General features: G+C 71.7%; 58 protein-coding genes (2 of these 58 only partly in view). 21 read left to right on the top strand and 37 right to left on the bottom strand.

Translation table 11 applies throughout. The features are described 5' to 3' along the window. A protein-coding gene (locus IFT79_RS11465; protein WP_192124287.1) for a PadR family transcriptional regulator crosses the window boundary here: on the top strand, window positions 1-113 show its 3' end. Its footprint begins 223 nt before the window's first position; 113 of the gene's 336 nt are visible here — the last part of the coding sequence; its start codon lies off the left edge, out of view; it ends in the stop codon at window positions 111-113. Continuing rightward, a complete protein-coding gene (locus IFT79_RS11460) occupies window positions 106-654 on the top strand; it encodes an HAAS signaling domain-containing protein (protein ID WP_192124285.1) in 549 nt (182 codons plus the stop codon). The genes IFT79_RS11465 and IFT79_RS11460 overlap by 8 nt, the downstream gene beginning before the upstream one ends. A gap of 57 nt (window positions 655-711) precedes the next feature. Here the strand turns inward: IFT79_RS11460 and IFT79_RS11455 are convergent, their stop codons facing one another. From IFT79_RS11455 to IFT79_RS11445, 3 genes are all read right to left on the bottom strand, one after another. Beyond that, on the bottom strand, window positions 712-1,125 hold the full coding sequence (locus IFT79_RS11455; protein ID WP_192124283.1) for an SRPBCC family protein: 414 nt from the start codon (window positions 1,123-1,125) through the stop codon (window positions 712-714). A gap of 51 nt (window positions 1,126-1,176) precedes the next feature. Further along, window positions 1,177-1,449, bottom strand: coding sequence for a hypothetical protein (locus IFT79_RS11450; protein ID WP_056047034.1), 273 nt, complete (start codon window positions 1,447-1,449; stop codon window positions 1,177-1,179). A gap of 170 nt (window positions 1,450-1,619) precedes the next feature. Further along, window positions 1,620-2,027 (bottom strand): DUF7882 family protein, encoded by a 408-nt coding sequence (locus tag IFT79_RS11445; protein ID WP_192124281.1) that lies wholly within the window; start codon window positions 2,025-2,027, stop codon window positions 1,620-1,622. A 544-nt stretch (window positions 2,028-2,571) separates the two neighbouring features. Here IFT79_RS11445 and IFT79_RS11440 point away from each other — a divergent pair. Next, window positions 2,572-3,381, top strand: coding sequence for a formate/nitrite transporter family protein (locus IFT79_RS11440; protein ID WP_123570715.1), 810 nt, complete (start codon window positions 2,572-2,574; stop codon window positions 3,379-3,381). A gap of 143 nt (window positions 3,382-3,524) precedes the next feature. After that, complete coding sequence (locus tag IFT79_RS11435; RefSeq protein WP_192124279.1) at window positions 3,525-3,791, top strand: hypothetical protein; 267 nt, start codon at window positions 3,525-3,527, stop codon at window positions 3,789-3,791. Between the two features lie 153 nt (window positions 3,792-3,944). Here IFT79_RS11435 and IFT79_RS11430 read toward each other — a convergent pair whose 3' ends face one another. From IFT79_RS11430 to IFT79_RS11420, 3 genes are read right to left on the bottom strand one after another with little or no spacing between them, the layout of a single operon-like run. Further along, window positions 3,945-5,342: an FtsX-like permease family protein gene (locus IFT79_RS11430; protein WP_192124277.1), complete on the bottom strand. Its 1,398-nt coding sequence runs from the start codon at window positions 5,340-5,342 to the stop codon at window positions 3,945-3,947. After that, entirely contained in the window at window positions 5,339-6,139 is an 801-nt protein-coding gene (locus tag IFT79_RS11425) for an ABC transporter ATP-binding protein (RefSeq protein WP_192124274.1), read from the bottom strand. The genes IFT79_RS11430 and IFT79_RS11425 overlap by 4 nt, the downstream gene beginning before the upstream one ends. 37 nt (window positions 6,140-6,176) lie before the next feature. Beyond that, window positions 6,177-6,740, bottom strand: a complete 564-nt coding sequence (locus IFT79_RS11420) for a hypothetical protein (RefSeq protein ID WP_192124272.1) — start codon at window positions 6,738-6,740, stop codon at window positions 6,177-6,179. 208 nt (window positions 6,741-6,948) lie between these two features. On the opposite strand from IFT79_RS11420, the gene IFT79_RS11415 reads away from it, so the two are divergent. From IFT79_RS11415 to IFT79_RS11405, 3 genes are all read left to right on the top strand, one after another. Beyond that, complete coding sequence (locus IFT79_RS11415) at window positions 6,949-7,428, top strand: hypothetical protein (protein ID WP_056047049.1); 480 nt, start codon at window positions 6,949-6,951, stop codon at window positions 7,426-7,428. Beyond that, window positions 7,425-7,664 carry a hypothetical protein gene (locus IFT79_RS11410; protein ID WP_056047051.1) on the top strand — a complete coding sequence of 80 codons (240 nt, stop codon included), beginning with the start codon at window positions 7,425-7,427 and terminating at the stop codon, window positions 7,662-7,664. Before IFT79_RS11415 ends, IFT79_RS11410 begins: the two co-directional genes overlap by 4 nt. Before the next feature lie 351 nt (window positions 7,665-8,015). Next, window positions 8,016-8,999: an intradiol ring-cleavage dioxygenase gene (locus tag IFT79_RS11405; protein ID WP_192124270.1), complete on the top strand. Its 984-nt coding sequence runs from the start codon at window positions 8,016-8,018 to the stop codon at window positions 8,997-8,999. Window positions 9,000-9,074: 75 nt separating this feature from the next. Here IFT79_RS11405 and IFT79_RS11400 read toward each other — a convergent pair whose 3' ends face one another. The 6 genes from IFT79_RS11400 to solA form a co-directional block, all read right to left on the bottom strand. Beyond that, entirely contained in the window at window positions 9,075-9,944 is an 870-nt protein-coding gene (locus tag IFT79_RS11400; RefSeq protein WP_192124269.1) for a glycoside hydrolase family 16 protein, read from the bottom strand. 68 nt (window positions 9,945-10,012) lie between these two features. Continuing rightward, window positions 10,013-11,788 (bottom strand): hypothetical protein, encoded by a 1,776-nt coding sequence (locus IFT79_RS11395; protein ID WP_192124268.1) that lies wholly within the window; start codon window positions 11,786-11,788, stop codon window positions 10,013-10,015. Window positions 11,789-11,975: 187 nt separating this feature from the next. After that, the gene (locus IFT79_RS11390; protein WP_199859670.1) at window positions 11,976-12,743 is read right to left on the bottom strand and encodes an amino acid ABC transporter ATP-binding protein; all 768 of its coding nucleotides are present in this window, start codon (window positions 12,741-12,743) and stop codon (window positions 11,976-11,978) included. Then, window positions 12,740-13,549 carry an amino acid ABC transporter permease gene (locus tag IFT79_RS11385; RefSeq protein ID WP_192124781.1) on the bottom strand — a complete coding sequence of 270 codons (810 nt, stop codon included), beginning with the start codon at window positions 13,547-13,549 and terminating at the stop codon, window positions 12,740-12,742. The genes IFT79_RS11390 and IFT79_RS11385 overlap by 4 nt, the downstream gene beginning before the upstream one ends. Before the next feature lie 70 nt (window positions 13,550-13,619). Next, entirely contained in the window at window positions 13,620-14,450 is an 831-nt protein-coding gene (locus IFT79_RS11380; protein ID WP_192124267.1) for an ABC transporter substrate-binding protein, read from the bottom strand. Between the two features lie 67 nt (window positions 14,451-14,517). Then, a complete protein-coding gene (solA, locus tag IFT79_RS11375; RefSeq protein WP_192124266.1) occupies window positions 14,518-15,810 on the bottom strand; it encodes an N-methyl-L-tryptophan oxidase in 1,293 nt (430 codons plus the stop codon). A 98-nt stretch (window positions 15,811-15,908) separates the two neighbouring features. On the opposite strand from solA, the gene IFT79_RS11370 reads away from it, so the two are divergent. Together IFT79_RS11370 and IFT79_RS11365 are read left to right on the top strand one after the other, a co-directional pair. Next, a complete protein-coding gene (locus tag IFT79_RS11370) occupies window positions 15,909-16,847 on the top strand; it encodes a LysR family transcriptional regulator (RefSeq protein ID WP_056047057.1) in 939 nt (312 codons plus the stop codon). A gap of 322 nt (window positions 16,848-17,169) precedes the next feature. Then, window positions 17,170-17,439: a hypothetical protein gene (locus tag IFT79_RS11365; RefSeq protein WP_173151763.1), complete on the top strand. Its 270-nt coding sequence runs from the start codon at window positions 17,170-17,172 to the stop codon at window positions 17,437-17,439. Here the strand turns inward: IFT79_RS11365 and IFT79_RS11360 are convergent. Both IFT79_RS11360 and IFT79_RS11355 read right to left on the bottom strand, forming a co-directional pair. After that, on the bottom strand, window positions 17,418-17,654 hold the full coding sequence (locus tag IFT79_RS11360; RefSeq protein ID WP_192124265.1) for a hypothetical protein: 237 nt from the start codon (window positions 17,652-17,654) through the stop codon (window positions 17,418-17,420). The genes IFT79_RS11365 and IFT79_RS11360 overlap by 22 nt on opposite strands. Next, window positions 17,654-17,971 (bottom strand): DUF7882 family protein, encoded by a 318-nt coding sequence (locus IFT79_RS11355; RefSeq protein WP_056047064.1) that lies wholly within the window; start codon window positions 17,969-17,971, stop codon window positions 17,654-17,656. Before IFT79_RS11355 ends, IFT79_RS11360 begins: the two co-directional genes overlap by 1 nt. A 250-nt stretch (window positions 17,972-18,221) precedes the next feature. Between IFT79_RS11355 and IFT79_RS11350 the strand changes: the two genes are divergently transcribed. The 4 genes from IFT79_RS11350 to IFT79_RS11335 all read left to right on the top strand — a co-directional run bounded on the left by IFT79_RS11350 (window position 18,222) and on the right by IFT79_RS11335 (window position 20,293). Continuing rightward, entirely contained in the window at window positions 18,222-18,428 is a 207-nt protein-coding gene (locus IFT79_RS11350; RefSeq protein WP_148053650.1) for a hypothetical protein, read from the top strand. Beyond that, the gene (locus tag IFT79_RS11345; protein ID WP_056047067.1) at window positions 18,425-18,775 is read left to right on the top strand and encodes a hypothetical protein; all 351 of its coding nucleotides are present in this window, start codon (window positions 18,425-18,427) and stop codon (window positions 18,773-18,775) included. The genes IFT79_RS11350 and IFT79_RS11345 overlap by 4 nt, the downstream gene beginning before the upstream one ends. A 95-nt stretch (window positions 18,776-18,870) precedes the next feature. After that, window positions 18,871-19,587 carry a GAF and ANTAR domain-containing protein gene (locus IFT79_RS11340; RefSeq protein WP_157485395.1) on the top strand — a complete coding sequence of 239 codons (717 nt, stop codon included), beginning with the start codon at window positions 18,871-18,873 and terminating at the stop codon, window positions 19,585-19,587. Next, on the top strand, window positions 19,580-20,293 hold the full coding sequence (locus IFT79_RS11335; protein ID WP_192124264.1) for a GAF and ANTAR domain-containing protein: 714 nt from the start codon (window positions 19,580-19,582) through the stop codon (window positions 20,291-20,293). Before IFT79_RS11340 ends, IFT79_RS11335 begins: the two co-directional genes overlap by 8 nt. Window positions 20,294-20,516: 223 nt before the next feature. Here IFT79_RS11335 and IFT79_RS11330 read toward each other — a convergent pair whose 3' ends face one another. Further along, a complete protein-coding gene (locus tag IFT79_RS11330; RefSeq protein WP_192124262.1) occupies window positions 20,517-21,626 on the bottom strand; it encodes a hypothetical protein in 1,110 nt (369 codons plus the stop codon). Between the two features lie 209 nt (window positions 21,627-21,835). Here IFT79_RS11330 and IFT79_RS11325 point away from each other — a divergent pair, with 209 nt between their 5' ends. After that, window positions 21,836-23,179, top strand: coding sequence for a hypothetical protein (locus IFT79_RS11325; protein WP_192124260.1), 1,344 nt, complete (start codon window positions 21,836-21,838; stop codon window positions 23,177-23,179). Between the two features lie 124 nt (window positions 23,180-23,303). Here IFT79_RS11325 and IFT79_RS11320 read toward each other — a convergent pair whose 3' ends face one another. Further along, window positions 23,304-23,906, bottom strand: coding sequence for a hypothetical protein (locus tag IFT79_RS11320; protein ID WP_192124258.1), 603 nt, complete (start codon window positions 23,904-23,906; stop codon window positions 23,304-23,306). A gap of 76 nt (window positions 23,907-23,982) precedes the next feature. Between IFT79_RS11320 and IFT79_RS11315 the strand changes: the two genes are divergently transcribed. Then, window positions 23,983-24,579, top strand: a complete 597-nt coding sequence (locus tag IFT79_RS11315) for a hypothetical protein (RefSeq protein ID WP_192124257.1) — start codon at window positions 23,983-23,985, stop codon at window positions 24,577-24,579. Here the strand turns inward: IFT79_RS11315 and IFT79_RS11310 are convergent. Next, window positions 24,576-25,145: a GNAT family N-acetyltransferase gene (locus tag IFT79_RS11310; RefSeq protein WP_192124255.1), complete on the bottom strand. Its 570-nt coding sequence runs from the start codon at window positions 25,143-25,145 to the stop codon at window positions 24,576-24,578. The genes IFT79_RS11315 and IFT79_RS11310 overlap by 4 nt on opposite strands. A 210-nt stretch (window positions 25,146-25,355) precedes the next feature. Here IFT79_RS11310 and IFT79_RS11305 point away from each other — a divergent pair, with 210 nt between their 5' ends. Then, window positions 25,356-25,508 (top strand): hypothetical protein, encoded by a 153-nt coding sequence (locus IFT79_RS11305; RefSeq protein WP_157485397.1) that lies wholly within the window; start codon window positions 25,356-25,358, stop codon window positions 25,506-25,508. Between the two features lie 25 nt (window positions 25,509-25,533). On the opposite strand, the gene IFT79_RS11300 is transcribed toward IFT79_RS11305, so the two are convergent. Together IFT79_RS11300 and IFT79_RS11295 are read right to left on the bottom strand one after the other, a co-directional pair. Then, window positions 25,534-27,321 carry an MDR family MFS transporter gene (locus IFT79_RS11300; protein ID WP_192124253.1) on the bottom strand — a complete coding sequence of 596 codons (1,788 nt, stop codon included), beginning with the start codon at window positions 27,319-27,321 and terminating at the stop codon, window positions 25,534-25,536. A gap of 7 nt (window positions 27,322-27,328) precedes the next feature. After that, the gene (locus IFT79_RS11295; RefSeq protein ID WP_192124251.1) at window positions 27,329-28,015 is read right to left on the bottom strand and encodes a TetR/AcrR family transcriptional regulator; all 687 of its coding nucleotides are present in this window, start codon (window positions 28,013-28,015) and stop codon (window positions 27,329-27,331) included. A gap of 212 nt (window positions 28,016-28,227) precedes the next feature. Between IFT79_RS11295 and IFT79_RS11290 the strand changes: the two genes are divergently transcribed. Beyond that, window positions 28,228-28,491 (top strand): hypothetical protein, encoded by a 264-nt coding sequence (locus IFT79_RS11290; protein ID WP_173151788.1) that lies wholly within the window; start codon window positions 28,228-28,230, stop codon window positions 28,489-28,491. A gap of 9 nt (window positions 28,492-28,500) precedes the next feature. Here IFT79_RS11290 and IFT79_RS11285 read toward each other — a convergent pair whose 3' ends face one another. Beyond that, entirely contained in the window at window positions 28,501-28,770 is a 270-nt protein-coding gene (locus IFT79_RS11285) for a hypothetical protein (RefSeq protein ID WP_148053652.1), read from the bottom strand. 97 nt (window positions 28,771-28,867) lie between these two features. Further along, on the bottom strand, window positions 28,868-29,368 hold the full coding sequence (locus IFT79_RS11280) for a MarR family winged helix-turn-helix transcriptional regulator (protein WP_159825458.1): 501 nt from the start codon (window positions 29,366-29,368) through the stop codon (window positions 28,868-28,870). A gap of 304 nt (window positions 29,369-29,672) precedes the next feature. Between IFT79_RS11280 and IFT79_RS11275 the strand changes: the two genes are divergently transcribed. Next, window positions 29,673-30,971 (top strand): NAD(P)/FAD-dependent oxidoreductase, encoded by a 1,299-nt coding sequence (locus IFT79_RS11275; protein ID WP_056047096.1) that lies wholly within the window; start codon window positions 29,673-29,675, stop codon window positions 30,969-30,971. A gap of 130 nt (window positions 30,972-31,101) precedes the next feature. Here the strand turns inward: IFT79_RS11275 and IFT79_RS11270 are convergent, their stop codons facing one another. From IFT79_RS11270 to IFT79_RS16920, 5 genes are all read right to left on the bottom strand, one after another. After that, complete coding sequence (locus IFT79_RS11270; RefSeq protein ID WP_192124248.1) at window positions 31,102-31,809, bottom strand: hypothetical protein; 708 nt, start codon at window positions 31,807-31,809, stop codon at window positions 31,102-31,104. 85 nt (window positions 31,810-31,894) lie between these two features. Continuing rightward, window positions 31,895-32,626: an NAD(P)-binding domain-containing protein gene (locus IFT79_RS11265; protein ID WP_192124245.1), complete on the bottom strand. Its 732-nt coding sequence runs from the start codon at window positions 32,624-32,626 to the stop codon at window positions 31,895-31,897. A 125-nt stretch (window positions 32,627-32,751) separates the two neighbouring features. After that, window positions 32,752-34,434, bottom strand: coding sequence for a chaplin family protein (locus IFT79_RS11260; RefSeq protein ID WP_192124243.1), 1,683 nt, complete (start codon window positions 34,432-34,434; stop codon window positions 32,752-32,754). 99 nt (window positions 34,435-34,533) lie between these two features. Next, complete coding sequence (locus tag IFT79_RS11255) at window positions 34,534-35,586, bottom strand: hypothetical protein (protein ID WP_192124242.1); 1,053 nt, start codon at window positions 35,584-35,586, stop codon at window positions 34,534-34,536. Between the two features lie 179 nt (window positions 35,587-35,765). Then, window positions 35,766-36,452 (bottom strand): TetR/AcrR family transcriptional regulator, encoded by a 687-nt coding sequence (locus IFT79_RS16920; RefSeq protein ID WP_192124240.1) that lies wholly within the window; start codon window positions 36,450-36,452, stop codon window positions 35,766-35,768. A gap of 202 nt (window positions 36,453-36,654) precedes the next feature. Between IFT79_RS16920 and IFT79_RS11245 the strand changes: the two genes are divergently transcribed. After that, window positions 36,655-37,965 carry an ice-binding family protein gene (locus IFT79_RS11245; protein WP_192124238.1) on the top strand — a complete coding sequence of 437 codons (1,311 nt, stop codon included), beginning with the start codon at window positions 36,655-36,657 and terminating at the stop codon, window positions 37,963-37,965. Between the two features lie 131 nt (window positions 37,966-38,096). Here IFT79_RS11245 and IFT79_RS11240 read toward each other — a convergent pair whose 3' ends face one another. From IFT79_RS11240 to IFT79_RS11225, 4 genes are all read right to left on the bottom strand, one after another. Next, entirely contained in the window at window positions 38,097-39,512 is a 1,416-nt protein-coding gene (locus tag IFT79_RS11240) for a LamG-like jellyroll fold domain-containing protein (protein WP_192124236.1), read from the bottom strand. 35 nt (window positions 39,513-39,547) lie between these two features. Next, a complete protein-coding gene (locus tag IFT79_RS11235) occupies window positions 39,548-40,153 on the bottom strand; it encodes a hypothetical protein (RefSeq protein ID WP_056047117.1) in 606 nt (201 codons plus the stop codon). Window positions 40,154-40,336: 183 nt separating this feature from the next. Next, window positions 40,337-42,013: an ABC1 kinase family protein gene (locus IFT79_RS11230; RefSeq protein WP_342211832.1), complete on the bottom strand. Its 1,677-nt coding sequence runs from the start codon at window positions 42,011-42,013 to the stop codon at window positions 40,337-40,339. Window positions 42,014-42,054: 41 nt separating this feature from the next. Beyond that, window positions 42,055-42,597 (bottom strand): PadR family transcriptional regulator, encoded by a 543-nt coding sequence (locus tag IFT79_RS11225; protein WP_056047119.1) that lies wholly within the window; start codon window positions 42,595-42,597, stop codon window positions 42,055-42,057. 386 nt (window positions 42,598-42,983) lie between these two features. Here IFT79_RS11225 and IFT79_RS11220 point away from each other — a divergent pair, with 386 nt between their 5' ends. Next, window positions 42,984-45,005 (top strand): Ig-like domain repeat protein, encoded by a 2,022-nt coding sequence (locus IFT79_RS11220; protein WP_192124233.1) that lies wholly within the window; start codon window positions 42,984-42,986, stop codon window positions 45,003-45,005. Window positions 45,006-45,202: 197 nt separating this feature from the next. Here the strand turns inward: IFT79_RS11220 and IFT79_RS16915 are convergent, their stop codons facing one another. From IFT79_RS16915 to IFT79_RS11195, 5 genes are all read right to left on the bottom strand, one after another. Further along, window positions 45,203-46,915 (bottom strand): CBM35 domain-containing protein, encoded by a 1,713-nt coding sequence (locus tag IFT79_RS16915; protein WP_342211831.1) that lies wholly within the window; start codon window positions 46,913-46,915, stop codon window positions 45,203-45,205. Between the two features lie 78 nt (window positions 46,916-46,993). Next, the gene (locus tag IFT79_RS11210) at window positions 46,994-48,946 is read right to left on the bottom strand and encodes a beta-L-arabinofuranosidase domain-containing protein (protein WP_192124231.1); all 1,953 of its coding nucleotides are present in this window, start codon (window positions 48,944-48,946) and stop codon (window positions 46,994-46,996) included. 48 nt (window positions 48,947-48,994) lie between these two features. After that, entirely contained in the window at window positions 48,995-49,873 is an 879-nt protein-coding gene (locus tag IFT79_RS11205; RefSeq protein ID WP_082452497.1) for a carbohydrate ABC transporter permease, read from the bottom strand. Then, window positions 49,870-50,856, bottom strand: a complete 987-nt coding sequence (locus IFT79_RS11200; RefSeq protein WP_192124229.1) for a carbohydrate ABC transporter permease — start codon at window positions 50,854-50,856, stop codon at window positions 49,870-49,872. The genes IFT79_RS11205 and IFT79_RS11200 overlap by 4 nt, the downstream gene beginning before the upstream one ends. 19 nt (window positions 50,857-50,875) lie before the next feature. Next, the gene (locus IFT79_RS11195) at window positions 50,876-52,132 is read right to left on the bottom strand and encodes a sugar ABC transporter substrate-binding protein (protein WP_342211829.1); all 1,257 of its coding nucleotides are present in this window, start codon (window positions 52,130-52,132) and stop codon (window positions 50,876-50,878) included. Window positions 52,133-52,262: 130 nt separating this feature from the next. On the opposite strand from IFT79_RS11195, the gene IFT79_RS11190 reads away from it, so the two are divergent. Further along, window positions 52,263-53,333, top strand: a complete 1,071-nt coding sequence (locus IFT79_RS11190; RefSeq protein WP_342211828.1) for a LacI family DNA-binding transcriptional regulator — start codon at window positions 52,263-52,265, stop codon at window positions 53,331-53,333. A gap of 220 nt (window positions 53,334-53,553) precedes the next feature. Here the strand turns inward: IFT79_RS11190 and IFT79_RS11185 are convergent, their stop codons facing one another. Continuing rightward, window positions 53,554-54,339 carry an SDR family oxidoreductase gene (locus tag IFT79_RS11185; RefSeq protein ID WP_043597604.1) on the bottom strand — a complete coding sequence of 262 codons (786 nt, stop codon included), beginning with the start codon at window positions 54,337-54,339 and terminating at the stop codon, window positions 53,554-53,556. Between the two features lie 286 nt (window positions 54,340-54,625). Beyond that, on the bottom strand, window positions 54,626-54,655 hold the end of the coding sequence (locus IFT79_RS11180; protein ID WP_192124227.1) for a beta-xylosidase/alpha-l-arabinosidase. The gene runs 2,343 nt beyond the window's last position; only the last 30 of its 2,373 coding nucleotides appear in the window; the start codon falls outside the window, past its right edge — the gene reads right to left on this strand; it ends in the stop codon at window positions 54,626-54,628.

Raw genomic sequence — 54,655 nt, 5'->3', positions numbered from 1 at the left:
AGTACTACCGGCTCACACCCCTCGGGCGCGACCAGCTCGGCGCCTTCCGCCTCCAGTGGGCTCCGTTCACCGCCTCGGTACACCGACTCATCGGAGAAGACACCCGTGACTGACACCACACCCGAGATCACCACCGCCTACCTCGCGCAGCTCGACACCGAGCTCGACCAACTCCCGGCAGACCTGCACCGGGACATCGTCACCGGCATCCGGGAGGAGCTTGAGGGTCTCGACGCCGAGGCCGCAGCCGCGCGCATCCGGCAACTCGGCGACCCGGCCTTCATCGCCGCCGGGGCGCGCGCCGAGACCGTCGGCGAGGCTCCTCTCACCAGCCCGGACGCGCCTCCTCCCGGTCGGACGTTCTCGATCGTCGCGGTCGTCGTCCTGATCGTCGGCTCGTTCCTGGTGCCGGTCGTCGGTGCGATCGCCGGCCTCCTCTTCGTCAGCCAGGCAAGAGCCTGGAGCCGACGGGAGAAGGCGGCCTCGTGGCTCGCCACAGTGGGTGTGGTCCTCCTCGCCCTCGCGGCCTCGACGGTGATGGCCTCGGCGGGTCTCGGCGGCACCCACCTCGTCGTCCTGGTCGCCTACCTCGTGTTCCCCGTGGTAGGCGTCGTGCTGGCCGTCCGCGCACAGCGCCGGGGCTGGCACGCCTGACGCGGGCTCCTGCTCGTCGCGGGACGCCCCTGAGCCGAGCGCCCGTCGACCGGTCCGCTACCGGGAGCGCGGGAGACGCTCGTCGAGCAGCGTCGCCAGCCGGTCGAGGTCACCACGCACGAGACGGACATCGGACTCGACGTCCGCTTCCGACATCCCGTCCCGGCGGAAGAGGGTGAAGACGGCTTCGCTCCCCTGGTCGTTGGCCACGACGCGGAAGGGGTTGCTCACGACCGTCCCGTCCGGCAGGGTCACGTCGTGGTCGAGGATGCCGAGCTCCACCGGCCCGGTGAACGCGACCTCGACGACCCCCATGGGTGAGTCCGTGAACCACCGCCCCTCGTCGTGACGGATGCCGGCGCTCAGACCGGCCGCCCACGCGGGCAGGTTCTCCGGGTCGCCGGCGACGCTCGAGACGGCGGCGACGTCGTGGTCGAACGCACGTGAGATGTGGACGGCGGGCCAGGTCATGCCGGGAAGCTAGCAGCGTTCCGCCCGACGAGCGACCCTCACGACGCCGCGTCAGCCCCGGCGGCGCGCACCTCGTCGGTAGCCGAGCCATGCCGCCAGGACGAGCAGGCCGACGACGAGGACGACCGCGCCCACGAGACTCGCGGTCGAGAACACGTGCACGCCGTCAGCGGTGAAGGTCGTGTCCGACAAGGGGGCGTACGCGAACCACCCGAAGGACACGGGTCGCGCCGACGCGACGACGAACACGACGACGCCCACGACGGACGCCGCCAGACCGCCACCCAGGACGAGGCGGGAGACCAGGCCGGCACGTTGTGTCATGCCCGGACCATAGCGTGCGCGGTAGGCGGTCGCCAGCGCTCCGATCGAGGCGTAGCCTGCCCCCGTGGACCTCGGAGACCCGACCGCCTGGTGACCGGCGTCGCGCCGGTCCCTGCGCACCCTCCAGACGTGGAGCCCCGCGGGCTAGGCCAGACGTGGCGCCCCGCGGGCTAGGCGCGACTCGGCGGTCTCGCCGCCCTCGTCCTCGACGGCTCGGGACGGTCGGTGGCCCAGTCGACGTGCGTGCCGGTCACGCCGGGCAGGTGGGTCGCCGGGTCGTGATCGGGCTCTGCTTCGGGGTAGAGGCCCCGGCCCGACGACGCACTGGCGTAGAGCGCTGCGAGCCAGGTGGGGTTGATCTCGACCGTGCGGCTGCCGGCGAACTTGAACCGGAGGCTGATCTGGGGCGAGAGCCAGACGGTCGACCGGCCGTCGCCGGTCTCGATCGGTTCCTTCCACGAGAACATGAACGACTCGTTCTGGCGGAACTTGTTCACGATGACGATCTGGAGGTGGGCGAGGAGACGGTCCTCGACCTTGAACTCGAGGACGTCGCCGTCGTAGACGATGTATCCCATGGCTGCTCCGAGACGGAGAACGCCCGACGGTGCTGACAGCAGGGTCTGGGCTGTGGTGGTGTGCGGATCTCACTGCGCACTGCGCCGGCCGTCTTCGCGACGCCACACGTGGTGACGAGACCACATCGGTGATGCGTCCGCTCGGCTCTCCTCGAGACCTGACACTAGACCGCCGACGAGGAAGGGCGACAGGGTCCCGACCCGAACGGGACCCTGTCGCCGGCAGCTCGCACCGGACCCGACCGGTGCCAGCGCACGCCTTGAGGACCTGAACCACCCTCAAGACATGCCCAGCCTGCGCCTGCGCCCGGGATGCACGACAGATCTGGACTTAAGGCGAACGCTTTGATACCAGCGGGCGCGGTGGGCGTTGCGGCAGCGTCGACGTCCCCGAGCACGACGCCGGGCACGAGGGATCTCCTCGAGAGCCTGGCCGCCCGCGCCTCCTGACCCCGGGTGATCCAGGAGCGGCGTCACACGGAGTCCGCTTCGTCTCTACTGTTCATCCCGAGGACGAGACTCGTTCCCGCGAAAGGAACGAGCGATGAGCGAACGACGTCGGCGAGAACTGGGCGAGTCGGACGAACCCCTCGAGGACGAACTCGACGAATCGTTCGACGCGACGGTGGAAGAAGGCGCCGAACGCCTGCACCGCACGCTCCGCACCACGCTCATCACGGGCTTCTTCGGAGGACTCGAGGTCGGCCTGGGGATCATGGCGATGCTCGCCGTCCTGACCGAGACGGGCAGCCACCTCCTGGCGGGCCTGGCGTTCAGCATCGGGTTCCTCGCCCTGCTCCTGGCGCACTCGGAGCTCTTCACCGAGAACTTCCTCCTGCCGATCGCCGCACTCGCGGCGAAGGAGGGCACGTTCCTGCAACTCCTCAAGCTCTGGGGTGCCACGTTGGTCGCCAACCTGGCCGGCGGATGGATCTTCATGTGGCTCGTCGTCCAGGCCTTCCCCGAATGGCACACGACCCTCGACGAGTCGGCCCACCACTTCGTGGACGCTCCGTTCTCCCTGCAGACCGTGATCCTGGCCGTCCTGGGTGGCAGCACGATCACGCTGATGACCCGCATGCAGCACGGAACCACCTCCGACCCTGCGAAGATCGCGGCTGCCGTCGCCGGGGCGTTCCTCCTGGCCGGCTTGCAGCTGTTCCACTCGATCCTCGACTCGCTCCTCATCTTCGGGGCCATCCAGGCGGGCAGCGACGTCAGCTACGCCCAGTGGGCGGGGTGGTTCGGCTACACGCTGCTCTTCAACATCCTCGGCGGGCTCGTCCTCGTCACCTCCCTGCGGCTGCTCCGCACGAAGGAGCTCTTCTCGAAGGCGCGGGACGAGAACGAGTGAGGAGGCGCGGGAGCGGTCCGCCCTCGGCCGGACCTGGCCGTCGCACCAGACCGTGACGGCACACTCGACCGTCGCCGCACCTCCTTGATCCCTCTCGGCACTCGACGTACGGTGAAAGTGCCGATGACGTCGAGGGAGCGAGCATGGACGAGGACACGGAACAGCCGAGAGGTCGGCTCCGACTGCAGCGGCCGACGTTTCGAGGGTCCTCCGTCGGCTGGGGCATCGGAGCGGTCTTCTGGCTCGTCGGCGCGGTCCAGGCCCTGGTCCGGGTGGTGCAGGACGGAGGCACGTCCGTCGTCGGCGCCCTGGTCCTGGTCGGGCTGACCGCCCTGGCGGTGGTCTGCGTCATCGGCACGGTGGCGACGATCCGGCATCCCCGTCCGGCGCCTCCCGCCACCGACGCCTGACCGGGGCCGCTCGTCGGCGGTGGACCGGCGGATGCCCCTGGTCAGCCGATGAACCCCGTTTGCGACGATGAACCCCGATCTTTCGGGGTTCATCGTCGTGAACGGGGTTCATCGGGCCGCCGGCGAGCGGCGCACCGGGCGCCGCCGCACCGGTCAACGCGCGGCGAGCGCCTCGACCGGGGTGACCGACGTGGCACGGCGGGCCGGGACGAGGGCGGCGACCCCGGCCAGCACGGCGGCCGTCACGGCCAGGCCGAGCAGCAACGGGACGGGCAGCGTCGGCGCGATCAGCAGGCCCTGGTTCGCCGAACCGAGCAGCGCCTGGGCTCCGGCCCAGCCGTAGACGACGCCGAGCACGACCCCGACGACGATGGCCGTCAGCGCCATCTGCGTCGCCTCGAGCAGGATCATGCGGCGCACCTGACCCGCGGTCGAGCCGATCGCGCGCAGCAGACCCAGCTCGCGCCTCCGTTGCAGGACGCTCAGCGACATGTCGTTGACCATGCCGACGGCGGCGATGACGGCCGAGAAGCCGACGAGGGCGGCGACGATCAGCAGCGTCGTGGTGAACACCTGGTCGAGCTCGGCGGCGTACGACGGGTCCTGTTCGATCGAGTAGATGAAGCTGCGCAGCGTCTCGAGCGCGACCGACAGGGTCGTGACCAGGGTCACGCCGATCACGATGCCGATCGTGGCGCGCGTGCTGCGCTCGGGCTGACGCACCGCGTTCTCGGCGGCGAGGCGGGCCACCTGGCTCGTGCCGAAGGTCCGACCGACGGCGCTCAGCACGGCGGGCATCAGCGCGTGGGCGCCGACGACGACCCCGGTGAACGACAGCACGCCACCGAAGAACGCGATCAGCACGCCCATCGCGTCGACCAGCCCGACCACGACCCCGGCGACGAGGAGCAGACCACCGCCGGCGACGAGGAGCGCGGCGACGACCGTCCGCACGAGGCGACGGCTCCGGCCCGCGACGGGGGCGTCCTGCGCGGCGTCGGTCGCCTGCAGCGGCGTCACCTGCAGCACGCGACGCGAGCCGACCCAGGCCGCGGCGACCGTGGTCAGCACGACGGCGACGGCCGGGACGAGACCGCTCACCGAGAAGTACGAGTACGCGAGGTCGGGCAACTGTCCGCGACCGACGAGCACCCGCACGGCGACGACGACGAGGGCGAGCCCCACGAGCGTCCCGAGCACGGCCCCGGCGACCCCGACCACGAGACCCTCGCGGGCGACGGCCCGACGCTGGTCCCGCGCGGACGAGCCGAGCAGGCGCATCAGGGCGATCGTCGGCGTCCGGCCGGCGACCACGGTGGCGAAGGTGTTGGCCGTGACGATCGCCCCGACGTAGAGCGCGAGGCCGACGAAGACCGCGGCGACGAAGCCGAGCATCGTCGAGACCGTGCCGCTCGCGGCGACCGCGGCGTCGGAGGCGACGATCTGCTCGAGCACGTGGGTGACGCCGAGCAGGCCGACGCCGAAGGTCGTGCCGAGAGCGGCCACGAGGATGCTCGGACGGTGCTCGAGCAGCTGGTCGCGGGCGCTCACGCGACACGCTCCAGGTCGAGCATGACGCCCGAGATCTCGGCCGCGCTACTGCGGTCGATCTCGTGCACGATGCGGCCGTCGGCGAGGAACACCACGCGGTCGGCGTAGCTGGCCGCGACCGGGTCGTGGGTGACCATCGCGATGCTCTGGCCGTGGTCCGTCGACGCGGTGCGCAGCACGTCGAGCACGTCGCGGCCGGCCTTCGAGTCGAGGTTGCCGGTGGGTTCGTCGGCGAAGATCAGGTCGGGCCGGGTCGCCAGGGCACGGGCGATCGCGACGCGCTGCTGCTGCCCGCCCGACAGCTGGTGGGGCCGGTGGGTCAGCCGGGCCCCGAGGCCGAGCGTGGCGACGAGCCAGTCGATCCAGGCGCGCTCGTCGGCCGTGGCCCGACGTCCGTCGAGACGGAACGGCAACTCGATGTTGGCCGACACGTCGAGGGTGGGCACGAGGTTGAACGCCTGGAAGACGAAGCCGATGCGGCGACGGCGCAGCAGCGTCAGCTCGGTGTCGTCCAGGCCGGTGATGTCGGTGTTGCCGAGCAGCACCCGGCCCGAGGTGGCCGAGTCGAGACCGGCGGTGATGTGCATCAGGGTCGACTTGCCCGAGCCGCTCGGGCCCATGACGGCCGTGAACCGGCCGGCCGGCAGGTCGAGCGAGACGTCGCGCAGCGCGTCGACGCGGCCGTCGCCCTGGCCGAAGGACTTCGTGACGTTCCGGACGCGGGCGACGGGGACCGCGCCTCCTCGGGTCGGGTCGTCGGTACGGGGAGACGGGACGGGCTGGGGAGTGGGGGTCATCGTGATCTTCCTGTGCGGGTCGTGGTCGGTGGTGAGGTCAGTGGCGCAGCGTGGCGTTGCCGTCGCCGCCGGGCACCGCGTCGTCGCCGGGCACCGCGTCGACGGTGGTCCAGCTGGCCCAACGCCCGTCGACCTCGGCGACGACGCGCCCGTCGCCACAGCTGACGAGACCCGAGGTCGGCAGGGGCTCGGGCAGCGTCGCGGGGTCGAGGGCCGGGCCGCCGAGGTCGCCGTCGACGGGGACGCAGGCGGCGAGGTCGGGGCCGGTCTCGGAGGTGAACGAGAGTTCGTAGCCGGGCTCCTGCGTGTCGAGGCGCACGTCGACGTCGCGGGCGTCGCTCGGCACCCAGGACGGCAGGAACCAGGCGACGTCGGTCGAGTCGGCCGTGCTCGGGGCGTCGGCGGCGGTGTCGAAGTGGCGCTGCTGCACCTGCTCCGCACCGAGCGCGCTCTTCGCGGCGTCGACGGCCCCCGAGCACCCCGTGAGCGTGACGACGGCGAGCGCGGCGACGCCGAGACCGGCCGCGAGGGCGCCGCGGCGGCGGGTGGTGGAGGACGAGGAGGCGCGGGTCGCGATGGTCGCGGAGGTCGTGTCGTTCATGTCTACGATCCTCGCCGCGGGGCCCGGTACCGGAACATCACGTGCACCCACGGACCCGCGCGGGGGTTATCCCCCGGTGGCCCCCACTCCGTCCACAGCGGGAGTCGGTCGTACCGGTCGGTGTCGTAGGGTCGAGAGCAGGTCCGGCACGCAGACGTCCGGACGGACGACGGACGGGGCACTCCCCTCCGGGAACGAGAGGGACATCGTGACCGACCACCGAGGCCTCGGCCAGGGCGACACCGGCGCGGGGGCGACCTCGGTCGAACCACGGATCGCCCTCACGGCGACGCCGTTCGTCACCGCGATCGCCCTCTCGCCGATCATCGCGATGGGCCTCGTGGTGGTGACCATGCGGCGCGCCCTCGAACTGGCCGTCCCGGGCCGGACGGGCGTCGACGCCGGTGACCTGGGCGTCGTGCAGATCGCCTCGTTCGTGCTCTGGATCGGCATCGTGTTGCTCGCCTGGCTCGACCACCGTACGCTGCGCTCCCGCGGACTGGAGCGACCCTTCTCCTGGGCGTGGGCCCTGCTCGGCCCGCTCGTCTACCTGATCGGCCGCAGCGTCGTCGTGCGCCGCCGGGTCGGTGGCAGCGCCGCTCCGCTCTGGCTCTACCTCGGGCTGACCGTTCTCGGCTCCATCATCGCCGTGATCGTCGTCGTCTCGTCCGGGGTGCCGACGCCGTGAGCGTCGTGGAGGTCAGCACCGTCGTCGTCGTCGGCCTGATCGTCGCCGTCGGCGTCGTGGCCGCCGTCGGCGTCGTCCGGCGCGGACGACGTGACCGGGCGATCGCCGCCCGCCTCGACGCCACCGACCCCGGGGCCGGGGTCCGTGCCCAGGCCGAGGCGGAACGCCGACACGAGGCCCCTCGAGGCGAGGCGGGCGGCATGTCCCGTTCGGCCGGCGGCAAGAACTCGGCCTGACCCGCGTCGAGCTGGGAACACGATCGCCGACGGACGCGTACTGTCACACGGGTCGAAGGCGTTTTCTTGCGTCTTCATTGGCCGGTGTTGCTTGCATCCCTGCCCGTGAAGCTCATGCGACAACATCGGCATCTGGGGCACGGCTACGGACTCTTCCGCGGCCGTGCCCCTCTCTCGTGCCCGGGCGGGCCGCAGGTGCGGCCGACGCAAGGAGGCGCGGTGCGAGCCCCCTTCGCACCGCGCCTCCTTCATGGGCGCTTCATCGGAGGCGCAGGGCCGGCGCATCGGGACGGGCTCCAGGATGACGGTGATCCCATCCGAGGCGACCAGCCCCGAGCCGAGAGCGTGACCATGAGCGACCCCCGCCCGACCCGCATCCCCGAACCCGACCGCACGCCCGAGGGCCCTGCCTACGAGGGCCGACTGCTCGACCGCGTCGACGACGAGGTCGTCGACCAGGGCGTCGCCTTCGACCTGCGGACGCTCGTCTCGCGCCGCAGCGTGCTGGGCCTGATCGGGCTCGGGGCGGGCAGCGTCGTGCTCGCCGCCTGCACGTCGGCCACGGGGGCGGGCGGGACCGGCGCCTCCTCGACCGCCACGGCGTCGCCGAGCCCGAGCGCCTCCGCGGGCGCGGCCACCACGCTGCCGGCGGGCGAGATCCCCGACGAGACCGCCGGGCCCTACCCTGGCGACGGCTCGAACGGAGCCGACGTGCTCGAGCGGTCGGGCATCGTGCGCAGCGACATCCGGTCGAGCCTCGACGGTGGCACCACCGCGGCGGGGGTGCCGATCACGCTGAGCATGACGGTGCTCGACATGGCGAACGGCGACGTGCCGTTCGCCGACGTCGCCGTCTACGTCTGGCACTGCGACGCGGCCGGCGGGTACTCGATGTACTCGGACGGCATCACGGGCGAGACCTACCTGCGCGGCGTGCAGGTCGCCGACGCCTCCGGCACCGTGACCTTCTCGTCGGTCTTCCCGGCCTGCTACTCGGGGCGATGGCCGCACGTCCACTTCGAGGTCTACCCCGACGTGGGGTCGATCACCGATTCGACGAACGCGATCGCGACGTCCCAGCTCGCCCTGCCCGCGGACGCGTGCAGGACGGTCTACGCGCTCTCGGACTACGACGGTTCGACGGCCAACCTCGGGCGGGTCAGCCTCGCCGACGACAACGTCTTCAGCGACGACAGCGGGGCACTCCAGCTGCCGACGGTGACGGGCGACGCGACGTCGGGCTACGCACTGGCGCTGACCGTCCGCGTCGACACGGGCACGACACCCACCGCCGGCGCCGCACCCGGTGGCGGCGGCGCCCCCGGCTCGCGCTGAGCCGCCGAGACCCCATGGCGACGGAAGGAGGCGCGGTGCGAGACCTCCTCGCACCGCGCCTCCTCGGGTCGTCGCCTACTGGTAGACGCGCACGTAGTCGACCTTCATCTGCTGCGGCAGCGGGGTGCTGCCGTCGGGGTAGCCGGGCCAGGCACCTCCGACCGCGACGTTGAGGATGATGAAGAAGGGCTTGTCGAAGACCCACGGGTCACCGCCCGTTCTGGCCGGCGTGACCTGGTGGTAGACCTGCCCGTCGACCGACCAGGTGATCGAGCCGGGTGCCCAGTCGACCGCGAAGGTGTGGAAGTCGTCGGCGATCGACCACCCCTGCGGGTGCTGCCACGTGCTGGTCAGGCCCTCACCGCCCGAGTAGCCGGGGCCGTGCACGGTGCCGTGCACGCGGTGCGGCTCGAAGCCGACGTTCTCCATGATGTCGATCTCGCCCGCGCTCGGCCAGGCGTTCGTGGGCAGGTCGGCCCCGAGCATCCAGAAGGCCGGCCAGATGCCCTGGCCGCGCGGGATCTGGATGCGCGCCTCGACCCGGCCGTACTGCGCCGTGTACTTGTTCTGCGTGGTCAGCCGGGCCGAGGTGTACGACCCGTCGCCCTCGCGCTTCGCGGTGATCACGAGGTTGCCGTTGCCGTCCAGGGCCGAGTTCGACCGCGAGTTCGTGTAGTTCTGCAACTCGCCGTTGCCCCAGCCGCCCCCGCCGGTCTCGAGGTTCCAGACCGAGGGGTCGGGGGCGCTGCCCGCGCCGCCGTCGAACTCCTGGGACCAGACGATCGCCTGCTGGGCGGAGGTCTCGGCCGAGGCCGGGGCGGGCGTGGCGGCGACCGTGGTCGCGGCGAGCGCCGCGGCGGCGGCCAGACCGACGCCGGTCAGGGTGCGACGCGTCAGGGTGCGACGGGTCAGGGTGCGTGTCGTCAGGTGCTGGTCGGTCCTCATCGTGTCTCCGCTCGTCGTCGTGCGTCGGTTCGTGTCCGTGAGTCGGTTCGTGTCGTCAGGGCGTCCGGTCACGGGTACGTCACCACCCGGCTCGGGACGGTGTTGCCCGCGGGCGTCGGCACCGAGTCGCCGACGCCGTTGATGACGCTCGAGATCGTGCCGACGTCACCGAGCGAGACCGTGAACACCCCGTGGGCCTTCACGCCCGGCACCCGGGGCACCTCGAAGGCCTGCGCCAGGCGCACCTGCGGGTTCGCGTTGAAGAACGAGTACACGCCGCCACCCCAGATCTCGTGGCTCGTCACGCCGTCCGCGACCTTGTACGCCGCCCAGCCCTCGCCGGTCGGGCTCTGCCACGAGGCGTTGTCGGGCACGTCGTACGGCAGCTCGTTCTGGAAGAACACCGTGCGGCCGCGCTCGCCGTTCCACACCACCTGGTACTGCTGGTAGTGCTCGACGAACAGGCCGGTGGCCAGGACGTCGTCGCCGTTCACCTCGACGCCGGTCGCGCCGCGGTTGACCGTCCAGCCCGTGGGGGCGCCGCCGTGGTCGGCACGCCAGGCCCAGATGTGGTCGATGATCGTGTCGTCCGAGTTCACCTGCAACGTGGTGGTCGCGTTGCCCTGGATGCTCGAGCCGACGCGGAAGTACACGTCCTGCACGCTCTGCGGGTTCGCCGCGTGGTCGACGTGCGAGCCCGTCGTGCCGAGTCGCATCAGCTGGTCGCTGTTCTGCGTGCCGGCGTCGACGACGAGCCCCGAGACGTTCACCCCGGCGACGTCGGCCGTGGTCAGCACCGCGTCGCCGCTGGTCGGGACGAGCGTCGGGAACCCGATGCCCGTGACGACGGTGTCGGCCCGCGTGACCTCGATCGCCTGGTCGAGCGGGTAGGTGCCCGGCGTGAAGAACAGGTTCAGGCCCTGCGCCAGGGCACCGTTGATCGTCGCGGCCGAGTCGCCCGGGTGCGCGACGAAGAAGTCGCGCATCGGCAGGTCGGTGCCGGGGGTGCCCGGCCAGGTGACCCCGGCCGAGTCCCGCTGCAGCGCGGGGACGAACACGCGGTAGTCCCCCGCGTCGTCGACGTAGAGGTACGGCTTCTCGCGCGTCACCGGCGTCGTGGCAAGGGTCGTGTAGCTCTTCGAGAAGTCGTTCGCGGGCGCGCCCTGCACGCCCGAGAAGGTCATGTTCCAGTTGCCGCCCTGCCACGAGCCGAGGGTCGAGTCGCGCGTGTACCACTGCTGCTGCGACCCCGAGCTGACGGTGCCGTCGACCTTGCTGTCGGCGATGTAGCCGCCCGACGAGTAGCCCTGTCCGCCGTCCTGGTTCGACGGCCCCATCGTCAGGTCGCCCCTGATGTGGACGCGACGCATGGGTGCGGCCTGAGACACGGCCCAGCGGTCGACGCCCGACTCCGGCTCGACGGCGAGGTTCTCGACCGACCGCCAGAAGTTCTGCGTGGCGTTCTTCTCGTCGCCGGCGTTCCACCCGGAGTCGACGTTGACCGCGCCCCGGATCGTGACGTCGTCGGGGTCCTTGCCGAGCCCCTGCAGCGCCGTGTAGAAGCCGAGGTTCGCGAAGACCCGGCCGTAGGTGCCGGGCTCGAACAGGAAGGCGTGGCGCTGGCCGCCGAACTGCGCCGTCGGGTTGCGCAGCTGCGCGTCGAAGGCCGCGTCGATGTCGGCCTGGATCGTCGAGGCCGGCACGCTCGGGTCGTACACGGTCACGTTCGGGCCGAAGTCCGGCCGGTCGCTGGTGGTCACGGTCGGTGCCGACTGCGCGGCGAGCGCGGGCACCACCGCCCCCACGACGCTCGCGGCGACCCCCGCCGCGATCAGAGTCCTCATCCGTCTGTGCATGATCTTCTCGTCTCCGGTGGCGTCTTTGCCGCCCGATCCGGACGCTACGCCCGCCTCCACGACGAAACAAGACCCCCCTGTCCAGTACGCGAACGGGGGGTGCGGGAAAAGTGCGGAGACTGCAGGAGGCGCGGTGCCGGTCACGCCGGCACCGCGCCTCCTCGGGTCCTGCGGGTCAGAGCACCTGGTCGAGGAAGGTCTTCAGCCGGTCGGTGCGCGGGTGGTCGAAGAGCTGGGCCGGCGGCCCGGCCTCGACGACGACGCCGCGGTCCATGAAGACGACCTGGTCGGCGGCCTCGCGGGCGAAGCCCATCTCGTGGGTGACCACGACCATGGTCATGCCCGCACCGGCCAGCCCCTTCATCAGGGCGAGCACGCCCTTGACGAGCTCGGGGTCGAGCGCCGACGTGGCCTCGTCGAAGAGCATCACCTCGGGTCCGAGCGCCAGGGCCCTCGCGATGGCGACGCGCTGCTTCTGGCCGCCCGAGAGGGACGCGGGCCGGACGTCGGCCTTCTCGGCGAGCCCGACCTCGGTGAGTCGCTCGAGCGCGACCCGTCGGGCCTCGGCCGCCGACACCCGACGGACCCGGCGCAGCGGCAGCACGATGTTGTCGAGCACCGTCCGGTGCGGGAACAGGTTGAAGTGCTGGAACACCATGCCGACCCGACGGCGCAGGGCGTCCTCGGAGCCGTGCAGCACGTCCGTCCCGTCGAGCAGCACCTCGCCGCCCGAGGGCTCCTCGAGGCGGTTGATGCAGCGCAACACCGTCGACTTGCCCGACCCCGAGGGGCCGATGATGCAGGTCGTCGTGCCGGCGGGCACCACGAGGTCGATGCCGTGCAGCACCCGGGTGGCGCCGAAGTCCTTGGTCAGGCCCCGGATCTCGAGGTCGCCGGCGGTCGGGACCGCGGGCACGGCAGGAGGCGCGGTGAGGATGGTCAACGAGGGGCTCCTGACGTGGCGGGGGCGAGGGGTTCGGTGGTGGCGGCCGAGGCGGTGGCGGCCGAGGTGGCGGGGGCGGCCGTGGCGACCGCTCCCGCCGAGGTCGGCGGGGAGGCCGGTGGCACCGTGCCCGACGGGCGCCTCCCGAACGAGCGGCCCTCGCGCAGTCGGCGGTCGATGACGTTGACCAGGTGCGTCAACGGCACCGTGATGATCAGGTAGAACACGCCCGCCAGCACGAGCGGCGAGAGGTTGCCGTTGGTGATGGCCGCGTCCTGCCCGATGCGGAACAGCTCGCGCTGCGACGTGATCAGGCCGAGGAAGTACACGAGCGACGAGTCCTTGACGATCGCGATGAACTGGTTCACCAGCGACGGGAGCACCTGGCGGATGCCCTGCGGGATCACGACGAGCCGCATCGAGTCGCCGTGGCTCATGCCGAGCGCCCGGGACGCCTCGAGCTGACCACGGTCGACGGCGAGGATGCCGGCCCGGAAGATCTCGCCGATGTAGGCGCTGGCGATCAGGCTGAGGGCGAGGATGCCCAGCGGGTACGGGTTCCCAGGCGTGAACAGGTTGAACAGCGGGGACAGGCCCGTGCCGATCAGCAGGATCGTGAGGATGGCCGGGAGCCCGCGGAACACGTCGGTGTAGATGCGGCTGAGCACGCGCGGCAGGCGATGGCGGCTCGTGCCCATGACCGCGAGCAGCAGCCCGACCACGATGCCGATCACCGTGGCGCAGAGGGCCAGCAGCAGCGTGTTCCACACCCCGTAGGCGAGCATGTCGGGCAGCGTGCGCAGCATCGCCTCGCCGTCGAAGAAGCTGCGGCCGATGTTGGCCAGCGCGTCGGAGAAGTTCACGGTCGCCCCCTGCTCACTCGCTCGGCTGGAACTCGTCGGGCACGGGCTGGTCCGGGAAGAACTCCTGGTCGATCTCGAGCCAGGTGCCGTCGGCGACGATGTCGGCGACGGCCCCGTCCACGGCCGTCTTCAGTGCGTCGTTGCCCTTCGCGATCGGGAAGCCCACCGGGAACTCGGGCACGGCGACGTTGATCGCGATGGTCTGCGAGCCGTTCGACGCCGCCGCGTACTCCTCGGCCACGGGGAAGTCGAGGAAGTGCGCGTCGATCGTGCCCGAGCCCAGGGCGGCGACGGCGCTGTTGTTGTCGGGGAAGCGCACGAGCTCGGCACCGGTGAAGTTCTCCTGCGCGTAGCTGTCCTGGATCGTGCCCTGGACGATGCCGAGGCGCTTGCCGTCGAGCGAGGACTCGTCGTCGGTGATGCCGGAGCCGTCGGCGGCCAGGACCGAGATGTACCCGATGAAGTAGTGGTCGCTGAAGTCGACCGTCTTCTCGCGTTCTTCGGTGTCGCTGATGGACGCGGCCGCCATGTCGAGTTGCCCGTTGGCGACGGCGGGCAGCAGGGCCGAGAACTCCTGCGTGACGAACTCGGTCTTCAGCCCGAGGCGCTTCGCGACCTCCTTCGCCATCTCGACGTCGAAGCCCTGCAGCTCGCCGTCCTCGGTGTAGGCGTAGGGCTTGGTGTCGCCGGTCGTGCCGATCCGCAACGTGCCGGCCGAGACGGTGCCCAGCTCGTTCGAGGCGTCGGCTTCGGCGCCGCCCGACGAGCAGGCGGTCAGGGCGAGGCCGAGGGCGGCGACCGCGGCGAGGGCGGCCGTGAGGCGGGTGGTCGTTCGTCTGGTCATGGTTCTCTCCTGTCAGGGCGGTGCGAGGGGAGTGCGGGGTGGGTTCGGGAGGCGCGGGTCGGGTCGATCAGGACGGCACGGCCAGGCGGTCGACCGTGTCGGTGGCGGCCGCGGCCGTGTGGTCGTCCTCGTCGAGCCAGGACGTGCCGTCGTAGCCGCGGTCGGGGCTCATGAAGTCGATGTCGGTGAACGGTTCCTCGTCGACGGCCAGCTGCGCGAGCAGCTCCCCGATCGCGGGGGCGTGCTTGAAGCCGTGGCCGCTGTCGCCGCCGGCGACCACGACGCGGGGGTCGCCGCCGGGGTGTCCGATGACGAACTGCCGGTCGGGCGAGTTCGTCACCATGCAGGCGATCGCCTTGGCGGGGGTCGGGTCGAGCCCCGGGAAGGCCCGGGCCACGGCTGCCGAGAGCATGCCGTAGTCCGCCGCGGGGTGGATGTACCGGTCCACCGTGTCGGCCTCGGCGTCCTCGAAGGCACCGCCCGAGTCCTCGAGGCCGATCTTGACGGCGTAGCCGTCACCGTCGGCCTGGTCGGCGCCGTGGCCCCAGAGGGTGGTGCCGTCGGGCAGCTGGCGGATGAACACCGGGAAGGCCGCGAGGTCGAAGTCGCCGCCCGGTGCCGTCGCCTCGGGGGTCGTGCCCTCGAACCAGAAGAGCGGGGTGCGGCGGGCGACGAGGGGATGGTCGACGAACTGCGGGGTCCAGGCACCGAGCGTCACGACCACACGGGCGGCCCGCAGCACGCGTCCCCCGGCCGTGACCTCGACTCCCCCGTCGACGGGGTCGATCGCCGTCACCCGGGTGTCGGTCAGCACGGTCGCGCCGAGTGACCGGGCCACCTCGACGGCGGCCCGCACGCCCTTCTCGGGGTAGCTGATGCCGGCGGCGGGGTCCCACACGCCGATGTCGTCGGGGCCGAAGCCGGCGTACTGCGGGAACCGCGCGACGAGTTCGTCGTGCTCGAAGAGCGTCGACTCGAGCCCGGCCTCGTGGACGGCACGCAGGGTGCCGGCGACGACGTGGCCGTCGCGGGGGCCGACCATGACTCCGCCGGTCTGACGCAGGAGGGTCTGACCGGTGCGCTCGCCGAGGTCGTACCAGAGGTCGCGGGCGCGGGTCGCGATCGGGGCCAGCCCCGGGTGCTCCATGCAGGCGATGCGGAACAGCCGGGTCGCGCCGTGGGTCGAGCCCATCGGGTGGCCGATGCCGAAGCGCTCGACGCCGATCACGCGCCGTCCCCGCTCGGCGAGGCGCCAGAGCGCCTGTGCCCCCCAGGCGCCGAGCCCGACGACGATGACGTCGGCGTCGAGGGACGGGTCGGTGGGTCCTGGTACCGAGGAGGCGGTGGTGGCGTCGTTCATGGCCCCTGTCTATTGCGTCGGCACTTGCGCCCTCAAATACCAAAAAGGGATGATCTGATACGCGCTGCATATGAGGCGCGACCGACGAGAGGCCCGTCATGGAGATCCGAGAACTCACCTACTTCATGGCGGTCGCCGACGACCTGTCGTTCACGAAGGCCGCCGCGCGGTTGCAGATGAGCCAGCCGCCGCTCAGCCAGGCCATCTCACGACTCGAGGCGAAGCTCGGCACGCGGTTGTTCGAGCGGCAGGCGCGGACGGCCCCCCGACTGACCCCCGCGGGCGAACTGCTGAAGCGCGAAGGCAAGCGCATCCTGCACCAGATCGAGCAGACCGAGTCGCTGCTCGACTCGGTCGTGGCCGACGTCCAACCGCTGCGGGTGGGCAGCATCAGCTCGGTGCTCGCCGGCCTGCTGCCGACCGTGGTGCGGGCGTTCTCCGCGTCGCACCCGGGTGCCCGGGTGCTGGTCGAGGAGAGCGAGGAGCAGGCAATCCTGTCCGACCTCGTCCGCGGGTCGGTCGACCTGGGGTTCACGCGCGTCCGGTCGATCGACGACCGGTTCGAGGTCGAGCAGCTGGCTCTCGAGCCGCTGGTCGTGGCCCTGCCCGACACCCACCGCCTGGCCGGCGAGACCTCGGTGCCGCTCGGCGAACTGGCCGAGGACGACTTCATCATGTTCAACCGCGAGGACGCGCCCCAGGCCTACGACCGCATCGTCATGTCGTGCGTCCGCGCCGGGTTCAACCCCCGCATCCCCATCCACGCGGTCAACGACCTCTCGATGCTGAGCACGGTCGCGTGCGGCCTCGGCGTCTCGCTCATGCCCTACCTCTCGTCGTACATCCCGATCCCCGGCGTCCGCTTCGTCACCATCGCCGAGGACTGGGCGCGGACGGCCCTGTCGATGCTCTGGCTCTCCGGCCGGCCGAACCCGATGACGACGGCCTTCACGGCGCAGATCCGGACCGAGCTCACCGTGATGCGCGACCGCGACCTGCGGGCCGGGCGCATCACCCTCGAGTTGATCGGCGGTTGAACCGACGACGCGAGCACGACTTGGGGCACGTCGCGTCCCGTGTCAAGCCCGGTGCGCATCCTCCCCGGGCCGGAGAGGATGGAGCATCTCCTGCCAGTGCTTCACGGGCGGCACGGTCTCGTCACACGGCCGTGTCGGCGGAGACCGATGCGACGATCGTCGCGTCGCGGGGCCGCTACCCGCCCTAGGGGTCGCGGCCCCTCACAGGCCTGCGGCCTAGTGTGACGACCAGTGCCCGCCGCGGCCGACCATCGTGTCTCCAGACCTCGGACACGACGAGACCGGGCGTACAACCGCTACCAAGAGATCAGAGGTCCATCCCATGCCCATGACGACGCTCTACACACGTCAACAAGCCATCCGCCTGTCGTCCGAGAGCGACGTCGACGCCCTGAAGGGACGGATCGTCGCCGCATCCGGCGGAGCGCCGGCGTTCGTCGACGTCGAGACGGCGTCGGGCAGCCACGTGTCCGTCCTGGTCACCGGTCGGACCGAGATCTGGTTCGAGACGGTCGACCGTGTCGACGAGCCGTCGGCAGCCTCCGTCGCGGAGCTCCCCGACTTCGACTACTACGCCGCCGAGTCGGCGTAGTCGTCCGGCTCTCGCCGGATCTCGGCCACGCTGAGCTGCGACGACGCGGTGATCAGCACCTCGACGGCCTTCAGCGTGCCGGCCCCCTCGTTGACGGTCAGCCAGAACGGCTCGCCGCCGGTCGCGGTCGCCAAGACGCGGGCCTTGAGGTCCTGGAGCGACGTGTTCGACAGGGTGTACGCATGGCCGTCGTAGACGATGTCGATGCGGTTCATCAGGTGGCCTTACTGGTGGGCACGGAGGGCTCGGGCACGATCTGCAGACCCGCATTCGTGTTGGCACTGACCTCGAGGGCGTGGATCCATGCAGGGTTGATGGCCGGGCTGCGCGAGCCATGGTACTTGTACACCAGTGGGATGGTCGGGTGCAGCCAGATGCTCGTGCGGCCGTCTCCGACCTGATGGTCGTCCTTCCACGAGAAGTAGAACGATTCACCGCGACGCATCTTCATGCCGATGACGATCTGGAGATGGGCGAGGGTGCGGTCGTCGAAATCGATGGTCAACGAGCGGTCGTAAGCGAGTTTTCCCATGTCTGGCCTTCTGCGAGAGCGGAGCGACCAGGGCCCAGACGGCCGCTCGACGCACGGGTCGATGGACGACCGATGCGACCAGACGCTACACGACATCTGTCCCCCGACACCGACCCTTTCAACCCGATAATCCTCTCTCCCACAAAACTGACGACAGGTCAACCCTCTTCACCAGAACGGGGGGTCTTCATAGATTGGAGACCGATCCCCGGGCCAGCGGAGGTCGGTCACCCCGGGAGGAAAGTCGGTCATGAGCACCTACGAAACCAATCCGTTCGCTCGACCCGCGGTGATCCACACGTACCCCAAACCCGGCATCTCTCGAGCACACCGCGTGAGCATCGGCCTGACCGGCATCGACCGGAGCAGCAGTGCGTACCGACTGCCCGCCTACGAGGACTTCTTCCTGCCCCGTCCCGCCCACGACGGCAGGTCCTCGCGAGGGAGCACCCGGTGAAGCACATGACCTTCGCCGACAAGTCGTTCCTGCTCGGCGACGAGACGGCCGTCACGGTCCTCGAGTACGCCGCGGCGTTGGCCCACCACCACGACGCGGACGACGTCGAACTCGCGGCGATCAGCTCGGACGGTGACGAGGTGCGAGCCATCCTGTTGCTCGGCGGGGGTGCACCGCTGATGGCCGAGAGTGCCCACACCGAGTTGCCCGAGCCCGACAACGCCGATGCGCTCGCCTACATGAAGCGGCGCCTCGACGCGTTGCGGCACGCACCGTCGGCCAACCCTCTGGACCCGGAGACGCACGTCGACAGCGCGTACCCCGAACCCGACCTGACCCAGAGTTGATCGAGACGGATCGACGCGCCTCCGCCCTGTCCGCCCGCGACGACCCGAGATTCCCTGAGCTCGACGAGACTCATCCAGCGAACCGGGCGGTGACCATGACGACATTCGACGACGCGGTCGAGGCGCTGAGTCGTGCGCCGATCGGTGATTCGTTGTCACGGCCCTTCCTCGACCTCTTCCCCGTCTCCGGGGTCTCGATCGCCACCGTGGGCCCCGTCCTCGGCAGCGAGACCCTGACGGCGACGGACGACACCGCCCTGCGGCTCGACGAGCTGCAGTTCGACCTCGGCGAGGGCCCGTGCTGGGACGCCATGCGCACCGGCAGCCCGGTGCTGGTGTCCGACGCGCGTGCGTCGTCCAGTGCCGTCTGGCCCACGTTCGGCCCCGCGATCGTCGACCTCGACGTCCAGGCGATGTTCGTGTTCCCCGTCCGGGTGGGCCCCCTGCAGCTGGGTGCCATCGACCTGTACAGCGACCGGCCGGACGAGATGCCGGGCGAGGCCGTGATGCGGGCCCAGATCCTGGCCCGAGCCGTCAGTCGGGCCGTCCTGCGCCACACGCTCGAACGGGAGCGACGCGACAACAACCTCGAAGTCGAGCCCGTCGGGGCGCACTCGCGACGCATCGTGCACCAGGCCACGGGACGCATCCTCGTCCAGGCCCGGGTGTCGGCCGACGATGCGCACCTCCTCTTGCAGGGCTACGCGTTCTCGACCGGGGCCCGCGTGATCGACGTGGCCACCGACATCCTCCGTGGGCGGTTGACGTTCTCGGCCTCAGAACACGGAATCGAGGAACACCGCAATGAGTAACACCGACCGGGAGACCCATCTCGTCGACGTCTTCACCACCCTGGCCGACACCCTCGTCGCCGATTACGACGTCGTCGAACTGCTGCAGACGCTGGTCGACACCACGGTCGACCTGTTCGACGTGAGCGCCGCGGGCATCCTTCTTGCCGAGGCCGACGGAGCGCTCGACGTCGTGGCCTCGACCAGCGAGGCGTCGTACCTGATCGAGGTCATGCAGCTGGACTCCGAAGAGGGCCCCTGCTTCGACTGCCACGTCACCGGCGCCTCCGTCAGCGTTCCCGACCTCGGCACCGTGCCCGACCGGTGGCTGCCGTTCGCCCGGGCCGCGTCCGAGCACGGCTTCGCCTCGGTGTTCGCGATCCCCCTCCGACTCAGGGCCGAGACGATCGGCACGCTCAACCTCCTGCGTCGAGAGACCGGCGACCTGAACCCCCGTGACATCCGCGCCGCCCAGGCGCTGGCGGACGTCGCCACGATCGGCATCCTGCACGAGCGCACGGTGCGCGAGGGGGACGTCGTGCAGCGACAGTTGCAGACCGCCCTCGGCACGCGCGTCGTCATCGAGCAGGCCAAGGGCGTCGTGTCCGAGACCCGCCGCGTCAGCACCGACGCCGCCTTCGACGTCCTCCGGCGCCATGCTCGTGACCACAACGCCCGCCTGGCCGACGTCGCCCGGGACGTCGTCGAGCGCCGCCTCGAACTCTGACCTCCAACGCGAACCGCGCCATGGCCGCCGGACCTGCTTAAGCGATGACGACCAACTTTGTCCAGCCCCTTCTCAGGGGGCGACGTGACTGCGAGTCTGTTCACCGAGCCCGTCGCGGGCCGGCCTGAACCCGGCTCGCGAGGGGTGGCCGATCGGTTCCCGAAGACCATCGGCCCGTGAGTGCCCTCCAACGATCACCCGTTTCGACGGAGGGCACTCACCATCAGACCGAGGCCGCCGCCCGCGCGACGTAGCCCTCGACGAGCCGCTCGCTGGCGGCCTCCGTGTCGGGCACCGTGGCGCGCTCGACCGTGAGCCGGGCCCAGTCGTCGCCCAGCACGAGGTCGGTGACGCACTCCGTCGCCGAGCAGGACCGGTACGCCCGGTCACCGTCCGCGAGCCCGGGCACGGTCACGGCCGTGTCGGGGTCGAGCAGACCGAACTCGATGCGCTGATCGAGGGCCCAGGCGCCTCCGGCCAGGACGCTCTCGCTGCTGTAGGGCGTCGTGTCGTCGAGGATCGAGCACGACGTGGCGACCGCCCGACTCCAGGCCGCGGCGTAGACCGACCAGCCACCGCCCGGGGTCAACACGAACAGGTCGTCACCCGCGCCGAGGGCCTCGCGCTCGAGCGCGGCGTCGGCCACGCAGGACCAGGGCCGGGCCGGCCCGCCGAGCGGCCAGGGGTCGTCCACCACGTCGGCCGACGAGACGACCTCGGTCACCTCGGCGACGACCGGTGCGAAGCGCTGCTCGGACGTGGCCTCGACGGACGGCGCGAACTCCGTCGCGATGATCGACACCCAGCTGTCGCCGACCAGCTGGTCGAAGGTGCAGCCCCGGAAGGTCTCGTCGCCGAAGCACCGGCCGTCGGGGTCGTCGCCGTAGATCTCGACGAACCGCGGCCACGTGTCACCGGCGTGCGGGAGAACCTGCACGAGCAGGCCGCTGTAGCCGCCGCCCCCGGTCGGGTTGTTCTTGCCGTCCGACGACCCTCCGTCGTTCCACGTGCACGAGAGCCCACCTTCTTGGGCGATCGCGTAGTCCGAGGGCCTGACGGAGTCGCGGTCGTAGTAGTCCCGCGGAGTCCATGACGCGTCGAAGGCGCCGGCGGTCTCGGCGGACAGCAGACCCGCGCAGTCCACCCCGAGTTCGGTGACCGGCGAGTCGGCGACCGGTGTCGGCGTCGCCGTCGCCGTCGGCCCGGAGGCCACCGGCGTCGACGGCTCCGAGTCGTCACCGCCCGCACCGCCACTCGTGCACGCCACCAACAGCATCGTCGTCGCGAGCGTCGACGCGAACGCCGCCCCGACCCGTTTCGTCGTCGTCCCCATGCCCCGACGCTACCGAGCAGAGGAGGCGCGGGCCGTCTCGATCGCGCAACGGTCGTACCCGATCGCCGCGGGACGGGGGACAACGGCATCACGGTCTCGTCACGACGAGGCCAGCAGCCGACTCCGCCCGTCGACCGGCCCGACCGTGCTGTCTACAGTCGACCGACCGTGCTCACCCGACGCGCGGCACCACTCGTCCCGGGGGAACCATGTCCACATCACGCCGCCTCGGCGCCGCCACCGCCCTGCCCGCCGTCGCCTTGGCCGCGGCCCTCGTCCTCACGCCCGCCACGGCCTTCGCCGCCGAGGGCGACCCCGTGTCGACCGACGCCCCGACCGGCACCTCGACGCCGACCGACTCGACGTCGGCCGACTCGACGAGCGCCACCGCCGTGACCGTCCCGGGCGAGGCCGCACCGGCGGTGCCCGACCAGGCCGGACCCGACGCCCCGGCCGTCGCCCCCGCGACGCCCGCGAGCGGCGCCACCGACACCAGCGGATCGTCGGAGGGAACGACCCACGCGGCCTCACCGGAGGCCGACGCCCCGGTCGAGACCCCGGCCTCGACCCAGGAGGTCGCTCCGGCAGAAGCCGCGGCCGACGTGGTCGTCGACGACCTCTTCGTCCTCATCCCCGTCACCGCCGCGCACCCGGGCCAGGCCTTCCCGGTCGTCGCCCAGGGCTTCACGCCCGGTGACGTCGTGGACGTCACCGTGTCGGGCGACGGTGTGCCCGCCGATGCCGACTACGTCTCGTTCGACGACTCCCCCGTCTTCGACGAGGACGGATCGACGGTGTTCTGGGTGGAGCTGCCGGCGACCTTCGCCGTCGGGGGCGTCGTCACGGTCACGGTCACGGACGGCAGCGGCCTCTCGACCTCGTCCGACGTGCCGGTGACGGCCTCCGTCCCGGCCCCCGCGCTCGTCGCACCGGTCGGCGCGACGGCCGGTGTCGTCACCGTGAACGGCCAGAACGGCATCCCCGGCGGCTACGCCCTCGTCGAGGTCTACGACGCCGACGAGCTGCCCGACCCGTCGACCGATGCGCCGTCGCCGGACGCCGACCCGACGACTGAGCCCGACCCGACGACTGAGCCCGACCCGACGTCCGACGCCGAGCCCACCGGCGACGAGATCGCCTTCGAGATCCAGGTCGACGTCGACCCCGTCCCCTACGAGGTCTCGGGCTCCGCGACGGCCGTGGTGCCCGTGGACGCGGACGGACGCTTCGCGGCTCGCTTCGTCCTGCCCTCCGGCGACTTCGCGACGGACGCCTACACCTTCGACGCCGACTTCACGACGGAGAGCGACTTCTCGGAGACCGTCGTCTTCTCGGTCGCCCCGGCCGTCGTCGCGCCCGCCGTCACGACCCCGGGCACCATCGCTCCGACCGCACTGCCGGTTCGTCGCGTCGCCGCCGTGACGCCGACCCGCGCGACGTCGCTCGCCTACACGGGGTCGGAGCCCTCGACCGCGGTGACCTGGGCCCTCGGCGCCGTCCTCGCCGGGGCCGGTGCGCTCGTCGCCGGCCGCCTGCGCCTGCGTCGCCGCTGAGTCGAACCCGGCGGGCCCCTCAGGCCGCCACGATGTACACAGCCCGCCACGAGATCTCGTGGCGGGCTGTGTACATCGTGGCGGCGTGCGGCGGGGCGCAGCGCGGCGCCGCCGCGGCCACCCGTCAGGGCGCGGGCTCACCCGGGGCCGGCGGGTCGCGGACGACCTGCTCGGCTCCGGCCTTGTCCAGCGTCCCCGGGAAGTTGAACCGCCCGAACTTCCCGGTGGGGTCGTGCGGGCTCACCGGGCGGGCGATCGAGGAGGCGCGGATCACCTCGATCAGCAGGTCGCGTCGGGCGTCGTCGAGCGCGGGCGTCGACCGCTCCCTGAGCAGCACGGACGCCGTCGGCCCCCGACGTCGGCCGATCTTCAGCAGCAGACCGGCCTGGTCGCCGTCGCTCAGCCCCACGAGCTCGGCCCGTTCGACCTGGTCGAACGGCACCACGCGATGGCGGATGCGCAGTCGACGCCCCTCGAGGTCGATCGCGAAGGGGGCGTTGAGCCACAACACGACGTTCCACCCGACCGCGGCGGCGGTCGCCCAGAACACGAACGAGATCGGCACGGCGATCGGGCCGAACAGATCGACCAGCGACTCGCCGCCTCGACAGAAGAAGGCTCCGGCCGTCCCGAGGATCACGGTCGCCGGCAGGAAGACCCGCATCGCCCGCACCAGCACCCGCTGCTTCGGCTCGTCGTCGAACACGATCCAGGTCTCGTCGGACATGCCGTCACCGTACCGGGCCGTGCCCCCCGAGGCGTCGGCGACGACCCCGCCACTCCCCTGGTGTAGACAATCCTTCATGGACAAGGCCGTGCCCGACCCGCCTCGCCACCGTTCCGAGCAGAAGCTGCGGGCCGCTCAGGCCTGGATGGTCAGCCTGTACGCGTTCCTGACCCTCCTGTTCGTCGCCCAGCTCACCTGGCGGGCGCAGTCCGAGGGCCGGGACGGCTCGTGGTTCGTCATGCTCGTCGGCACCGTCCTCTTCGCCGCCGCCGTCGTGGTGCTCGCCCTGCGCACCCTCGCCCTCTCGTCGTGGCGACGCCTCCCCGTGGACCCCGGCGAGCGCCTCCTCTGGGGCACCTTCGCCGAGCGCGTCCTGCCCACGGGAGGCGCGGCCTACCCCGGTCGCTTCGCCCTGTCCACGACGCGGTTGCGCTACGTGCCCGACCCGGTCTCGCGCCTCCGGGGGGTGACGGCCGAGGAGTGGCCCGTCGCCGCGCTGCACGACGTCCGTGTCACTCCGGTGGACGAACGCCGACGGCGCCGTGGCGGCCGCTGGGTGATGGTCGACGTCGAGGGCGGGGCCTCGATCACCCTCATGTCGAACGAGTCCCACCTGGTCGCCGACGAGCTCTTCGAGGCGTTGGAGGTCGCCGCGCCGGCGACCCGCGACTAGGCGAGCCGCGCCTCCAGGCCGGCCCGCACGTCGGGCCACTCGGCGCGGACGATCGAGAAGTAGGCAGTGTCGCCCAGGGTGCCGTCGGCGGCGACGCGGTGCGAACGCAGCACCCCCTCGGGGACGGCGCCCAGCCGCCGGATCGCTGCCGCGCTCCGCAGGTTGCGGGCGTCGCAGCGCAGCGCGACCCGGTTCAGGCCGAGGGCGTCGAACGCGTGCGTGAGCAGCAGCAGCTTGGTGGCGGGGTTCGTCCGTCCTCCCCAGAAGGGGCGGCCGTACCAGGTGCTGCCGATCTCGACCCGCCCCTGCGCCGGCACGAGGTCGTAGAGGGTCGTCGTGCCCCGCACCTGGCCGTCGTCCTCGCCGCGCACCGTGAACGCGAGGGTCGTCGGGTTCGCGAGTTGCGCCTCCACGTGCTCGGCGTACGCCGCGACGCTCGCCGGACGCGGCGTCACCATGCCCGCCCAGAGCCCGTCGTCGGTCAGCGGCCAGAGCGCGGCAGCATCCTCGACGGCGAGCGGATCGAGCCGCACGCCGTGTCCCACCAGCGCGACGTCGTGGATCATCGGTCCTCACCTGACGTGCTCATGCGCACGATCCTAGGGACCGTGGACGAGGAGGCGCGGCGCCGGCCACGGCCACCGGTCACGACGCCCCGCGCGCATCCGCTACGGTGATCGATCACAGCCCACGAACTGGGGGCCGCGGCACGACCCCACCGTGCCGCACCATCGTCTGACGCGTCCGACCCGACGGGCCCGCCCGAGGAGACACCCATGAGCACCCACAGCACCCCCACCCGCCTGCGCGAGGACGACGTCGACGGCGTCGTCTGGGACGCCGCCCAGGAGGCGCGACTCGCGTCCGCCCCCGCCCGCACCTCGGCCGCGGCCGCGGCCCTGCCCGCCCAGGGCCCCGCCGCCGTCTGACCCGGCGCCCCCGCCATCCGACCGGCTACGGGCGGTCGGCGTCGTCCCGCTCGTCGGCCCCGTCGGCGACACGCTCGTCGGCGTCGTCCCGCTGATCGACCCCGTCGAGCGGCGCGACCGGAGCCCCGGTCGCCACCGCACCGGCGGTCGCCACCTCGGACGCCGTCCCGGCACCGCGCCTCCCGGCCCGTCCGGCGCCACGACCGTGCGCGGCGCGCTCGGCGGCCTCGAGCTGCTCGGCCTCGTCGCCCGACAGCGCCTCGCCGCGGGACACCATGCCGGCCACGTCGGAGAGTCTGATCTGCGGCAGGAAGAGCGACAGCACGAACGCCACGGCGATGAACGGGATCAGGTAGGCGAAGACCGGCGCCAGCGAATCGGCGTAGGCCTCGACGACGAGACGACGGATCTGCTCGGGCAGCTGGTTCAGCGTCGCGGGGTCGAGGGTCGCGGTGGCCTGCGAGGCGTCACCGGCCGACGCCCCGGCGCCCGTGAAGACGTCCGTCAGGTTCGAGGTGAGCCGGCTCGTGAACAACGCACCGAAGATCGCGACGCCGAGCGCGGCGCCCACCTCGCGGAAGTAGTTGTTCGTGCTGGTCGCCGTGCCCACGTTCTGGGCGTCGACCGAGTTCTGCACCACGAGCACGACGACCTGCATGATCAGGCCGAGGCCCGCACCGAAGAGGAAGAGGAACACGCAGATCAGCCAGAGCGGGGTGTCGGCGGTCAGGGTCGTGAACAGCGCCATGGCGATGCCGGTCAGGATCGTGCCGACCACCGGGAACACCTTGTACTTGCCGGTGCGGGTGATCAGGTTGCCCGACAGGATCGACGTGCCGATCAGGCCGACCATCATCGGCAGCAGCAGCAGGCCCGAGACGGCCGCGGACGCGCCCGACGACATCTGCAGGAAGGTCGGCACGAACGCGATGGCCGAGAACATGCCGATGCCGAGCACGAAGCCGACGGCGGTCGCGAGCACGAACACCTTGTTGCGGAAGAACGACAGCGGGATGATCGGGTCGTCGGCACGCGACTCGACGAGCACGAAAAGCGACGCCGCCACCACGACTCCGGCGCCCCAGAGCCAGGTCTCGGGCGCACCCCAGCCGTGGTCGTCCTGACCGCCGAACTCGGTGAAGAAGATCAGGCAGGTGGTCGCCGCCGACAGCAGCACCACGCCGAGCACGTCGATGCGCTTGGTGGCCTTCTTGCTCGGCAGCGTCAGGGCGGCCCAGGTGATGGCGAACGCCGCGATGCCGACGGGGATGTTGATGTAGAACGCCCACTGCCAGGTGAGGTGGTCGACGAAGAAGCCGCCGAGCAGGGGCCCGCCGATGGCCGACAGGCCGAAGACCGCGCCGAGCGGGCCGAGGTACTTGCCGCGCTCGGAGGCGGGCACGATGTCGGCGATGATCGCCTGCGAGAGGATCATCAGACCGCCGCCGCCGAGGCCCTGGATCGCGCGGAACACCACGAACATCCAGAAGTCGGTGGCGAAGGCGCAGCCGATGCTCGCGAGGGTGAAGATCGCGATCGCGACGAGGAACAGGTTGCGACGGCCGAGGACGTCGCCGAACTTGCCGTAGATCGGCATGACGATCGTCGTGGCGAGCAGGTACGCCGTGGTGATCCAGGCCTGGTGCTCGACGCCGCCGAGCTCGCCGACGATGGTCGGCATGGCCGTCGACACGATCGTCTGGTCGAGGCTCGACAGCAGCATGCCCGAGATGAGGGCGCCGAAGATGATCCAGATGCGTCTCTTCGTCAAGAGGAAGGGCGCGTCGGCCTTCGCTGCGGTGGTGGTCGTCATGGCTGGGTCACAGCGCCTTTCGGTCGTGGTCGGCAGGGTGGGTCGGGGCGGGCGGGGAGGCGGCGCCACGAGGCGCGGCGGCGGCGAAGAGCTCGCGGGCGATCACGAGCTGGTCGGCGAGGACGGCGTCGAAGCGCTCGTCGTCCCGCCCCTCGGCGGAGAAGAACCGTTCGAAGGCCCGCTGGACGAGCCCGGTGAGCAGGGTCACCGCGACGTCGATGCGGGGATCGCCCCCGTCGAGCCCCTCGTGTGCGGCCACGGCCGAGACGACGCGTCGCCGCTGCTCGTCGCCCTGCCGCATCATGGCGCCGAACAGGCGGGGCTCGCGGTCGAGTGCGGCCTTGAAGTGCGCGGCCTGCCCGCGGGTGAGGCCGACGTTCTCGACACGCTCGACGACGAGCGCGCCCAGGTCGTCGAAGACGGTCGACAAGGGCGGGAGGCGCGGGTCGCGTCGCGAGGACGAGTACCCCTCGAGCGCCTCGTCGTCGTCGTCGAGCGCGACGCCGACGACGACGTCGTCCTTCGACGCGAAGTGGTTGAAGAACGTCCGACGCGAGATGCCGACCGAGGCGCAGAGCTCCTCGATGGTGAAGCCGGCGAGTCCGTGCTCGGCCGTCAGGCGCCGGGCGGCAGCGGTCAACGCGACGCGGGTGCGCAGTCGACGCTGGGCCGTCTTGCCGGCGGTCGTGGCCATCGCGCGCCTCCTGGTCTCGTCGCTCTCGTGATCGGCGACGTCGCCGGGGGCCTCGCGGCCGAAGACGATGATTGCACTTTCACGCCGGGAGTGCAATCACGCATCCTGTGGACCCGGCCGGCCACCGGGCCGGCTGGGGGCTACGCGGCAGAACCATCCGCGTCCCCTGAGAACGCCGCCACCGGACGTCAGGTGTTGCCTACGCTGAACCGATGAGTGCACCGAGAGCCCGCCGCGTCTGCCTGTCGGTCGCCGGTTTCGCCCTCGTGGCGATCGGCCTGGCCGTCCTGGCGTTCACCTTCGACTGGGACGCCCCCACGATGTTCGGCCTGCCCACCGGGCTCGCCGGCTTCTCGCTGATGATCGCCGGCGCGATCGTCGCCGAGGTCGGCTTCCGCGGGGCGGTCAAGGCGCGGAGGCGCGAGGTCGCGGTCCGTCGGCGCTCGCACGTCACCGACCTCGAGCGCACCTCGTAGCGGTCGCGGTCAGACGGTCAGCCACTTGATCGCCGGGTAGAGCACCCGGGCGATCTTGCGGGGGCACGGGAACGACGTCTTCGTGCCGTCTCGTTCGTTGAGCGTGATGACCGGTCGATCCGCGACCGTCGAGTAGTCGACGGTCTCGAGCGAACCGGCAGGGATCTCGTGCGTCGTGGGGCGTCCGGCGGTGTCACGGAGCACGTAGACGAGACGATCGTCGTGCACCTGCATGCCGTGCTGCGCACCGCCTGCCGTCCAGGTCACCGAGAGTCTCACGAGCCGACCCTAGCGGGTCGCCGGGCCGCGGGGGCCCGGGCGTCGTCCCCCCGCTGCCGTCCGACCTCCCGACCAGGAGGCGCGGCGTCGGTCGTCCTCACGGCGCCGCGACCCCGAGGGCGTCGCCCAGGTCGCGGAAGACCGCCTCGGCGACGGGACGACGGGACGCGGACAGCGCCTCCTGCACGACTCGTCCGTAGAGGATGCCGGCCTCGTCCACGCCGCTCGACCCCTCGGCGGTGAGCGCCAGGACGAAGCTGCGTCGATCGGTCGGGTGCTGGAGCCGGACGACGAGACCGGCGGCCTCGAGGCGGTCCGCGAGGGCCGTCATGGCACCCGACGAGAGCCCCAGGGCTTCGCCGACCTTCTTGGGCGGGGTGTCGCCGTGCACGGAGAGGTGCACCAGGGCGAGGTAGTCCGTGGCGCCGACGCCCATGCCCTTGGCCAACCGGTCGTTGACGGAGGCGATCCGGGACTGCAGGCGCTGCAGCGCGACGAGCACGGCGGTGACGTCGTCGGTCCGCGGCTCAGGGCGGGTGTCGGCACGGGTGTCGGAACGGGGCGCGACGGTCGTCTGCGCGTCGGGGGCGGGGGTCATCGGGTCTCCGGGAGGAATCGGACCGGGTACGGCGTCCACCTCGGCCCGGGGTTCGGGTCCCGTCCGACGACTGCGCGACACATGTCGCTTATTGAACGAGCAACTCGATCACCAAGTAGTTAGATGAACGTACCATCGGTGGACGGGCCCCGGAAGTCCCCCGGTCACGGGTCGTCCGTCGATGCATCCGGTGCACGATCCGACTCGTGAGGCGAGTAAACTCGCGGCGGACTCGGCGCCAGGGTCCGGCCAACCGGGGTCGACGACGATCCGACGACACGATCGACACCGCAGGAGCAACCCCATGACCGCAGACCCCCGCCCCCACGTCGTCATCGTCGGCGGCGGCTTCGCCGGCATCGCGGCGATGAGGTCCCTCCGAGACGCCGACGTCCGCATCACCCTGATCGACCGCCACGTCTACAACATGTTCCAGCCGCTCATGTACCAGGTCGCCACCGGCGGCCTCAACGCGGGCGACGTCACCTACTTCCTGCGCAGCCTGCGGTCCAAGCAGTCGAACGCCGAGTTCCGCCACGGGCTGCTCACGACGATCCGCGCCGACGAACGCATCATCACCCTGCGCGACGGCGAAGAGATCGCCTACGACGCCCTGGTCCTCGCCAACGGCGTCAACACCAGCTACTTCGGCACCAAGGGCGCCTACGAGTACGCCTACTCGATGTACTCCCGGTCGCAGGCGCTGCGCATCCGTGACGAGCTCTTCACGCAGCTCGAGAACGCCGCGGCCTCGGTGGGCAGCGGCGAGGTGCGCGTCGTCATCGTCGGTGGCGGTGCCACGGGCGTCGAGATGGCCGGCGCGCTGGCCGAACTGCGCGACCAGGCGTTGAAGGACGCCTACCCCGAGATCGACGCGTCGAGCATCACGATCACCCTCGTGCACCGCAGCGGCGAGTTGCTCAAGCCCTTCTCCCCCCGTCTGCGCAAGTACGCCGCCAAGGTGCTGCGCAAGCGCGGCGTCGACCTGCGGCTCGACACGGGTGTCGAAGAGGTCCGTCCCGACGGCGTCGTCGCCGCGGACGGCGAGTTCATCCCGGCCGAGCTCGTCATCTGGGCCACCGGCGTCGCGGCCCACGCCGAGGTCGCCTCGTGGGGCGTGCCCCAGACCCACGGCGGACGCATCCAGGTGAACGACGACCTCACGGTCAAGGGCTTCGACTGCATCTTCGCCGCGGGTGACATCGCCGCCACCGACGACGCCCTCGCTCAGCTCGCCCAGCCGGCGATCCAGGGCGGCGAGCACATCGGCGAACAGATCGTCCGCCTGCTCGCCGGCAAGAAGCTCGCGCCGTTCAAGTACCACGACAAGGGCACCATGGCCACGGTGGGCACGAACGCCGCCGTGGTGCAGTTGCCCAACGGCTTCACGCTGACCGGCCCCGTCGCCTGGCTGCTGTGGGTGTTCGTCCACATCACGAGCCTGCTCGGGAACGGCAACCGACTCTCGACCCTCACGCACTTCTTCGTGCGCTACCTCTGGGCGCTCCGCAAGCGGGCCATCCCCATCGTGGGCGACGTCCGGCCGGTGCGCCCGAACGGTGACCGGGCGCCCGAGAAGTGGCAGACCGAGAAGGCCGAGTAGCAGCCCGCGCCTCCTGACCCGGACGCCTAGAACCCCGTTCACGAAGACGAACCACGATTGATCGGGGTTCTTCTTCGCGAACGGGGTTCTTCGTTGATCGGCTACGTGCCCGATCGGTCGAGCGGAGGTGTTACTCCGTGGCGGCGGTGATCTTCGCGACGCCGACGAGCATCTCGTCCTGGACGGCGTCGGTCTTGAAGGTCTGGTTCAGCAGCGACGCGGCGTCGGGGCTGATGTGCACCGTGGTGCCCTCGAGGACGGCGTTCGAGCCCTCCATCTGGATCGGCTTCAGCGTGCCACCCCAGAGGTTGAACAGGTAGGCGTCCTCGGCGGCGACGGTGCCGTTGGCGGTCACGGTGCCGTAGAGCTTGCTCTCGCCCGGGTCGATGCGGAAGTCGGTGAGCTCGACGACGGTGCCGTCGGCCGAGGTCAGCGACAGGCCGGAGCCGTCGTGGTCGATCTCGCCCTGGACGTAGGGTCGCACGTCGCTGTCGGGGCCGTAGTAGTCGACGTTTCCGCCCGTGATCGGGAAGGCGAACGTGCCGTCGGTGAAGGTCGCGGTGCCGACGACGCCGGGGGTCAGGCCGAGCGAGGTGATCGCGTCGACGAAGGACTGGTCGACGGCGACCTGGGTGTCGACGCCGTTGCTGAGGTCGGCGATCGACGCGGCGGGCGTCGAGGCGGCGCTGGGCTCGGAGGACGACGAGCTCGACGAGGAGGACGTGTCGGTCGAGGTGCCGGAGTCCATCGAGCACGCGGCGAGGGAGAAGATCAGGGCGCCCGAGGCGACGAGGCCGAGGGTGGTCTTGGTGATGTTCTTGCGAGTGAAAGCGTTCATGGTGAAGCTCCTTGTCAGTTGGTCCCGGTGGGGATGTACTGGGTTCGCCACCGGGCCCGAAAAGGATTGGAACGCATCTACTTCGTTACCCCGCCGTGACCTCCACCGCCGCGTCGGCACCGGCGACCGGGCTCGGGGAACGTCGTGCGCGGGCCACCGCGAGCCCGCGTTGCGAGCTCCAGAAGTCGCGGACCGTCTCGCGGAGTTCGGACGCGCCGACGTCCGCTCCGAAGGCCAGCGACCCCGGCTCGAGGGCGATGCCGTCGGCCAGGGTGGGCAGGGCGACGGGGTCGAAGCCGATGGCGTCCACGAGGTCCGCGACGACGTCGAGTGCCTCTCGGTCGTCCGATGCCAGGGCGATCGCGCTCCGCTCGGGATGACCGGCGGGCAGTGCTCCCTCGTCGAGGTCGTGGTACCCCATGTGGTTGAACCCCTTCACGACGCGTGACGCGGGCAGGTGCTGCTGGACGAGCTCGCTCGTCGAGGTCCGGACGTCCGAGAGGTCGTCGCGCAGGCCGTCCGTCTCCCACCAGTAGTTCATGGCGTCGACGACGACCTTGCCCGCCAGGGCGTCCACCGGCACCGAGTCGAGCTTGCCGAGCGGCAGGGCCAGGACGACGATGTCGGCCTCCCGTGCCGCGTCGGCCGACCAGACCGCGCGGGCCCCGGGGGCGATCACGTCGACGATGAGGCGGATGCGGGCAGGGTCCCCCGAGCCGGAGAGGAGGACGGGGTGGCCGGCGGAGTGGACGAGGCGGGCGAGGACGGTGCCGACCTTGCCCGCGCCGAGGATGCCGATGGTGGGTGCGGACGTCATGTGTCGTGCAACGCACGAGGGCATCCGACGATTCCGGACGCGGCGATGCACCGCAGGCCCCTGAACCAGGTCTGCGGTGCACCGTCGGTGTGGAGTCGCTCAGGAGCGAGCGACGAAGGTGACCGTCAGGCGCGGGCCGTCCGGCGGCGGGCCGCCACGAGCAGGCCGAGCCCGGCGAGCAGCGCCAGCAGTCCGCCCAGGAGCGGGGCCGTCGCGTCACCACCGGTGAAGGCCAGCGACGAGTCGGCGGCGAGGGCCGAGGAGGCGCTGGTCCCCGAGGCGAGGACGCTGCGGTCGGCCGCTGCGGCGGTCATGAGCACGGTGCCGGTGGTGCCGGTCGTGCCGTCGACGCCGGGGGTGCCGTCGGTGCCGGGCGTGGTGGTGCCGCCGTCACCCGGGGTGGCGGGCGTCGTCGGGTCGGTCGGCTCGAACGGCTCGGCCGGGTCGACGGGGATCGTCGGGTCGGTCGGGTCGGTCGGGTCGGTCGGGTCGGTCGGGTCGGTCGGGACGGTCGGCGTGGTGCCGGTCGTCCCCTCCGTGGTGTCGCTGTCGCCGACCACCGAGACGGCGTTGCCGCCCACGGTCACGGGCAGCCCCACCGACGGCACGACCTGCGTGCCCCCGAGGATGCCGTCGTCACCACTCGTGGTGCCACCGGTCGAACCCGAACCGGTGTCGGTGGTGCCGGTGCCCGTCGTGGTGCCCGTGCTGCTGCTGTCGCCGATCACCGAGACGGCATTGCCGCCCACGGTCACGGGCAGCCCCACCGACGGCACGATCTGCGTGCCCCCGAGGATGCCGTCGTCACCACTCGTGGTGCCGCCGGTCGAACCCGTACCGGCGCCGGTGGTGCCGGTGCCGGTGGTGCCGGTGCCGGTGCTGCTGCTGTCGCCGATGACCGAGATCGCGTTGCCACCGACCGTGACCGGGGTGGTCACCGTCGGGATCACCTGCGTGCCCCCGGCGACGGAGTCGTCACCGCTGGTGGCGGCGCCACCCGTGGTCGGACCCGTGCCGGCGCCGGTGGTGCCGGTGCCCGTCGTGGTGCCCGTGCTGCTGCTGTCGCCGACCACCGAGACGGCATTGCCGCCCACGGTCACGGGCAGCCCAACCGACGGCACGACCTGCGTGCCCCCGAGGATGCCGTCGTCACCACTGGTGGTGCCGGTGGCCGAGCCGGTGGGGCCGGCGTCGGTCGCGCCTCCTGCGGGGGTGCCGGTCGTGGTGCCGGTCCTCGACGAGTCGCCCAGCACCGAGATCGCGTTGCCGCCGACCGTGACCGGCAGGGTCACGTCGACGAGAGCCTGGGTGCCCGAGCCGATCGCGTCGTCGCCCGACGTGGCGGCAGGTGCCGCCGGTACCGGTGCCGCGGGGGCCGCGGCCTGGACGGGAGCGGCCGTGCCGGCCGAGTCGCCCAGCACCGAGACCGCGTTGCCACCGACGCTGACCGGTACGTCGATCGAGACGATGCCCTGGCTGCCCGAGAGCACGCCCGAGTCGCCGCTCGTCGTCGTGACGGGCGCGGCGGGTGCGGCGGGTGCCGCGGCCGGGGCGGCGGGTGCCGCAGCCGGAGCGGCAGGGGCGACAGGCGCCGCAGGGGCCGGCGCGGTGCTGCTCGAGTCGCCGAGGACGCTGACCGCGTTGCCGAGCGCCGAGACCGGAGCCTCGACGACGGCGCCGACCTGGGTGCCCGAGAGCAGCCCGTCGTCACCGGTGGTGGTCGCCGCGTTCGCGGCGGTGGTTCCGAGGGCCCAGATGCCCCCGATGAAGAGCGCTCCCATGAGCCCTCTCGAGACGTACGTGTTCATGGTCTTCTCCAAGAGATGAGGTGTGTGGTGCCGCGGGGTCGCGGCGGGGTCGCTGATGTCGCCGGCAGCCGGGAGGCTGCAGGGGCGACGCGACCGGCCTCAGTCGGGGGAAGAGTCGGTGTCGTACGCAGGCGTCGACGGGAGGTCGTCGTCGCCGTCCGCGGACCCCGCCGAGACGGCGAGTCCGGGAAGCAGGGAGGCGCGGGTCGCGTCGAGCGCGACGGCACCGCCGGCCGCTCCGCCGCCCGAGGCCTGACCGTTCGCGCTTCCGCCGGTGCCCGAGGGCAGGGCGGGCGTGCCGTGGTCGTCCCCGGCAGGAAGCGGTGCGGGGCCGGGGGTGGGCGCCAGGGGTGCGCTGGTCGTGTCGGCGGACGAGGACGGACCCGAGGCGATCTGCGCCCGCAGGATGCCGACCGCGTCGATCGATGCGGTCGTGCCGGACACGTCGGACGCGTCGGCCACCACGGCGACGGCGAGCTCGTCGGCGGCGACGACTCCGAGGCCGTCGGCTCCGTCGACGTCCGCGTCCGCCCCGGCGGGCACGTCGCCCGCGGGGACCGTGACGCCCGGTCGGGGCGTGACGCCCCCGGGCACGACCGGCGGGAGCACGGGGGCGGCGGGGGCCGCAGCCGAGTCGCCGACGGCGGTCAGACCCTCGTCGACGACGCCGGTCAGCGGATCGGTCACGGTCGAGACGGGCGCCGGGCCGGTGACGGCAGGCACCACGGGGACGGACGCGACGACCTGGTCCACGGTCTGCGCGACGGGCGCGACGACCGACGAGACCGGTGCGGCGGCTGCGACCTGCTGCACGACCTGGGGCACCACGGGGGCGGCGGCCTGCACGACCTGCTGCACCGGGGGTGCGACGGCCGTGGCCTGGACGGCGACGCCCGTGACCTGTGACACCGCGCCTCCTGCGGTCTGACCGACGGCGGCCACGGGGGCGTCGAGCGATCCGGCGACCTGGCCGACGGCCGAGGTGACGCCGCCGAGGAGGGACGACGGGGCCTCGTCGGCCGAGGCCGACGGGGACGAGAAGGCGAGTCCGAGACCGACCATGCCGATCGCGGCGAGACCCGAGAAGCCGAGGAGGCGCACGAGACGGAGCGGGGCGGGTCGCCTCGTCGTCGTCTCGGCCGTCTGATCCACGGCGTACCTTCTTCGGTCGCATCTCACCGGGGTGGTGGGTCCCGGCGTCGGGGTCGTGCCCCTCATCACGCTGGTGAGACGCGATGTGCCGTCTTTTCTACGCCGACGACGCCGGATTGTCCATGAGCCTGTCTCAGATGTACCCCGATCGCCTCGACGACCCGTCGGCGAGGGACGGCTCAAACCAGCTCGAGGTCCCAGGAGGGCGGCACGTAGACGGAGCCCCACCCGGCGCGCAGGCGCGTGATCGCCCGGTCGAACGACTCCACGACGTCCATGTCACGTCGGACCATGGACTGCAGCTGCAGTCCCTCGTACAGGGCGATCAACTGCTCGGCACCCCTGGCCGGCTGCATCGTGTCGGGTTCGCGCCCGAGCTCGACGTCCTGCGCGAGCGAGCTGTGGATCAACCGGTAGAACTGCTGCCACTGGTCGTGCAACAGCGGCGCCAGCGCGTGGCCGGGGGTCGCCGCGACGTTGACGGTGGCACTCAGCAGGCGCATCAACGCGGGTTCGGCGGCGTTCGCGGCGACGATCGCGCGCAGCAGGGCGATCGTGCCGTGCGTCCGGGCGAGGGGGAGCAGCGGCCGGGTGCGGCGGCCGACCCAGAGGTCGACGGTCGCCAGGACCAGGCCGTTCCAGTGGGTGAACTCGTCGCTCACGGTCTTGACGGGCAGATCGGCGGCTCGGGCGACCAACTCGAACGACGCCTCGTGGAAGGCGTGCTCGGTGAAGACGCGCATGGCCGCCTCGACGATGGCGATGCGTCGCTCGACGGCGGCGGACGGGGCTCCGAACGGGGTGGCGGGGGTGGTCGTCGTGGCCGTCGGGGCGTCCGACGACTCGGGGTGGGTCTCGTGGATCACGCATCGACGTTACGGACCGCACGGCGCACGAGTCGACGCCCAGTCCGGGGTACACGGGTGCCGCTGCGTCGGTCGCGTCGCCGGATGACGCGTCAAGGATTGAGTTCTCAGGGAGACCCGCGTATACCTCAGGTAACGGGGAACGCCCGCACGAACCGATCACGTGTGTCCAGGTGCCTCCTCTTCCCAGTCAGGTGGCGCCATGCCCCGTTCGACGTCCCCTTCCCTCCTCGCCCGCTCGGGGCTCGTCCTCGGCGTCGCCGCCGCCCTCACGATGGCCTCGGCCCTCCCCGCGAGCGCCGCGAGCGTCATCGACGGCCCCGTCGACCTCGGGTCGGCCCGCAGCTACGCCGTGCTCGCCGCCTCGACGGTCACCAACACCGGCCTCAGCGTGGTGAACGGCGACGTCGGCCTCAGCCCCGGTTCCTCGGTCACCGGGTTCGACGCCGGTGGCCCCGGCGTGATCGTCGGGGGCGTGCAGCACGTGGCCGACGAACCCGCGCGGCTCGCGCAGCAGGACCTCACCTCGGCCTACGACGTGGCCGCGGCCCTCACCCCGCAGGAGAGCAACGTCGTCGACCTGGCCGGTCGGTCGCTGTCGCCCGGCGTCTACTCGGGGGACGCGGTGCAGCTCACCGAGAACGGCAGCCTCGCGTTCGCCGGCTCCGATCGGTCGGTCTGGGTCATCCAGGCCGCCAGCACCCTGACCATCGGCGCGAACACGACCATGACCTTCTCCCAGGGCGCCAGCGCGTGCAACGTCTTCTGGCAGGTCGGCAGCTCGGCCACCCTCCTCGCCGACGCGGACTTCCGCGGGACCATCCTCGCGCAGGAGTCCATCACCGCGACCACGGGTGCGACCGTCGTCGGACGGCTCCTCGCCCGCACCGGCGCCGTGACGCTCGACACCAACACCCTCACCGTGCCCGCGGCCTGCCCCACGGTCGGCACGCCGTCCGAGACCGTCGCACCGACCATCACGTCGGGCAGTCCGACGGCCGCGACCGAGGGCACCCCGTACTCGTTCACCGTCACGGCGACCGGTGCCCCGGCCCCGACCTTCACCGTCACCACCGGCACCCTGCCGGCCGGCCTCACGCTGAACGGCACCACCGGCGAGATCTCGGGCACCCCGACCACCCCCGGCGACACCACCGTCACCATCACGGCCGACAACGGCACGACGCCGCCCGACACCGCGGACTACACGATCACGGTCACCCCGGCCGACGTCGTCACGCCGCCCCCGGGCGACGGCGGCACCCCTCCCGGCACCGTGACTCCCCCCGGCACGACCACGCCGCCCGGCGCGACCACGCCGCCCGGGACGACCACGCCGTCGACCCCGGCCGTCCCCGTCTCCGACCGGAACGGCACCGGCCCCCGCGGTGACCTCGCCTACACGGGTGCGGACACCACGCTGCCGGTGATCGGTGCCGGCCTGGTCCTGCTCCTCGGTGCCGCCCTCGTCACCGTCACGGCCATCCGACGCCGCCGCCTCGCCCGCTCCTGACCGACGGGTCCACCGGCGGCGCCTCGCTCGACCGACCCGCGCCTCCTGACCGAGGCCCCGGGCCCGGGTCCCCGGGCCCGGGTCCCCGGGCCCGGGTCCCCGGACGCCGGTCGGCGGACGCCGGTCGACGTTCACCGGCCGGCCGCGTACCTCGCGCTCACCTCGGCCGCCGTCGAGGCGACGTCGAGGACCGTCGTGTCGTCGAGGTCGCCCCGGAAGTGCTTGCTGGTCGGCGGCGAGGGCCAGGGCGCGTTCACCGCGTCGTAGCCGATCCGCCAGTAGCCGCGGGCGTTCTCGGCCGCCGCCTGGGACGACGACCCGACCGGCGCGCCGTCCACGTAGAGCGTCATGCCCGAGGCGTCCAGGGTCGCCGTCGCGAGGTGCCACGCACCGTCGGTGTACGTCGACGGGCTCTGCAGGGTGAAGTACCCGCCGCTGTAGACGCCGAAGATCAGCGTGCCCCGGTCGGTCAGGTAGAGGTGACGGTCGTACTGTCCCGACGCGCCCGCCTGGCTGTTCCCGAAGCCGATCAGCTTGCCGCCCGTCGTCGTGGTCGTGCGGAACCAGGTCTCGACGGTGAAGACCTGGGGGCCGTCGACGTTCAGCCCCGTCGTGACCTGACCGTCCACGCCGTCGAGCCTCAGGAACGGGCCGTCACCGGGGGCGCACGTGCCGCCCGTGATCGTGGCCCCGGGGGTGAGGGTGCCCGGTCGTCCGTTGTCGCTGCTGTCGCGCGCGGTCGTGCCGACCCCGTCGTTGAACTGGTAGGCGAATCGCGCCTGCGCCGCGACCGGGCGGTCGAGGCAGGCGAACCGCGAGGTGGCGAGCACGCTCGAGGTCGAGGTCGTGGCCGAGAACGCCGCGTGGCTCGAGCCGACGACGAGGAACAGCACGGCCACCCCGGCCACCACGGTGAGGGCGACGCCCGAGACCCGGGCCGCGCGCGACCGCCCCGACGGCTGCGTGGGCGCACGGTGACGGGACGGGGCGAGGGGGTCGACGACGTCCTCGCTGGTCGGCTCGAGCCGCATCGCCGCGAGCAAGAGCAGCACGACGAGGGACACGACGAGCACGCCCACCACGCGGTCGCCGCCGTGCCAGAGCATCGGCGACCCGATGGACGGCACGAGCAGGACCCCGACGCCGTGCACGGCCTCGGCGGCGACGGGGCTCGAGTCGACCTCGGCGTTCGCGTCGCCCTTGAGTCGCAACGACCCGTCGTCGGTCGTGTCGACCAGACGGTGCAGCCGCAGCTCTCCGGCCCGGTCCGGATCGTCGACGAGCAGCACCTGCCCCGCGTCGAGGTCGGCGGTGTCGACGGGCATCGCCACGACCACGTCCCCGGCGGTGATCGCGGGCGACATCGACCCCGTGACCACGGTCGTGGGCGACCAGCCCCAGAGGGCCGGGACGGCCGCCCAGAGCAGGAGGCACACGGCCGTCGTCAGGACGACCCGCGCGATCGTCGCCAGGCACAGCGCACCCCAGAACGACAGGTCGGAGCGGACCTGCGGGGTGGTGGCGGCGGGGGCCGCGAGGGTCGTCATGTCGGCGTGTTCCGGCTCGGGCGTCGTCTCCCGCGTCAGCGGGTCTGGGCCTCCCAGGTGAAGGCGATCGCCGCGCGCGAGTCCTGACCGGTGTTCGGCGTCGACTGGCTGAGCGCGTACGTGAACTTGAACGAGCGCGACTCGGCGGCCGTCCCGTCCGGTGACCAGGTCGGGGCGCCGGTCGCGTAGCCGGTCCGCTGGCTGGCGAAGTCGGCGAGGGTGCCCGAGAAGACCTGCGCACCCTGGCTCGCCGGGGTGAAGCCGTCACACGAGGCGCTGGAGGCGCCCGATCCCTGTTGGATCGTCAGGTCGAGGAAGGACGAGAGCGAGTTGGTCGTGGTCGCCGCGGTGCCGTAGAGCCGGACCGACGAGGGCAGGCTGCCCGTCGAGGTGACCGTGATGCACCTCGTGCCGGTGTCACCGGGCATCAGGCCCGAGGCCGAGAACAGGGCGACGTCGGAATCGTCGTCCGTGAGCTGCACGGTGCCGGTCGACCAGTTGCTCGTCGGGTTCGAGGTGGTGGCCGAGAAGGCCGAGTACGACGCCGTCGAGATGATGGCGCCGGAGGCGATGACGGCGACGGGCACGGCGGCCCAGCGGGCACGGCGGGTCCAGCGGGCGCGGCGGAGCGATCGGGACATGTCGGGGAGTCCTTCGGGTGGGGGGCGCCGAGGCCCCCGTGGTGCCTGTCGGGAGGGGGCTGTGACGTCTCGGCACGGTGCCGATGGGGCGACGGTACCGAGGGATCGTCGACTCGGTAAGGGGCGTCGTGTCCCCAGTCAGGGGGAACCCCCTGTACCCCGCCGGGGCGCACCGGCCGGAGGTCAGCGTCCGCGGCCGGCCAGCAGCGCGTGCAGCAGGGGCACCGCCGAGGTGGCCATGAGCACCGTGCCGACCACGTCGTCCCCGCTTCGCAGGACGGCCCCCGCGATCAGCAGGGCGGCGAAGAGCACGGCCGAGACCACCCGCCGGGCGGTCCGCTCGATGCGGGTCAACTGGCGCTCGATCCGGGGGCTGCCCACCTCGAGCGTGCTGTCCTCGAGGCGCGTGACGAGGTGGTCGAGTCGGCCGGGCAGACGCACGGCCACCGTGGCGGCGTCGAGGGTGCGGCGCGTGACGTCCTGCACCGCGTTGCCGCGTTCGTCGCGGATCAACTGGGCCGCGTAGGGCTCGACCGAGTCCCACAGGTTGAACGCCGGGTCGAGCGCGCTGGCGACCCCCGAGGTCAGCGTCATCGCCCGCAGCACGAGCAGGAAGTCCTCGGGCAGCTGGAACGGCAGCGACCGGATGAGGTCGCCGAACTGCCCGGCGAACTCGCGGTACTCCCGCGGGTCGACCTGCCGGAGTTCGGCGAACCCCATGCCGCCGAACCGGGCGAAGGTGGCGGTCACGGCCCGCTCGAGCCCGAGCGTGTCGGCGCTCGGCAGCAGGACGCCGAGGTCGCGCATGGCGTTCACCATGCCCGAACCGTCACGCGAGGCCGCCGCGATCAGCAGCTTGCGCAAGCCCGTCCGGGTGCCCGTCGGCACCTCGCCCATCATGCCGAAGTCGATGAAGGTGAGCTTCCACGGTCGCTGCCCGTCGACCGCGTCGGGCACGGGCGTGACGAAGATGTTGCCGGGATGCGGGTCGGCGTGGAAGAACCCGTGGGTGAAGAGCTGGTCGAACATCACCGCGGCGAAGACGGGGGCGACCTCGGCGGGGTCGATGCCGGCGGCGGCCAGCGCGTCGACGTCGGTGATCTTGATGGCCGAGACGTCGTCCAGCACGAGGACGCGACGCGTGGTGCGCTCCCACACGACGTCGGGCACGCTCACCCGGTCGTCGTCGGCGAAGTCGGCGGCGAAGCGGGCCGAGTTGGCGGCCTCGTTGAGGTAGTCGATCTCTTCGAGGCTGGTGCGCGCGAACTCCTCGACGAGGGCGGGGGCGTCGACCCGGTCCGACACCAGCCGGACGTGGCTGAGCCAGCCGCCGACGCGGCGGAGTGCGGCGAGGTCGACGTCGACCACGGCGTCGATGCCGGGCCGCTGCACCTTGAGCACGACGTCCGTGAGGCCCGTGTCGGCCGCGTCGACGGGCCCGAGCGTCGCCCGGTGCGCCTGGCCGAGCGAGGCGGCGGCGATGGGCGACTCGGCGACGGTGGCGAAGACCTGCCCGAGGGGTCGGCCCAGCTCGGCCTCGGCCAGGGCGCGGATGCCCGAGAAGGGCACGGGCGTGACCTCGTCTTGCAGCCCCTCGAGCTCTTTGGTGATCTCGGGCGGCAGCACGTCGAGGCGGGACGACAGGTACTGGCCGACCTTGATCATCAGACCGCCGAGGTCGAGGGCCAGAGCGTGGAAGCCCCGGGCGAAGCGCCGCATGCGTCGCGCACGCGTGCGCTCCGCGAGCCGCCGCAGGCCGAAGCGGGGCAGGACGAGTTCGAACCACCAGGTGACGGCGAGGTGCCGCGACGCGAACCGCAGGATGCGACGGTAGCGCGCGCGACCGGCTCGGTCACGCACCGGAGGACTGGACGCGGAGGGGTCGGTCGACGCCACCCTCGTCAGTCTCGGGCGAGGATCGAGTAGATGCGACGACGGGCCTCGTCGAGCACCGCCACCGCCTCGTCGACCTGCTCGGGCGAGCCCGTCCGGCCGACCTGCGCCGTGGCGCGGGCCAGCTCGACGCCGGCCTTGGGCAGGGCGCGGAACCGGTCGCCGGTGGCGGAGCGCTCGGGCTCCCACGGAGCCGACGGGTCGACCCCGGCGGCGGCGCGACCGGCCTCGGTGAGCGAGTAGACCTTGCGGCCGTCGGTCTCCTCCGCGGCGACGAGCCCCTCGTCGGAGAGCAACTGCAGGGTCGGGTACACGGACCCGGCGCTGGGCTTCCAGTCGCCGCCGCTGCGCTCGTCGATCTCGCGGATGATCTGGTAGCCGTGCATGGGGCGTTCGGCCAGCAGCGCGAGGATCGCGGCCCGCACCTCGCCCCGCGGCGCACGGGTGCCCTCGCGGCGGTCGAAGGTCGAGCGGAGCTGCTCCATGGCCTGCCACATGCCGTCGAGGCCGGTGCCGAAGCCGAAGGTGCCGGGTGCTGACGTGCTGCTCATGGTGTTCTCCTTCTCGAGGGTGCAACGGGGTCGAACGATACCCGGACGATATACCCCCACCGGTGGCCCGTCAGGGCTGACGCCCAGGCAGGAGGCGCGGCCGCCGAGATCCCGAACGGTCCTGTTCTGGGGGTCCCCACGCACTCGTTCGGGGGGTTCGGGCGACCGGGCGAGGGTGGTTGAGTTCCATTCGTGGGTATGAACCCCCACCGACGGCGCGTTGCCGTCACCTCTCCGGCGTTCCCCGACGTCCGCCGGCGAGCCCTGCTGCCTCGGCGTTCCCCGACGTCCGCCGAGGCGGCAGGACCTCCGTCGTTCCCCGACGTCCGACGGAGTCGTACGTCCCTCGGTGACGGTCCGCGCCTCCGAGATCCCTGGAGTCCGCCATGCCCTCGTTCCCGACCCGCCGCCTCGCGGCGACCGCCGCCGCCGCGGCCCTGCTGTTCACCGTCCTGGTGACCGCCCCCGCCCAGGCCGCGACCCCGTCGCCCGCCCCGGCCGCCACCGTCCCCACCACGACGGCCGCCGCCTCGACGGCCACGTCGGGCGTCTCGGCCGACCTGTCCGGCGACATGATGACGGTGCCCGCGGCGCCCCTGCTGAGGGCCCAGACCGACGACGACGTGTCGCCGACGACCGGGGTGACGGACCACCCGGTGTACGTCAGCGTCGCCGCGGCGACGGCCGCGACCTCGGACGACTCCCCCACGCCTCCCGACGACGCCTCGATCCGGGCCGCCGTGACGCAGCTGCACGACTACTGGTGGGCGGAGTCGGGTCACACCGTGAACGTGACGCTCGCCGGCATCGAGACCCGGTCGCTCGACCAGGCGTCGTGCGTCCCGGCCACGGTGCTCAACACGGTCCACACGTCGGCCTTCGGCGGACGGTTCGCCCGGTACGCGTGGGCCGGCACGAACGAGCACCTGATCGTCCTGAGCCGCGAGACCTGTGGGACGACGGCGACCGCGTTCGGCACGGTCGGCGGCGACGGCGGCGAGGTCTTCAGCTCGTACGGAGCGGGCAACACGCTGGGCGTCCCCGTGCTGCTGCACGAGTTCGGCCACAACCTCGGCTTCGGCCACGCCGGTGCCGGCATGTGCCGCAGCACGACGTCGTTCGACGGGGCCGCGAGCGACTACCGGTACGCCACGTCGACCGACTCCCCCGCCTCCTGCCCCGTGCTCGAGTACGGGGACTTCCTCGACATCATGGGCTACTCGGTCTCGTCGTCCCGCCCCCACCTGTCGTCCGTCCAGCGGGTCCGCGCCGGTTACCTGACCGACGTCACCACGCTCAGCGGGGCGGGCACGACCCGCCAGGTCACCGTCGCCTCGCTCGACGGCGCCGCGAAGGGCCGCGCCGTCAAGGTGGTCGACCCGGTCAGCGGTCAGGACTACTACGTCGAGTACCGCACCGCGACCGGGACGGACGCCACCAGCCCGGAGTTCGGCGGACGTTCTCCGTCCTGCGCCCTCGTCGGATCGGGCTTCACGCGCTGCGCGCTCACCAGCGACAAGACGACCGGCAGCGTCCGGGTGCTCCGACCGCTCACCCTCGCGGGCAGCACGGTGTCGACCGTCGCCCTCGCGGTCGGCCTCGACGCCGGGCGCGACCCCAGCCGTCGCGACACGCACCTCGACGCGGGCGAGTCGTTCACCAGCGCGAACGGCGGCTTCACGGTGTCGGTCCGCTCCATGACCCCGTCGGGCGGAGCGGTCCTCGACGTGAGCCTCGCCGGGGGGTCCGCCAAGGTGCCCGCCTCCGCTCCGGCCCCGACCCTGTCGGCCCCGGCGCCCGCGACCGCACCCGCGACGACGACCAGTCGCCTGAGCGTCGACCGCTCCCGCCAGACCCACGGCTCGAGCACCCCGATCACGACGACCACCCAGGTCGTCGCGTCGGACGGCTCGGCCCCGAGCGGGACGGTGACGCTCCGGGACGACACGGCCGTCGTCGGCAGCACGAAGGTCGGGTCCGACGGGCGCGCCACGGTGACCCTGCCGGGGACGACCGCGGCGGGCACCCACCAGCTGCGCGCCTCCTTCGTCCCTGCCACGACGACGCAGTCCGGCTCGGACTCGGCGGTCGTCGGCGTCACCGTCGACAAGGCCTCGTCGTCCAGCGCGTTGACCCGTGGGACGACGGCGATCACCAAGAACAAGGCGGCGACGGTCACGGTCACGGTGTCGGCCCCCGGCGTCCCCCGCCCCACCGGCACCGTGACCGTGACCTCGGGCGGCAGGACCGTCGGCACCGCCACCGTCTCGGCCGATGGAGCAGGACGCGTCACCGTGCCGGTGGGGACCTTCACCCGCGGGGGCACGTACGTCCTGTCCGCGTCGTACGCCGGGTCGGGCAACGTGTCCGCCAGCGTCTCGAAGCGGATGATCGTCGTCCTGCGCTGACGTCCGCGGCGCCGAGTCCGCGGCGCCGAGTCCTCGGCGCCGGGTCCGCGACCCGGGCGCCGGAGCGTCAGGAGGCGCGGGTCGCGACCACAGAGGGGCGGTGCGTCACGGCACGGGACCGTGACGCACCGCCCGGCCCGACAGGAAGAGCTGTCGGGCGGCCGGGCCTTCTCAGGAGCCCGGCGGCCTACCGGCGGCTACCGCGGAGTCACCGTGATCGAGTCGAGCTCGGCGAATCCGGTGCCCCCGGCGAAGTTCGGAGAACCCTTCGCCAGACGGATCACGTTGACCCCGGCCTTGAGCGTGACGAGTGTGGCCGCCGAGGTGGCGAACCGCCCCCAGCCACCCGTCGGTGCGTACGACACCGTCGAGAACGCACCACCGTTGAAGGCGAGGCCCTGCGTCGACGTCGCTGCGCCTCCGTTCGCGTAGCGGGTCGTCAACGAGTAGCTGCCGGCCGTCGGCACCTCGACCACGAAATCGACGAACGAGTTCGACCGGCCGTCACCCAGACCGTCGATGCGACCCACGTAGCCGGAGTTGGACGCCGAGGACGACGACAGGATCGACGCGTTGACCACCGTCGCGTTCTCGGCCTCGTAGGTCTGCTGGTAGCTCGTGGCCGGGCCCGAGGCGGGCGTGACGACCACCTGGTAGGCGCCGAGGTAGTCCTGGTTCGGGATGGGGACGGTGACGGCCCCGTTCACGACGCCGACGGTGGTACTCGACAGCTGGGTCGGTGCAGCGACGTTCGCCATGCGTCCCGAGCGCGGCGTGTAGTTCACCGTCACCCTGACCTGCGACCCGAGACCGGCCAGTCCCTTGACCTGTACGGCGTTGTCACCGAACGTCCCGCCGAACGCGACGTTGACGATCCCGCGGGTCGAGTCGTACGAGGCGAACCCGTCGAGATCGCCCGAGGGCGTCACGTCGACCATGGAGCCTGCCATTTCGCCGTACCACTTGTAGAGCCAGTACGACCCGGTCGGAGCGTTGTTCCAGACGAGTCCCCCGACCGTCCCGGATTCGTACCAGTACGCGCGTTCGGCGTCCTTGATGCCGGTGCGCTCGAACTGCGCGATGAAGTGGGCCGCGACGCTGGGGGTGTCGACCTGGTTCGGCGAACCGTATTCGTTGATCGAGATCGGACGCGGGCTGATGCCGAGGTCACGCTCGATCGATCGGTAGTCGGCCACGTGCTCGTCGACGTCGGCCCACCCGCCGTCGTCCAGTTCGTGCCAGACGACGACGTCCGGCAGGGTGCCGTCGGCCTTCGCCCTGGCCATGAACTCGCGCATGCGGTCGGGGTAGTAGCGGCTGTAGCTCGGACCCACGATCGGCGTCACCGTGTCCTGCAGCTTCACCTGGCGGTAGGTCCGGGTCCACCCGTCGAGGAACGGGCCCGCCTTCGCGGTGTCCCAGGTGCCGTCGGGCTCGTTCCACAGCTCCCAGCCGTTGATGTTCGTCGTGCCCGCCGCGGCGACCCGGGCCCCGACCATCGTGTCGATCTTCTGCGTCCAGTCCTGCCAGCTGATCCAGCGGTACGGGAAGTCCGGGTAGACGTCGGGCATGCGGGCGTACGACTGTGCACCGTCGCGGGTGAACGCGTTCGCCGTCTTCAGCACGTCGCCGGTCGGCACGGTGGCACCGTTGCCGAGCTGCTGCACGCCGGGAGCGGGCTGCGTGTGCTGCTTCAGCCGCAACGGCGTCAGCAGACCAGGGGCCGGCGTCGTGTCGGACGCCACGGCGTACAGCCCCCCGGCTCCGACGTGGGTGACGGGCCTGATGCTCGTCGAGGCGTCGACGACGAGCGTGTTGCCCGCCGCTTCTGCGGGTGCCGCCGGTGCGACGAGCGCCGCGAGGACCGCCGTCGCCGCCAGCAGTCCCGTCGTGATCTTCGTTCGGTTCACAGAGAAGCTCCTTTGCTTTCTTCGAGGGATGGAACCGGGTCGCACCGCCCTCACGGGCGGGACGTCAGGAGGCGCGGGTCAGCCCTCGACCCGGGCGACGGGCAGCCAGACCCTCATGGTCGACGGCCCGCGGTTCGCCCAGGTGGCGTAGGGCACGAGGGTGACCGCGCCGAGCGGGCCGGTCGCGTCGCCGGGCTCGCCGTACGGCCAGTCGGCGGTGGCCGCGGCCAGACGTGACACCTCGACCGTGGCACCCCGCTCGGTGGTCACCGGTTCGACCGAGGTGTCGACGACCACGTCGTTGACGTCGCCGTCGGGCAGGTCGGTCGACTCGAGCGCCAGCACGAGCGGGCCGCGCTGAACGGCGACCTGGCCGCGCACCGCGTCGATCCGAGGGTCGGGCAGGCTCCACCGGGCCTGCATCGGCAGGTCGACCGTGACGACGTCGCCCGCCGCGAACCGGCCCCGGACGGTCGTCGAGCGTCCGTCCCGCACGGACGGTGTCTGGCCGGGCGCCTCGATGCGTGCCGAGCCCGCCCACGAGGGAATGCGCAGGTCGAGGTCGACCTCGCGTCGCGTGTCGTCGCGCCAGGTGATGCGGACCGCGCCGTCGTAGGGGTAGTCGCTGCGCACCGACAGGGCGATCGGCGTGCCGTCGGAAAGGGTGGTGTCGACGTCGAACTCGCCGTACTGGTGCACCTGCAGCCCGGCCGGCGTCTTGGTCGCGAAGGTCGACTCGACGCTCGCGAGCGTGCGGGCGACGTTCGTCGGGCAGCACGAGACCTCGAACCAGGGCGCCCGGAGGCTCGACAGGGCGCGGGCGTTCAGCTCGTCCTCGTCGGGGGCGACGCCGTCGGTGCGCTGGTGCAACGTGTTCGTGTAGAAGAAGGCACGCCCGTCCTCGCGGGGCGAGGCCATCACGTTGTTGAACAGCGTGCGTTCGATCAGGTCCGCGTAGCGCGGGTCGCCGTCCTGCAGCAGCAGGCGCCACGACAGCATGTTCGAGGCGATGCCGGCGCAGGTCTCCGAGTAGGCGCGATCCGGCGGAAGCTCGAAGTCGGCACCGTACGCCTCGTCCTGGTGGTGCGAGCCCATCCCGCCGGTGACGTACGTGCGGCGCGCGACGGTCGCCTCCCACTGCCGCCGGACGGCGTCGGCGAGTTCGTCGTCGCCGGTCTCGACGGCCACGTCGAGGGCCCCGGCCGCCAGGTACAACGCCCGCACCGCGTGCCCGCGCAGCACCTCGGCCTCCCGCACCGGCACGTCGTCCTGGAAGTACTCCTGGCCGTACTCGATCGGCGCCAGCAGGCCGCGGCCGCGGCGCTCGACGAAGAGGCGCGCGAGCTCGACGTAGCGGGGCTCGTCGAGGGCGCGGCCGAACTCGACGAGCGCGACCTCGATCTCGGGGTGCCCGCAGACCGCCACCCGCCCGTCGGGCCCGAACTCGACCCAGAGGTGGTCGGCCAGGCGGCGGGCGACGTCGACCAGGGCGCTCTCGATGCCGGTCCTCTCGGCCGCGACGGCCGCCTGGAGGAGGTGGCCGAAGCTGTAGAGCTCGTGGCCCCATTCGAGGTTCGAGTAGCGGGCGGGCTGCCAGGGACGACCGAAGCTGGTGTGCAGGTAGCCGTCGTCGTCCTGCGCCGAGGCGACCCGGTACACCAGCTGGTCGTAGCGCGACGAGAGGTCGGCGTCGTGCGATCGGCCGAGCTCCCACGCCATGCCCTCGAGCAGCTTGTAGACCTCGCTGTCGACGAACTCGATGCCGGCGTGCACCCAGCCGGCCTGATGGGACGCGGCCCGGTCGAAGTTGCCCGTCCAGCCGATGCGCTCCATCCAGTCCTCGCAGTGGCGCAGCACGACGTCGGCGTTCAGGCGTTGCTTCTCGGCCCAGTACCCGCCGGTCAGGCGGATCTCGGACGAGTCGAGCGGGGTCAGGGTCGACCGGCCGGGCCGGACCGGGCCCGAGAACGGTGCGGTCGAGGTGTGGATGGTGGTCACGGGCGTGCTCCTCGCGGGATGTGTGGTGGTCATGTCGGTTCGGTCCTGTCGGCCAGGCGCTGTCGGCTCGGGGAGGCCGACTCAGTCCTTGACGGCACCGGCGGTGACGCCGGCGGCGACGTACCGCTGGGCGACGACGAGCAGGACGGTGGCGGGGATCGACGCGACCACGGCGGTCGCCATGATCGAGTTCCACTCCTGGTTGTTGTTGCCGATGTAGCGGTAGATGCCGAGGGTGATGGTCTGGGCCGAGCCGCCGCTGTTGAGCGTCGACGAGAAGACGAAGTCCGACCAGGCCCACAAGAACGCGAACAGCCCGACGGTGACGGCCGAGTTGCGGCTGACCGGGAGCACCACCGAGACGAACGTCCGCCACGAGCCGGCCCCGTCGAGCTTCGCGGCGCTCAGCAACTCGTCGGGGATGCCGCTCATGAACGCGGTGAAGATCAGCACGCCGAACGGCACCGCGAGCGTCGAGTCGGCGATCACGAGACCCCACCACTCGTTGAGGATGCCGAGGTTGAGGTATATCGCGTAGAAGCCCATCGCCATGATCACCTGGGGGATCATCTGCGCGACCAGCAGGACGAAGCTGAGCGCGCCTCCCCCCTTGGGCCGCAGCTTGGCGAGCGAGTACGCGGCCGGTGCCGACAGGGCGACCGTCACGACGACGGTGCCGAGCCCGACCAGCAGGCTCGTGCCGAGGTAGGGCAGCTGCTCCGACACGACGGCCGCGTAGCCGTCGAGCGTCGGATTCGTCGGGAACCACGACGGCGGGCTCTGCCGCATCTGCGCCGTCGGCGTCAGCGAGACGTTGATCATCCAGTAGATGGGGAACAACATGATCGCCGTGAAGACGACGCCGAGGACGGTCGTGGCCAGGCTGCGCCGGCCGGCCCGCCGCGAGGAGGCGCGGCGCACGTCCGATCGCGGGGCGGGGGTCCGGGTGATGACGCTCATGACCGACTCTGCTTCCTCTGCACGCGCAGGTAGACGAATCCGCAGATCAGGGCCATCACGATCAGCAGGTTGCCGACGGCGGCCGCGGGGCCGAAGGTCGGGAGGGTCGAGCCGAAGCCCAGCTGGTACGACCAGATGGCGAAGGTGGTCGAGGCGTCGCCCGGGCCGCCCCGGGTCATGATCCAGATGATGTCGAAGACCTTCAGCGTGTAGACGAGGCCGAGCAGGATGGTGATGGCCGACACCGGGCGCAGCAGCGGGAACGTGATGCGCCAGAACTTCTGCCAGGCGTTCGCGCCGTCGAGCGCCGCCGCTTCGTAGAGGTCACCCGAGATGTTCTGCAGGCCGCTGTAGAGGATGACCAGGTTGAACGGGATGCCGATCCAGATGTTGGCGACGATCACGCTCGTCAACGCCCACTGCGGAGAGGTGAGCCAGTTGACCTGGCTGCCGCCGAAGGTCTCGATGACCGAGTTGACGACGCCGCTCTCGCTGTTGAGCATCCAGGACCAGGTCGACGCGCTGACGATCAGCGGCAGCAGCCACGGCACGAGGAACAACGCGCGCAACGTCGACGACAGCGGGAACCTCTGGAAGAAGAAGACCGCGAGTGCCATGCCGATCGAGAACTGGAATGCGATCGAGACGCCCGTGAACAGCAGCGTGTTGACGAGGGCCGGGCCGAACGTCGGGCTGGCGAAGACGTCGGTGAAGTTCTCGAACCCGATGAACGGTGCCGTGCCGTCGATGAACGACCGCACGGTGTAGTCGCGGACCGACAGGTCGACGTTGCGGATCAACGGGTAGGCGTAGAAGACCGCCAGGTAGAGGACGACCGGGGCGATGAAGGCCCAGGCGGTCAGCTGGCCCGCGTCGGGGCGACGGCGACGCCTCGGGCGGCCGGGGCCGGCGGGCGGGACGTGCGTCCCGCCCGACCGTCCGTCGGTCACGGCCTCACGACGTTCGAGGATGTCGGTGCTCATGGTCGCTTTTCCCGGACGGTCACTTCGTGGCCGACTCGGCGGCCTGCTGGGCCTCGTCGAGGGCGTCCTGGGCCGACGACGACCCGCTGAGGCTGTTCTGGACGGCCTTCCAGAGCTGCTCCGAGATCTTCGGGTACTCGGTGCCGAGGTCGTCGCTCGTGCGCCCCTTGGCATCGCCGACGGCGGTGACCCACGGTTCGAGGTCGGGGTCGGCCTGCACCTGCTGCTCCTGCGCGTCCTTCGTCGGCGCGACGTACGACAGGGTCGTGTCGGTGGCCACGAGGTTGTCGGTGCTCGTCAGGCACGCCCGGATCTTCTCGCTGACGCCGTACCGGGCGTCGTCGCTCTGGACGGGGACCGTCAGGAACTCACCGCCCGTGGGGGCCGGTGCCGCGCCTCCGTCCTTCGCGGGGATCGAGATGATGCCGTAGTCGATGCCCGAGTCCTTGACGCCGGCCAGTTGCCAGGTGCCGTTCTCGCCGAAGGCGTACTCCCCCGTGAGGAACTCCTGCCAGCTCGTGGTCTGCGTGTTGCCGATGACCGAGTTCGGGGCGTAGCCGTCCTCGACCCACCCGGTCCAGAGGTCGAGCGCCGACACGGCGTCGTCGGACGAGAGGTCGGTCAGCTCGGCACCGGACCCCCAGTACCAGGGCAAGAACTGGAAGCTTCCTTCTTCTGTGCCGATGGCCGAGAAGGTGATGCCCTTCCCGCCGGAGGCCGAGACCTTCTCGAGGGCCGAGGTCAGGGTGTCCCAGTCGGTGATCGACGCGGGGTCGACGCCCGCCGCGTCCAGGACGGTCTTGTTGTAGTACAGCGCCAGGGTGTTGGCGCCGATGGGCACCCCGTACGTCGCACCGTCGATCTGTCCGGCCGCGAGGATGTTCTGCTCGATGTCCGAGGTGTCGGCACCGGTCTCGTCGGTGTCGGTCAGCAGGCCCGCCTCGGCCAGCGTCGAGACGACGGGGTTGTCGACGAGCAGCAGGTCGGGCGAGTTGCCCTGCTGGCCGGCGAGGAGGGCCTTGCTCGTCAGGTCGGAGGTGTCGTAGCCGGTGCGTTCGACGGTGACGCCGGCCTCGGTGCCACAGGCCTGCACCAGCTTCGCCCAGTCGGACGAGTCGTCGAACTGCGGGTACGGGTCCCAGAAGGTGTACGTCCCCGACGCGGCCGAGCTGCTGCCGCCGGACGAGCCACCGGCACACCCGGTCATGGCGAGCGACACGGCGGCCAGACCCACGACGGCGACGGCCGTCTTCTTGCTGCGGATGAACGAGATCACAGGAATTCCTCTCTGAATGCTGCGGGTTCCTCGTTCGGAGAGCGCCGCGCGGTGCAGGGGGATGCCGGTGCGCGACCGTCTCGTCGTCGAGAAGTTGTAACCGAAACCGGTTTCGGGTTGAAAGCTACATTTGGCACAGTTGCTTGTCAACACGTTCGTGAACTATTTTCGCTACATGGGTACGAGCAGCGGTGGTCGAGGGACGGGGGCGCCCGTCACGCTCGCGGATGTGGCCCGGGCCGCCGGCGTCTCGGTGGCGACCGCGTCGAAGGCCCTCAACGGGCGGGCCCAGGTGCGCGAGAGCACGCGCGTCAAGGTGCGAGAGGCCGCCGCCGCCCTCTCGTTCACCCCGAACTTCTTCGCCCAGGCCCTCAACTCCCAGCGCACCGGCACGATCGGCATGGTCACGAGCGACCTCGACAACCGTTTCGTCCTGCCCGTGCTGCTCGGCGCCGAGGACGCCTTCGGCTCGGGGTCGCTCTCGGTGCTGCTGGCCGACGCCCGCGACGACGCCCTGCGCGAGCAGTTGCACCTGCAGAACCTGCTCACCCGACGCGTCGACGGGCTCCTGATCGTGGGCCGCACCACCAACCCCCGCCCCCCGGCTCCCGTCCTCGCCGACGTGCCGGTGGTCTACGTCTACGCGCCGTCGACCGACCCGACCGACGCGTCCTTCACCCCCGACAACGTGCAGGCCGGCCGTCTCGCCGCCGAGCACCTCATCGCCAAGGGTCGGCGGCGCATCGCGCTCGTGAACGGCGAGTCGTCTTACGCCGCCTCACGCGACCGGGCGGCGGGGGTGCTGGCCGCCACGCAGGCCGCCGGGCTCGAGCTCGTCGGCGGTGCCTCGTTGTACGGGCAGTGGGGCGAGGCCTGGGGGCGGGACTGCGCGCGCCTCCTCGTCCGGGGCGACGAGACCGTCGACGCGATCGTCGCGGGCAGCGACCACATCGCCCGCGGCGTGCTCGACGCGCTGCGCGACGAGGGCCGGTCGGTGCCGGGCGACGTCGCCGTCATCGGCTTCGACAACTGGGACGTCCTCGTCCGCGAGTCACGCCCGACGCTGACCAGCGTGGACATGAACCTCGAACAGCTCGGCCGGGCGGCCGCCCAACACCTGGTCGACGCGATCGGGGGCTCGACCTCGGCGGGCGTGACCTACGGAGCCGTGCGCGTGCACGAACGCGAGTCGACCGGCTGACGCGCGGCGCGCCTCCTGCTCTGGCCCTCCGCGCCGGCCCGGTGGCCTCGCTGCCGGCCTGGTGCCGCCCCGGCCTGCAGCGCGACGAAGAACCCGGTTCCGAACGATGCACCCAGAAGGAACGGGGTGCATGGTTCGGAACCGGGTGCGAGGCGGCAGGAGGCGCGGGTCGGCGACCGGCGGAGGCGCGGGCCGGGACTCGGGACGCCCCGCGGGTGCCTCAGTACTTCGCGGACTGCCCGCCGTCGATGGGCACGACGGCCGCGTTGACGTAGGTGGCGTCGTCCGACAGAAGGAAGGCGACGACCGAGGCGATCTCGTCGGCCTTGCCGTAGCGCTTGGTCGGGTTGATCTGGATGAACTGCTCGGCGGCCTTCTCGGGGTTCTCGGCGTCGATCTGACGCATCGAGGCCTCGACCATGGGCGTCCAGATGGCGCCGGGGGCGATCGCGTTGACGCGGATGCCGAACTCGCCGTACTCGACGGCCGAGTTGCGGGTCAGGCCGACGACGCCGTGCTTGGCCGCGGCGTAGCCCGACTGGTTGCCGACGCCGCGGATGCCGCCGACGCTCGCGGTGTTGACCACGGCACCGCCGTCGCCCTGCGATCGCATGACGCCGAGCACCTTCTCGAGGCCGAGGAACACCCCGCGCAGGTTGATCGAGACGACCTTGTCGAACTCGTCGGCGCCGAACCGCTCGGTGAGGTTCTGCTTGCCCTCGATGCCGGCGTTGTTGAAGAACGCGTCGATGCGCCCGAAGCGCTCGACCGTCGCCGACACGTAGCGCGCGACGTCGTCCTCGCTCGACACGTCGGCGACGACGGTCAGCACCTCGGCCCCGGGGACGGCCTCGAGCACGGCGGCCTGCGAGTCGGCGAGGCCCTTCTCCGAGACGTCGACGAGGGCGAGCTTCGCGCCCTCGCTCGCGACGCGGACGGCGGCGGCCCGGCCGAGGCCCGACCCTCCGCCGGTGATGAGGACGACCTTGTCGGTGAAACGCTCCATGGGACGGGCTCCGGTTCTCTCGTTCGGTGAGGCCCGACACGGCGCCGGGCCAGTGGTCGCGCGACCGTGCGCGACTCGCCGTAAGGCTACACATGTCGCCTTACTGCGCCCTGACCGTGGTGGCCGCGCCGCGCCTCCCGCCGCCCCGCGCCGCGCCGCGCCTCCCGCCGCCCCACGACGCGACGAACCCCGTTCACGAAGACGAACCACGAGAAATCGGGGTTCATCTTCGTGAATGGGGTTCGGGGCGCAGGAGGCGCGGGTCGGCCACCCGAGGAGGCGCGGGTCAGCGCCCGGCGCGCGTCCCGATCTCGAC

The organism is Frigoribacterium sp. CFBP 8759 (assembly GCF_014841655.1).
In the GTDB taxonomy this organism is placed as follows: Bacteria; Actinomycetota; Actinomycetes; order Actinomycetales; family Microbacteriaceae; genus Frigoribacterium.
This window is presented reverse-complemented; position numbering and strand designations above follow the sequence as displayed.

Excerpts from the sequence above, each read along its gene's own strand:
- IFT79_RS11315 (WP_192124257.1), top strand. The coding sequence starts at position 23,983 with ATGGACAAGGCCGTGCCCGACCCGCCTCGCCACCGTTCCGAGCAGAAG.
- IFT79_RS11300 (WP_192124253.1), bottom strand. The coding sequence starts at position 27,321 with ATGACGACCACCACCGCAGCGAAGGCCGACGCGCCCTTCCTCTTGACG.
- IFT79_RS11350 (WP_148053650.1), top strand. The coding sequence starts at position 18,222 with ATGAGCACCTACGAAACCAATCCGTTCGCTCGACCCGCGGTGATCCAC.
- IFT79_RS11225 (WP_056047119.1), bottom strand. The coding sequence starts at position 42,597 with ATGAGCAGCACGTCAGCACCCGGCACCTTCGGCTTCGGCACCGGCCTC.
- IFT79_RS11435 (WP_192124279.1), top strand. The coding sequence starts at position 3,525 with ATGGACGAGGACACGGAACAGCCGAGAGGTCGGCTCCGACTGCAGCGG.
- IFT79_RS11185 (WP_043597604.1), bottom strand. The coding sequence starts at position 54,339 with ATGGAGCGTTTCACCGACAAGGTCGTCCTCATCACCGGCGGAGGGTCG.
- IFT79_RS11445 (WP_192124281.1), bottom strand. The coding sequence starts at position 2,027 with ATGGGATACATCGTCTACGACGGCGACGTCCTCGAGTTCAAGGTCGAG.
- IFT79_RS11280 (WP_159825458.1), bottom strand. The coding sequence starts at position 29,368 with ATGACCCCCGCCCCCGACGCGCAGACGACCGTCGCGCCCCGTTCCGAC.
- IFT79_RS11325 (WP_192124260.1), top strand. The coding sequence starts at position 21,836 with ATGTCCACATCACGCCGCCTCGGCGCCGCCACCGCCCTGCCCGCCGTC.
- IFT79_RS11455 (WP_192124283.1), bottom strand. The coding sequence starts at position 1,125 with ATGACCTGGCCCGCCGTCCACATCTCACGTGCGTTCGACCACGACGTC.
- IFT79_RS11425 (WP_192124274.1), bottom strand. The coding sequence starts at position 6,139 with ATGACCCCCACTCCCCAGCCCGTCCCGTCTCCCCGTACCGACGACCCG.
- IFT79_RS11290 (WP_173151788.1), top strand. The coding sequence starts at position 28,228 with ATGAGTGCACCGAGAGCCCGCCGCGTCTGCCTGTCGGTCGCCGGTTTC.
- IFT79_RS11210 (WP_192124231.1), bottom strand. The coding sequence starts at position 48,946 with ATGACCACCACACATCCCGCGAGGAGCACGCCCGTGACCACCATCCAC.
- IFT79_RS11200 (WP_192124229.1), bottom strand. The coding sequence starts at position 50,856 with ATGAGCACCGACATCCTCGAACGTCGTGAGGCCGTGACCGACGGACGG.
- IFT79_RS11360 (WP_192124265.1), bottom strand. The coding sequence starts at position 17,654 with ATGAACCGCATCGACATCGTCTACGACGGCCATGCGTACACCCTGTCG.
- IFT79_RS11365 (WP_173151763.1), top strand. The coding sequence starts at position 17,170 with ATGCCCATGACGACGCTCTACACACGTCAACAAGCCATCCGCCTGTCG.
- IFT79_RS11240 (WP_192124236.1), bottom strand. The coding sequence starts at position 39,512 with ATGACGACCCTCGCGGCCCCCGCCGCCACCACCCCGCAGGTCCGCTCC.
- IFT79_RS11265 (WP_192124245.1), bottom strand. The coding sequence starts at position 32,626 with ATGACGTCCGCACCCACCATCGGCATCCTCGGCGCGGGCAAGGTCGGC.
- IFT79_RS11385 (WP_192124781.1), bottom strand. The coding sequence starts at position 13,549 with ATGCTGCGCACGCTGCCCGACATGCTCGCCTACGGGGTGTGGAACACG.
- solA (WP_192124266.1), bottom strand. The coding sequence starts at position 15,810 with ATGAACGACGCCACCACCGCCTCCTCGGTACCAGGACCCACCGACCCG.
- IFT79_RS11335 (WP_192124264.1), top strand. The coding sequence starts at position 19,580 with ATGAGTAACACCGACCGGGAGACCCATCTCGTCGACGTCTTCACCACC.
- IFT79_RS11310 (WP_192124255.1), bottom strand. The coding sequence starts at position 25,145 with ATGATCCACGACGTCGCGCTGGTGGGACACGGCGTGCGGCTCGATCCG.
- IFT79_RS11380 (WP_192124267.1), bottom strand. The coding sequence starts at position 14,450 with ATGACCAGACGAACGACCACCCGCCTCACGGCCGCCCTCGCCGCGGTC.
- IFT79_RS11205 (WP_082452497.1), bottom strand. The coding sequence starts at position 49,873 with ATGAGCGTCATCACCCGGACCCCCGCCCCGCGATCGGACGTGCGCCGC.
- IFT79_RS11270 (WP_192124248.1), bottom strand. The coding sequence starts at position 31,809 with ATGAACGCTTTCACTCGCAAGAACATCACCAAGACCACCCTCGGCCTC.
- IFT79_RS11340 (WP_157485395.1), top strand. The coding sequence starts at position 18,871 with ATGACGACATTCGACGACGCGGTCGAGGCGCTGAGTCGTGCGCCGATC.
- IFT79_RS11420 (WP_192124272.1), bottom strand. The coding sequence starts at position 6,740 with ATGAACGACACGACCTCCGCGACCATCGCGACCCGCGCCTCCTCGTCC.
- IFT79_RS11370 (WP_056047057.1), top strand. The coding sequence starts at position 15,909 with ATGGAGATCCGAGAACTCACCTACTTCATGGCGGTCGCCGACGACCTG.
- IFT79_RS11450 (WP_056047034.1), bottom strand. The coding sequence starts at position 1,449 with ATGACACAACGTGCCGGCCTGGTCTCCCGCCTCGTCCTGGGTGGCGGT.
- IFT79_RS11260 (WP_192124243.1), bottom strand. The coding sequence starts at position 34,434 with ATGAACACGTACGTCTCGAGAGGGCTCATGGGAGCGCTCTTCATCGGG.
- IFT79_RS11330 (WP_192124262.1), bottom strand. The coding sequence starts at position 21,626 with ATGGGGACGACGACGAAACGGGTCGGGGCGGCGTTCGCGTCGACGCTC.
- IFT79_RS11235 (WP_056047117.1), bottom strand. The coding sequence starts at position 40,153 with ATGTCCCGATCGCTCCGCCGCGCCCGCTGGACCCGCCGTGCCCGCTGG.
- IFT79_RS11245 (WP_192124238.1), top strand. The coding sequence starts at position 36,655 with ATGCCCCGTTCGACGTCCCCTTCCCTCCTCGCCCGCTCGGGGCTCGTC.
- IFT79_RS11405 (WP_192124270.1), top strand. The coding sequence starts at position 8,016 with ATGAGCGACCCCCGCCCGACCCGCATCCCCGAACCCGACCGCACGCCC.
- IFT79_RS11400 (WP_192124269.1), bottom strand. The coding sequence starts at position 9,944 with ATGAGGACCGACCAGCACCTGACGACACGCACCCTGACCCGTCGCACC.
- IFT79_RS11320 (WP_192124258.1), bottom strand. The coding sequence starts at position 23,906 with ATGTCCGACGAGACCTGGATCGTGTTCGACGACGAGCCGAAGCAGCGG.
- IFT79_RS11295 (WP_192124251.1), bottom strand. The coding sequence starts at position 28,015 with ATGGCCACGACCGCCGGCAAGACGGCCCAGCGTCGACTGCGCACCCGC.
- IFT79_RS11305 (WP_157485397.1), top strand. The coding sequence starts at position 25,356 with ATGAGCACCCACAGCACCCCCACCCGCCTGCGCGAGGACGACGTCGAC.
- IFT79_RS11220 (WP_192124233.1), top strand. The coding sequence starts at position 42,984 with ATGCCCTCGTTCCCGACCCGCCGCCTCGCGGCGACCGCCGCCGCCGCG.
- IFT79_RS11275 (WP_056047096.1), top strand. The coding sequence starts at position 29,673 with ATGACCGCAGACCCCCGCCCCCACGTCGTCATCGTCGGCGGCGGCTTC.
- IFT79_RS11355 (WP_056047064.1), bottom strand. The coding sequence starts at position 17,971 with ATGGGAAAACTCGCTTACGACCGCTCGTTGACCATCGATTTCGACGAC.
- IFT79_RS11440 (WP_123570715.1), top strand. The coding sequence starts at position 2,572 with ATGAGCGAACGACGTCGGCGAGAACTGGGCGAGTCGGACGAACCCCTC.
- IFT79_RS11395 (WP_192124268.1), bottom strand. The coding sequence starts at position 11,788 with ATGAGGACTCTGATCGCGGCGGGGGTCGCCGCGAGCGTCGTGGGGGCG.